The following is a 57,538-nucleotide window of genomic DNA, read 5'->3' as shown; positions in this document are numbered from 1 at the left end:
CGAAATACCAGGCGTGAGCTGCGTGATGCCTAAAGGCGCGCTGTACCTGTTTGTCCGTCTCGATCCCGAAATCTATCCTATCAAGAATGACGAAAAGCTGGCGCTGGATCTGCTGCAGCAACAGAAAGTACTGATCGTCCAGGGTAGCGGCTTTAACATGCCGGGAACCCAGCACTTCCGTATCGTTTTCCTGCCACGGGAAGATGAGCTTTGTGACGCAATCGAACGTATCGCCAGCTTCCTTAAGCAATATCAGCAATAAGCCTTTTCCCCTGCTCTGGCAGCCCCGCTGCCGGAGCCACCCTGCGACTCTCGCCATACCGATCGTTCGCCGTAAACGAAACGTCATAAAACCGCCATAAAATCGCGGATATCTGATTTACAGACCCTATCAAAACCGGACAGCAGCGCTATCAGAAGCAAGAACAACCGGTAATACCAGCTTCGCTGATGAAGCCAGCGAATACGGATAACCCGGTTAACCAGGTATCGCCTTGCAAATAATCCGGCCACAGCAAGCAGCTACGGATAACGAGCACACAATGTTTATCAAAATCAGAAAAAACTGCGGCATCTATATGGAACACAACGGCCTGGAGAAGCGCCACCTTGTTCCGGTCACCTCCAACTTCCTGATTAATCTCAACCATATTGCAGAGGTCTCCTTTTACAGCATAAAAGAGACCAAGGTACGCTACGATCTGGAGCACAGAGAGTTTAATGTCCCTGTGCATACCCGCGTTATCCATCTGCAGATGAGCTACCTCTACGGCTCATACAAAGAGAGCATCAACGGCAATAAAGCCCGCCTGGTAGACCGCTGCTATTACAAGCTCTACTTTATGCCGGACGAGATGGGGCAATACGAAAGCGTACGCAGCCAGATCGAAGGCCTGGTGGTTAATCCGGAGTAAAAACCGATACAGCCCTCCTCCCGCCTATCAGATATCGGACGATCAGATTGCTGATCGCCCGTTATCCAGGGCAGCTCTTATTGCCGTATGGCGAACTAGGGGCAAGACGATACGTCTGTTTAGATTATCTCCCCCGAAATAGAAACTTCTTGTATTAATATCCGGTGACAACAGAACCGAACATCGGGAAAAGCCCGGGCTCTAAGTCATAAATACCTCTAAGTGTCTATCGGCCCTCCTGTAGCGGGCTTTCCGAGCATTCGTTCACCATCCCTGCAAAACTTGCAAAAGCACTGAATCCCCTCTAAACAAATGTAAGAACATGGATCCACCAAACCGGATTGGTAGACGATTGGATAAAGGAATCCGCTCGTCGAACTAAAGGAGCAGCTATGGAAATCCGCGACCTTCTTGCAAACACCAGCAAACTGCCAAACGTTCCAGATGTAGTGCGTGAACTGATTCAGGCCCTGAATAATCCTTCCGCCGATTACGGCACCATCTCTGAAAAAATCGCTAAGGACCAGACGCTTTCGCTCAAAGTACTGCGCATGGTCAACTCGGCTCACTTTGGACTGAGCCGTAAAGTTTCCTCCATTGACGAAGCGGTTGTCATGCTAGGCATGGCACGCCTGAAAACGCTGGTGATCGCGTCCGGCCTGGCCGGTTCAGTACAGGAAGTAGAAGGGCTCGACCTGAAACAATTCTGGTCGGAGTCATTTCGCGTTGCCACACTGGCCAGATGGTTCGCCGAACGTGGCCAGGGAATTGACCCCGACATCGCATTCACTGCCGGCCTGATTCACAATATCGGCAAGCTGCTCCTGCATATCACCCAGCCGATGCAGGCCCTGGCAATCCAAAGACTGATTAATGAATCCGGCTGTAGCCGATCCGACGCCGAGATGGAGCGCATGGGCTTCACTACACCTGAAGTAGGTGAAGCGCTATTAGAGCTATGGAAATTCCCACCGGAACTGGGTGAAGCCGTCCGCCAGCATAAAAAACCAGAAACCTTTGAAGATCCTTCACTGGTTGCAGCAGCGGTCAACCTGGGTTGCATGGTTAACGCCGCCATTCGCGAAGGACACAGCGTAGAAGATCTGCAGGCACGATTCCCAACCGAATCTGCGATTATTGCTCACCTGCCGGCCGGCATTGTGAACGAACTGGGCGAGGCTATGGCGCTGGAAAGCGGTCTCGACGGGGTCCTGTAACCCTCCCCCCATAAAGAAACTGATAGAAAGCCCGCTTGCCGCAGCGGGCTTTGCGGCTTAACCGGTGAGGGATTCGCCCAGCACGAGACTGACCGCTTTCATCAGATCTTCCACATCCCGCATCGCACGATGACGCCGCAGCTGGGTTTTAGCAATCATGCGGTATTGCACCAGCTGCTCGGCAGCCAGCACATGCTCCAGCCCCACCAGGTCAAATGATGGTTTCATTTCCGCCGCCGCAAACAGCCTGCGCATCCAGAACGAATCAAACTCCAGCGCATCGCTGATTACCTTGCGCCCCAGCAGGGAGCGGTTGAGGCGTCGGGCCGATTCACGGGCACAAAGCTGACCGGCAAGATCTTCCGGCGCAATACCATGAAGCTCTTCAGCGAACTCATCCCAGTAATCCCAGCCTTCGACCCGGGCAGGATCAATCAGAAAGTTATCACTCGATCCATCCGCCGAGTCCTTCCAGGCTACTTCTATCGGATATGAATCCGGCCCCAGGCCGCTGGCTTCCAGATCGATATAAACGAAACTCACAACTCTTCTCTCTTATACAGCAGCACTTTCAGTCCCTTTTCCAGTTCTGCTTCCGGAAAATCATCCGGATTATCCAAGCGTTGAATCAGATTAAACCCGGGACACTCCTCTTTCATAATCTGACAGAGAAATTCAGTCCCGACCTTTGGGTCATTGTGGCAAGCCAGTACCTGAGCGCCGGGTTCTGTCAGTTCATTCAGGCGCCGGATCACCCGCCGGTAGTCTTTCTCGGCGACAAAACTGCCGGGTTGAAAGCTCGGCGGATCAATAACCACCAGTTCGTAGGGGCCTGCCTGCCGGACTTTCTTCCAGGATTTAAACAAATCATGTGACAAAAAGGTTGCTGCTGAACGATCAAACCCATTCAGCTGGCTGTTTCTGCGTCCGGTCGCAATCGCTCCGCCGGACATATCCACGTTGACCACATGACTGGCACCACCTGCCAGTGCCGCAGCAGAAAAAGCGCAGGTGTATGCAAACAGATTCAGGACCCGAAGCCCCTGAGCATTCGCCTTCACCCACTGGCGCCCCTTTCTCATATCGAGAAACAGGCCGCTGTTCTGATTACGTTGAGGTTTGACCCAGTATCTCAGGCCCAGTTCAGTCGCTTCCATCTCCTCGGGAACCTCGCCCCAGGCCACCTGGTTAACCGCGTCCTGACCGCGCCCGCGCAGCTGCACCACCAGCCCTTCAATCATGGAAAACTGTTTTAGCGACCCGGTAAGCCGGTCCAGCCACTGCTGATCCACAGCCCGATACAGGCGTATTACCGCCACTGGCGGAAACCAGTCGATGACCAGATCTTCCAGCCCCGGATAACAATGTCCGCGACCATGAAACAGACGGCGGACTTCTCCATCTGACAAAGCGAGTTGCTGTGCTACTGAGTCTAAAACGGGCTGCATATCTTCGGGCATTTTGTCATGAAAAGCGGCGATTATAGGCCGTACTCTGATGATCAACCAGCACTGCGCAAAAAAACCGCAACGGCAGTTGAAACTAAGTGTGCCAACCACCATCTAAAAGTGGACTCAGCGGAAAGGACGATTGAATCCTTTGCGCAGATTCCGGATTCTATGCGCCGGATTCAGTCGCACCTGAAGTCCGAACCGACCATAACTTAAAAGGAAACACTAAAGATCATGATGCGGATCGTCTTATTCCTTGCGACCAACCTTGCGGTACTGCTGGTTGCCAGCGTAACCCTCAGCCTTCTGGGGGTTGATCACTATGTCTCAGGCGCCGGCCTGAACCTCGGCAGCCTACTGGTATTCTGTGCAGTATTTGGTTTTGCCGGCTCTCTGATCTCACTGTTTATGTCCAAGTGGATGGCCAAGAAGTCCACCGGCACCTACATCATCGAGCAGGCAAGTAATGCTGATGAACAGTGGCTGCTGGACACCGTGGCAGACCTGGCACGCGATGCCGGTATTAAAATGCCGGAAGTAGGCATCTTCAATTCCCAACAGTCCAATGCTTTCGCCACCGGCTGGAATAAGAATGACGCCCTGGTAGCCGTCAGCACCGGCCTGTTGCAGCGCTTCCGCCAGGAAGAGATCCGCGCCGTACTGGCCCATGAGATTGGTCACGTTGCCAATGGCGATATGGTCACCCTGGCCCTGGTTCAGGGTGTGGTGAACACCTTCGTTATGTTCTTTGCCCGTATCGCCGCCTACGCGGTGGACAGCTTCCTGAAGAGCGACGATGAAGAGGAAAACGCGGGCGAAGGTATCGGCTATTTCATCACCGTCTTCGTCTTCGAAATCCTGTTCGGCATTCTGGCATCCTTTGTTGTGGCATGGTTCTCCCGCTACCGCGAATATCGCGCCGATGCGGCAGGTGCCAGCCTGTCCAGCAATCACGCTATGATCGGTGCCCTGCAGCGTCTGAAAGCAGAATATGATATGCCGGGCGACCTGCCAGGCCAGATGACTGCGTTCGGCATCAGCAGCCACCTGAAACAGGGCATCTCCGGCCTGATGGCCAGCCACCCTCCGCTGGATGACCGTATCGCAGCCCTGCAGAAACAGGGCTGATTACAGCAAGCCAAAACGAAAAAAGGGGCCTGAGGCCCCTTTTTTATATCCGGATTTTACGGCGCTTACAGACTATTCATCTGCTTGTAGCGCGCCATCAGCTCAACCGGCTGCTTCTTCTTGTTGCCCTTGTTCAGAACAAACACAACCGTCTGACCTTCAGGTCCGGCACCGATCTGTGTGAAGCGGTAAGGCGCTTCGCCCACCTGACGCATGGACTCCATATCAGCCAGTGTACTGAATACGTACAGGCGACCGTCTTCGCCACGCAGCTCGCCGTAGAAACTCTCAGCCGCTTCCTGCTTACCGTAGTACATATCTACACCGGCAATACCGCTCTGCTTCTTCTTATCCTTACCGCGCAGACCGAAGACCAGCGTTTCACCCTCAGGGCCGCCACCGATGAATACTTTACGGTAGGAGGTCTCGCCTACCTGCAGGAAAGACTTGTATGTCGCGAAATCATCAAAAACGTAGTAACGGCCTTCATGCATCACTTCGTACAGGTCATCATTGTTCACCTGCGGTGCAGCAACAGGTGCAGCAGCCTGAGCGGCTTCAGCCTTAGGCTGGTTAGACTGGCAGCCATACAGGCTGAACATAGCACCGGCAACCATTACACCAGCAATCAACTTTTTCATCGCAATCCCCTAAATTCCGTGTGACTGAACGGAGGCTCCCTCTACAGGCGACAGCTGCCCTGTTCACTTCATCAATCTGCGACCGACACTCAGTAACGGTCAGCTCAGTCAGACGAAACTCAACAAGATTATTCGGGCAAAGGCACCAGAGCCTCAATCAGCGAGAAACTCTAGCCACTGCCTATTACATAATTGTTTCAGGAGGCTTCATCGAGGAAGCTGAAAGAGATAAATGTGGTAAAAAGCGTCACGATGATCAGCAGGGGAAGTGACGGGAAGATTAAAACGATACTCATCGCACCGAGCCAGAGCAGGTAAAGTCGCTTCACCCGGGCCTTGTGCCTGGATGTGAATACACGGCGGTAGAAGTGATTCTGATCCGGAGTCTGATCCTGCATCCAGTGCGGAAACATCAGTGATATCAGAAAGCGAAGCAGATGCGCAAACATAGTCCCCCCGACAGGAAAAGAACCCTGTCTGCACAGGGTTCGTTACAAACTGCGGCTATGGCGGCCTACCGCGAAATCAGAGATCCGCCACGCGATAAAGCACCGAATCATGGTAACCGGTAGTTACCGCGATCAGGCCGGACAGCATACTGTTCACTTCCGTATCATTGCTATCAACAATCAGCGGACGACCATCCAGTGCCTTCAGCTTGGTCTTGGTAGCAACCACAATGATATTTGGCTTACCCAACCGTTTCAAAAGTTCTGCACTGAGCTGCTGGTTGCCACGCCCGATGATATGTCCCTGACCGCCGATTACTGTAATAACCAAGCGACAATCGTGACCTTGCGTTAATTCTAGCAGTTGCTGCGCCGTACAGTCGGAGGCTATCAGCTCGCCATTTTCAATCAAGTCGACGCCCAGCAGCGTGTTTTTAAGGCCCAGTTGGTCCATGATCGCCTGTACCGTCGAACCGGAGCCCATAATATAGCGAACGTCATCTTCCATCCTTTCGATAAAATCAGCCGCCACATCATCAATTACCAGGCTTTCATCTTCCTTAGCGCCATTTTTCACGCTCTGCAGGTAACGATGTTCCTGAGGAACCAGCAGTTCGCCGTAGTAACGCGCCCGGACCTTACCCTGTCGAAAGGCGTCTTCATCAATATCCCGGACCTCCTGATCGCCCAGCGTCACCAGCTCGCCGCGAATCAGCATGGCAACAATCTCACCGGCCGCTTTGGGGGTAATGGCATAAACACCCGAATGGATTTTCACGCCCGCCGGAATACCCAGCACCGGAAAACTGTCATCCAGTGCATTGCAGATATTGCGTGCCGTGCCATCCCCCCCGGCAAACAGGATCAGATCCACACCGGCCTGTTGCAGCAGCAGAGCGGCACGTTCGGTATCCTCAGCTGAGGTCGCCCCCGGGCTGATCTCACCGATCACCTGAGGTTCAAAGCCGGCTTCCCGGGCAACGTCCTCACCCATCTCACCCGGATAGGTGCAGATTTCCAGCTCCAAGCCCTGAAGCACCTGCAACGCCATCAGCGTGCGTTTATTGGCCAGCGGTTCGGCGCCCATTGCCAGCGCCTTCTTCGCGGTATCATCACCGTCGCTGCCCTTAAGCCCGACGCTGCCACCCAGACCCGCCATCGGGTTTACTATCAATCCCAGTCGAAACACTTCATCGCCTCACGCTAAATCGTCAAGATTGCCGGTCTCTATCAGGAACTGTTGATAGACAAAGCCACTCAGCACCAGCCGGGTTTCCTCGTCCAGATCCAGATATTCAACACCATGACTGTATACGGTGGCCGGTCCCCCTTCGACCTGATTTATATTACGGATAACCGCCGGAACCAGAACCATCTGATCCATATCAGCGACGGATAGCCGCATACTCAGAAACAGGCGGTCATTGATCCGTCCCAGCGCGTGGGGCGAGTCAATGCAGGCACCTGTCAGGCTTATATCTTTGCAAAAGGCCGTGCAGGGCCATTCGGCAAAGTGATTAACCCCTTCTTCCATCTCATCGACGGACACCAGCAGATTCACCGGCACCCGGGTGTGTTGCCGGATACGCCGGGTCTCCAGCTGTTTCGGATATTCCAGATGCCAGTATGAGAACGGGGTGCTATGCACCTTCAGCACCCGGGAACTGAAGGCAATAATGTAGTTTCCGCTCATCAGGCGGGCCGTAATCGGCGCACCTTCATTGGTAACCACGGCCCGGCCAGCACTGACCGGCGCCGAGATCATAATACTGCCGCCCTCTTTATAGCCCAGCAGCTTGCAACTGTAACGCCGCCGCGGCGCATGGGTTTCGATACGCACCTGAGCACCAATCTGTGGTTTCAGGTCGCCAAGTACCAGATTATTGGGTAACTGTTTCAGAGCCTGGCTCATTTCACGCTCATACTGCTAACTTTCACGCTCATAATGCTAAAGAGGACCGCATACTTTAAGCGATTTCAGCAGGGGCCGCGAGTGTAAAACCCAGTGCCGACAGTTCCTGCTGCAAGGCAGGATCAGTCACCCCCTTCACTCGCAGGGAAGCAAATTCTCGACGTACCGGGTAGTGCTTGCGCAAGGCATCAAAATCGAGCGCCCGGGTGCCCTCCGGCTGCTTCAGCGTGGCACGCAGTGCCCGGTCATCACGATAAGGGTCATAGCGTAGCCGGATCAGCTCCAGCGGCGTGATCTGGTCGTTTACCGTCACCTCCGCCAACGCCGGCCGAGGCAGGAAATGCTCCAGCTGATGCTCAACTTCCAGGCCAAGGTACTGACAACAGGCACGGTAGAGCATCCAGGTGCCACGAATCTTGCCATCCTGGCTGTAACCGGCAATATGCGGCGACACTATCCTGACCTGGCCTGCCAGCCGTGGATCGACCACCGGTTCGTGTTCCCAGACATCCAGCACCAGCGTCAGATCCGGGCGCTGCTCGCTCAAATTCAGCAACGCGATATTATCGATCGCAGGGCCACGACCGGCATTCAACAGGATAGCCCCCGGTTTCAGACTGGCTAGGCGCACCTCATCCATCAGATGAAAGCTCGGATGATCGCCATCACGGGTTAATGGGGTATGCATACAGATGAAATCGGCTTCAGCCAGCAAACGATCCAATCCCACCAGACCTTCATCACCGGCTTGCTGGCGAGGGGGATCATTCACCAGCACGGATAAACCCAGAGCCTTCAGGCGCTTTACCAGACGTCCGCCGACATTACCGGCACCGATCACGCCAAAAGTCCTGTCAGATGGCTTAAAGCCCTGTTCATCCGCCAGCTGGTAGAGCGCCGACAGCACATACTCCACCACCGCATCGGCGTTACACCCTGGCGCGCTGCTGAAGCCGATCTCGCGCTGACGCAGCAAAGCGGTATCGATATGATCGGTACCGATGGTGGCGGTACCGACAAAGCGCACCGGACTGTTGTTCAGCAAAGCGTCGTTGACCGGTGTAACCGACCGCACCAGCAGGATATCCGCATCTGCCAGCTGATCAGATCGCATCTGACGCCCCGGCAGGGTTATCACCTCCCCCAAGCCAGCGAACATCTCCCGGACTGCGGGCATATTTTCATCGGCAACGATCTTTAAGGGCTTATTATTCAAACTTTTACCTCTGTCAGACTTTACAAATCTCTCAGGATCAGGCTCAATGCGCCGGTTAAATTTTCCCGCCTGTAATCCATTGTACGGTAATACCCCATTGATAGCGCGCTGGCATAAAGGTCAGGACTACTTTGTCGTCCGTCTTTATCGTGATCTGGTCGGTGACTGGATCATCTCCCAATGTTGGGGTAATAGCTCCCAGGGCACCAGTGCGTCTACAAAAACAATTCTGTCTACCTATCAAGAAGCACGCCTGCTGCTGAAAGAGATCAATCAGCAACAAAAAACGGCGGGCTACAGCCCTGCCGAACGCGATGAAATACAGCTCGATTTCTTCGACTAAGCAAGCCCTGCTACGCCCGCACACCCGATCTGCATCAAACAGCGACCAATAGACGTCCCGTCTACGACCAAAGTGCAGCCCCCTATCTGTTTAACCCCCTTCGCCATCATGCTATTTCTAGTGCTCATTAAAGAATTCAATAAGAATAACGGACTAATCCGGCATGAATGCATCACTTTCAGGTCATCAGATAAAAAGCCTGCTCTCAACCACAAGCGTGGCGATCTTCGCGATCGGTATCGCTTATTTTGCGGGTCTGAGCAGCGATAACCTGCTCTGGCTGAGCGGAATCAGTCTGACACTGATACTTGTCAGCCAGCTGAGCCATCACGGCTTCATCACCCGCTCGTTGCTGCAGAGTATCAGTCACGCTGCCGCCGGCCGGGAAGATAAAGGCAATACAGCTTTAACCGAGCTGAATACTATCGCCAGAAACACCCAACAAAGCCAGGCCGTAGGCGACCGGCTATCAGGCACGGCCAATGCCAATGCCATCGCCGCAGCGGAGGTCTCCTACTCGGCAGATATGCTGAAAACCAAGATGGATATCCAGGTGGAGGAGATCGCCACCATCGCAGAGAATGCCGAAAACATCACCGTCACGGTGCAGCAATCTGCCAATCAGGCCAATATCGCCGCCGAACTGGCCACGCAGGCCAAGCAGACCGGACGTGATGGACAAAAGGCGCTGCAGGACGCGATCAGCAGTATCAGCCACCTGAAGCAGCGCACTGCAGAGACCCTGACCCTGATCGAACAGCTGAATGCCAAATCGGCCAAGATTCAGGATGTCACTGCCGTCATCGAAGAGATCGCCAACCAGACCAACCTGCTGGCCCTGAACGCCGCCATTGAAGCCGCCCGCGCCGGCGAGCATGGTCGCGGCTTTGCTGTGGTTGCTGATGAGGTCCGACAGCTGGCTGCCCGCACCGCCAGTGCCACGGGAGAAGTAGGCCAGATCGTGGACGAAATCCGCAATGAAACCGAGCAGGTCGTGGATCGTATCCAGATACTGTCCAGTGAGGTGGAGTCCGGTACCGAAGCCATGGAACAGGTTGGCGAGCAACTGGGCGGTATCGCCGAGCAGTCCGCCGCAGTGGAGGAACAGATCGCAGTGATTAGCGAAGGTGCCACCAACAACCAGCAGAACCTGCTGCAGATCGCCGGTGCGATAAAGTGCATTCGCAATGAGATGGAAGCAGGTGACGAGGAAGTGCGCCAGCTGGCGACTCAGGCAGGCGCACTGATGGAGATGGCCGAAGTGTCTAATGCGGTTCTGGCGGAATGGACCGAAACCAACTATCACAAGCAGTTCTATGAGATCGCCCGGCAAACCGCCGATCAGGTTGAGCAGGCCTTCTGTCGGGCCCTGCAGCAGGACAAACTCAGTGAAAACGACCTGTTTGACCGCAATTACCAGCCGTTAGAAGGCAGCAATCCCCAGAAATATCACACCCGCTACGACCGTTTTACCGATCAGGTCCTGCCAACGATTCAGGAAGCCGCCCTGCATCGTCATAGCAAAGTGGTGTATGCCATCGCGACCGATCCGGCAGGCTATATTCCAACCCACAATAATCAGTTCGCCCAGCCACCTTGTGGCGACTACGACACCGACCTGGTCAAAAGCCGCAGCAAGCGCCTGTTTAACGACCGCACCGGTGCCCGTTGCGGAGCCCATACCCAGACCATGCTGCTGCAAACCTACAAGCGCGATACCGGCGAAGTAATGCACGACCTGTCAGTCCCGATCATCATCAACGGTAAACACTGGGGCGGCGTTCGCGTTGGCTACTGGCCTGAAGCGACCTGATATCCACTGACCTGACAACCATTGCCCCAACCCTGAACTCCCGGCACCGATCCAACCGTGCCGGGGCCTGTTATTAGACTAACGACTAACAACCTCTCATTGGCATTCACTGCCAGCGGGGATATATTGCTGCTTCATGACAGGGCAACGAGGCCTTAGAGAGGATTTATGAGCAAGTTTGATTTCGCACCGATGCCAACCGCCGAGGGGTACTTCGGTGAATATGGTGGTCAGATCATCCCACCCGAGCTTAAAGCTATTATGGATGATATCGACCGCGCCTATGAAGAGATTCGCCAGCAGCCTGAATTTCAACAGGAACTGGATTCTCTGTTTCATGACTACGTCGGTCGCCCCAGCCCTGTTTATCACGCCCGTCGTCTGAGCGACAAACTGGGCGGTGCTCAGATTTACCTCAAGCGTGAAGACCTGAACCACACCGGTGCCCACAAGATCAACCACTGCCTGGGCGAAGCCCTGCTGGCCAAGTTTATGGGTAAAACCAAGGTGATCGCCGAGACCGGTGCCGGTCAGCACGGCGTTGCCCTGGCCACCGCCTGCGCCCTGGTCGGAATCCCCTGCGAGATCCATATGGGTCAGGTGGATATCGAGAAAGAACACCCGAACGTCACCAAGATGAAGATCCTCGGCTGCAAGCTGGTGCCCGTTACCCGTGGCACAGCCACCCTGAAGGATGCCGTCGACAGTGCTTTCGAGGAATACCTGAAAGACCCGCAGAACTACATCTACGCCATCGGCTCCGTGGTCGGCCCGCACCCGTTCCCGAAAATGGTACGCGACTTCCAGAGCATCATCGGCAACGAAGCCCGCGAACAGTTCCTGAGCAAGTTCGGCAAACTGCCTGACTACGTTACTGCCTGTGTCGGCGGCGGTTCCAACGCCATCGGCACCTTCACCGCCTTCCTCAACGATGAGAACGTCAACATCGTCGGCGTCGAGCCCGCCGGTAAGGGCCTGGATACTAAGGATCACTCCGCAACCCTGACCAAGGGCAAGCCGGGCGAGATCCACGGTATGAAGTGCTACGTCCTGGAAGATGAGAACGGCGAACCGATGCCGGTCCACTCCATCGCCTCCGGCCTGGATTACCCGGGTGTCGGCCCACAGCACAGCTACCTGAAAGACCAGGGCCGCGTCGACTACCAGTCGGTCTCCGACCAGGAGTGCCTCGACGCCTTTATGACCCTCTCCCGTGTCGAAGGGATTATCCCGGCGCTGGAAAGCTCACACGCCGTCGCCTGGGCGATGCGTACCGCACCAACGCTGGACAAGGATACAACCATCCTGGTCAACCTCTCCGGCCGCGGCGACAAAGACGCCGACTACGTGGCAGAGAAGTTGGGGCTGTAATTCACATCCAGCCCATGGCGGAAAGCAGGCTTCCCCGCTTTCCGCCCCCCTCCTTTGAACATCCTCAACTTCCCCAATGTGAGCAATCCTCTCGCTTCCAGACCAAAAACCGCTCTTCGGTGCCCGCTGCTCATTTAAAACCACATCCTCCCGAAACCAAGTGCATAGCTTACGCTCAGGTAGCTACTAATGTTCATACTGAATGCCGGGTCAAAATCCGGTAAAGTTGAGCGGATATTCTGGATACCAATGGATTGATTCTTGCTATCGCTATGCGCCTTATAAAACCCCTGATCTCCACCCACTTAGCTCTCGTGCTAGCGGCAGCCAGCAGCGGCACCTTCGCCGCTCCGGTTAACATTGCCGATACAGGCCAGAATCGCTGCTATAGCAATAGCCGCGCTATCCCATGTCCCAGGACGGGCGAGGCATTCTATGGTCAGGATGCGCAATACTCCGGACAGCAACCCAGTTACAGGGACAACAGGGACGGCACCGTTACCGACCTGGTCACCGGGCTGATGTGGAGCCAAGCCGTATCTCCGGACAAGGTTGGACTGGATCAGGCGCAGCAAATAGCAGATACGATGTCGCTTGGCGGATACCATGACTGGCGGGTACCCAATATCAAGGAACTCTATTCTCTGATCGATTTCCGCGGCTATACCGGCTCCTCCCAGCGCAGGATGTCGGGCCAGCAAGACAGAGTTCCCTTTAATGCCATCCCGTTTATTAACACCGACTATTTTAGTTTTCTCTATGGTGGCAATGGGGAGCGCTATATCGATGCGCAGTGGCTCTCCAGCACTCGTTATGCAAGTACGACGATGCATGGCGATGAAACCCTTTTCGGAGTCAACTTTGCTGACGGTCGCATCAAGGGTTATGGCTATCGTAAACATGGCACTTCAATTGAACATAAGGCTTTCTACGTCCGTTATGTGCGTGGCAAGGCCTACGGTGACAACCACTTTGTAGATAACGGCAACGGCACCATCACCGATAAAGCCAGCGGCCTGACCTGGGCACAACGGGACAGTGGCCTGGCAATGAATTGGAAATCTGCACTGCAATATGCCGAGAGGCTGGAATTCGCGGGCTACGATGACTGGCGACTTCCCAATGCCAAAGAATTGCAGTCTATCGTTGACTACAACCGCTCTCCGGACAGCAGCAACAGTGCTGCAATAGATCCGCTATTTAAAGTCACACCGATTCGCAATGAAGGTGGCCAACAGGATTTCCCGGCATACTGGACATCGACAACCCATCTGGATGGGCCCGACCCGGGCCGTCAGGCGGTTTATATCTCCTTTGGCCGGGCGATTGGTCAGATTAATGGCAAGATAGTAGATGCTCACGGTGCCGGGGCCCAGCGCAGTGACCCGAAAACCGGCCGTGCCGCCATAGGCAAGGGTCCGCAGGGTGATGCTGTCAGGGTAAAAAACTTTGTCCGGGTTGTTCGTGGCGGTTTAAAAACCGAAGCGCTCCCTCGGCAAACAACAAATCGAAACGGTTATCCCTACAGCATCAGCCTTGGAAACAAGGCCAGCTTCGTCAAAGGGCAGCATCCCATGGATAAACGCCCTCCGCGTAGCAACTTGCCTGCTGAATTCGGGAAACACTTCGTCAGCCGTCTCGACTGGGACGGTGACGGCCGTGTTTCACGGCAGGAGTTTGACGGACCGGCCCACCGCTTTGATTATCATGACGAAAACAGAGATGGTTACCTGACGCATGAGGAAGCTCCACTGCCACCACATATGAGAAGACTGCGTCAGGAATCAGGCCAGCTAAGATAATGGCTGTATTTCAAGCTTGTAACCTACACCATAGATGGAGTGTATTATCTCCTGATCCGGCAGCAGGCTGAGCATCTTTTTACGCAGGTTCTTGACGTGGGTATCGACGGTGCGGTCACTGACAACCCGGCTGTCGGTATACAGACTCTCCATCAGATGCCCGCGTGAAAACACCCTGCCCGGCTGGGCCACGAAGGCCTTCAACAGGCGAAACTCTACCGGCGTTAACTCTAGTGGCTGGTTTGCGATCGTTGCCATAAAGGTACTTTCATCCAGCCTGATCGGATTGCAATCTGAGGCAGAGGCTTCCACCACAGACGCTACCCGCCGCAGCACCGTTTTTACCCGGGCCACGACTTCGCGAGGACTGTATGGCTTGCAAACATAGTCATCAGCCCCCAGCTCCAGCCCCAGCAACCGATCAATCTCTTCTACCCGTGCTGTCGTCATAATAATCGGCACCTGGGAGAAATTACGTACCTCCCGACAAATTTCCGTACCATCTTTTCCTGGCAACATCAGGTCCAAAACGACCAGCGCGGGATTATTTGCCCGTATCCACTCAACAACACCTAGCCCTTCATGCAACAGATGTACGCTGTAATCTGAATTAATGAGGTAGTCTTGCAGCAGCTCCGCCAGACCGATCTCATCTTCAACGACTAATATCTGCGCTTTATCACTCATAGCGTCTTTTTACCTTTCACCAAATTTATCTAGCTGAGTCAGTGCCAGGCAGTCTGATATCAACCTGCAGTCCACCCAGCGTCGATTCCCTTGCACTAATCTGCCCCTGATGGGCATCTACAATATTCCGGCAAATCGCCAGCCCCAGGCCTGCCCCGCCAAAGGCCCGGTTGCGGGAACCTTCCGCCCGATAGAAGCGATCGAATAAGTGCGGCAGGTTTTCTTCCGCTACCGCCGGTGCGGAATCCTCAATCCTGATACAGACCCAACTGTCATCCCGCCAGGCACTGATGCGTACTTCTCCGCCTGCATCGGTATAGCGCCGACTGTTTTTCAGCAGGTTATCAAAAACCTGACGCAACCGGCGGGCATCCCCTGAAACACCAGGCAGTGAGGGGATCCTGTGTTGCAATGTCAGTCCCGCCTGACTGAGACGATAATCAGCTGCTTCAGCTGATTGCTGAATTACCTCCGCCAGATCGAGCGATTCTTTGCGATAGTTCAGAGCACCTGCATCAGTCAGCGCCAGGTCATAGAGATCATCGACCAACCTGCTTAACTGAGTATTGGAGTTATGTAGCTTGGACAGCTGATTCTGATCAACCGGCCGGATACCATCCTGCATCGCCTCGATCTCGCCCTGGAGCAAAGCCAGTGGCGTACGCAGCTCATGAGATACGTCTGCCATTCCCTGTCGCCGCAGTAGCTCATTCTGTTGCAGGGTTTTTGCCAGTACATTGAAGTCTTCTGCCAACTGCCCCAGTTCATCACGTCGCTGTATATCCAGTCGGGTCTTGAAATCCCCCTGGGTGAGTGAATGAGCGCCAGTTGCCAGTGCTTTCACCGGCCTTAACAGATAGCGTCCCAGCGGAATACCGATCAGCAGTGATAGTAATAAAGCACCGATGGCGATGGGATACACCGCACTCAACTGCTCATCACGAAAGCTCCGATCCAGACTGGAGGTCGGCACAGTAATCGGCGTCAGGCTAAGCCAGCCGACAATCTCATCGTCAAGCTCAATGGCACGCAGGGCCGCATTACCACGGACATCCGGCGGACCGATAAGGTAGTTTTTGCCAGCATCAAGTAAACGGAGCCGCGCACTGAGTCCGGTTTGGTCATCAGGTGGCGGCGGCAGACGCCGGAGCGGCCTTTCGCGCGCGCTTCCGGAGGGAAGCTGCGCTCCAAGCCGGGCCGGAGCCGGCGGATAAAGCGGCCGTAGTGAGTCCACAGGGGAACCAGACTCGCCAGCTATATGCGCGTTATCTGACGGCAGGAAACGTGACCATAGACGATGATTACGGCGGACAAACTCCCAGGAGCCTTCCCGCCGATAGGCATTGGAGAGATCCGCAACCGTATTGTCCAGACGGGCCATTTCAGTCTCGGTGAGATAGTCGTTAAAGCCTTTCTGGAAATTCAGCCGCATAGCCACGGCCATAGCCCCCACCAACAGAATATTGGTAGCCAGAAACACCAGAACCATTTTTGTGATAATACCCATTCGCATGGCAGGCAGTATGAAGAAGTCCGTGCAACGATGCCATTCTGCGGCGGGATATTCACAATTTATCCTAAATCTGGAGACGGAAGACGGGGGATGAGAGATGGAGATGGAGATGGAGATGGAATACCAGCAGCAAAGCCTTAAACAATCAGCCTCACTGAGAAAAATAGTCCCGGACTGACGGACCTAAACGGCCAGTCCGGGAGATCGATCAGCGGTAAAACTATTCGCCGAGCGATATCGGTCGCAACTTGAAGGAGCCGTGCTGACCACTGATCAGTCCGGGGCCCTCGGGGATCTCCCTGTCGCTGTGATACTGATAGGACTTCGCGGCACTGCAGCCGCCAAGCGACAGCAGTAACAGAGACAGCATCAGCATTATCCTTAATCTCATGGCATTCCCCTAGAATTTAACCCGTGCACCGGCGATCAGTGCATCGACATCCTGTACATTGCCGGTGGTGCGTTCCAGCTCGTAGTTGCGGTAGCCGATATAACCTTCAGTGGCCCAGTCATCGAAGTTCTGCACCGCCTGCAGGCCGATACTCTTGCCTTCATCACCTGCGGTCAGGATATCTTCAGTATGGTGGTAGTCGATGGAAAACGCCGTGCTGCCAGCAGAGCTAAGGCGGGTGATATAGCCCAGCTTACCGTAGTAGAAGCTCGGATCATCGCCGCCACCGCTCAGCTCTTGCTGCCCGGCGGCAAAGGTCAGGTTCAGGCCGCTGCCAAACAGTACCGATACCGAGCCATTGACGGTGTTATCAACACTGGAGGAAGCCGGATCTGAGTAAGCGATGGCCCCGACTACCTTAGTAGCGCCATAATCGGCACCGTATTTCAGTGCCAGATCCCAGGCGTCGTCCTCTACCGCACTGGCGGATAACTGCAACCCGGCCAGCTCCGGTGTGTCATAGCGAATTCGGTCGGCACGCCCCAGCCCGTCCATATTGACGAACACGGCACCGACGGAATCCCCCGTCAGGTTGCCTGCACTATCCCGGAACAGAATCCCCCCGGCGATATCAGCCGTACTTGAATAGCCTGCCAGCGCGGTGCCAGAGAGATCATATTCGGAGGTATCTTCACTGGCGGTCCAGCCCTGGCCGACCCAGATTCGCCCCCAGGCGGTGTGATCGAAGTAGAACTCCAGCCGGCGCTCTTTAAAGTCCGGCGAATTGACGTCCGATTTCGCGTTCTGATTTACAGTGGCGGTGGAGTTGGATTCAAATTCTGCCTCAAAGGCGGTTCCGACCGTAAAGTTCGGGCTGACATCGCCTTCGCCGAGAAAACGGATACGGGTCGAGGAGGAATCATTATCGACGTGGTAGAAATCGGACTCCTGACCATCGTCGGCCACCATCAGCGCCCGGTTAATATGGCCGGAGACCGAGACCCGGATTTTATCATTGCCCGAGGAAACCTTGTGATCGGCTGTCGCCATCGCCTGCTCAGCTTTGGATTCGGCTTCTGCGGCCTGCTGTTCGGTGCGAATGGACTGACTTTCGAGCTGATTCACCCGGTTGGTCAGGCGCTGAATCTCTGCCCGGAGCATATCGATCTCTGAGGCTCCGGCCTCGACGGATGGTGTGGCAATGATGGATGCCGCAATGGCGGCGGATATAAGTGTGGCTTGCATCTTCATACAGTGCTCTCCCCTTCAAAGAGTTCTGTAATTCGGCGACACAATGGGAGACGAACTGTATCAGGCTGAGTCGTCTTTCTGCCTGCAACCTCCCTTCGCGCCGGCGATTTGTACATTGTGCGTACAACACCGGCTATCCATCAAGTAATAGCAGTGATGAGACGAATGTCTAACAAACCGGTCAAATTATATACACTCGACGATAAATACGTCTGCTATCTGTAACAATCTGAATCAGGGTTTGTAAGGGAACTTTAAGAGGAAAGCTGCAGTATTCAGCGAAGTGAGATAATCAGGCGGCCCCGGACAGCCTGAACAACAGACTGCCCGGCCAGCCAACCCTTTTTAGCCTCCGGCACCGGAGTGCTTCAGAGCTTCCAGCTGATCGCGGTAGTTGGCTGCTTTTTCAAACTCCAGGTTTTTCGCCGCTTCATACATCTTGTCTTCCAGCAGGGTCATGGCTTTAGCCAGTTCCGAAGCGGACATTGTCGCCACATCCACGCTGTATTCTGCAGCCTCTTCAGCCACTTTCTTACCACCCCGGCTGGATTTCTTACCCGGCACAGTGGCCGCCCCCTCCATAATATCGGCGACGGATTTATGGATTCCCCGCGGGGTAATACCATGCTCTTCGTTGTAGCTGATCTGCTTTTCGCGACGACGCTCGGTTTCATCCATCGCCCGCTGCATCGAGCCGGTTATGCGATCGGCATAAAGGATAGCGCGACCGTTAACGTTACGCGCTGCCCGGCCGATGGTCTGAATCATCGAGGTATCGGAGCGCAGGAACCCCTCCTTGTCGGCATCGAGTATCGTTACCAGGGAGACCTCCGGCATATCGATCCCCTCTCGCAACAGGTTGATTCCCACCAGCACATCGAACTCGCCGATACGCAGGTCGCGGATAATCTCAACCCGTTCGACGGTATCGATATCCGAGTGCAGGTAACGCACCCTCACCCCATGCTCATCCAGATATTCAGTCAGATCCTCGGCCATCCGCTTGGTCAGTACGGTCACCACCACCCGCTCTTTTTTCACCACCACCTTGCGGATCTCCGACAACAGATCATCCACCTGAGTCGTGGCAGGACGGACTTCAACAACAGGGTCAACCAGGCCGGTCGGACGCACCACCTGCTCTACCACCTGCTGCTGGTTGGCTGCTTCATACTTGCTCGGCGTGGCGGAAACGAAGATCGCCTGGGGGGAGTTCATCTCCCACTCCTCAAACTTCATCGGCCGGTTATCCAGTGCCGATGGCAAGCGGAAACCGTACTCCACCAGGGTCTCCTTGCGGGAGCGGTCGCCCCGGTACATGGCTCCGATCTGCGGCACCGTAACGTGGGATTCGTCGATCACCAGCAGAGAGTTGGCTGGCAGGTAGTCATACAGTGTCGGCGGCGCGGCGCCAGGCTCACGGCCAGATAGATAGCGGGAGTAGTTCTCGATTCCGGAGCAGTAACCCAGCTCCATAATCATCTCCATATCGTACATGGTGCGTTGTTCGAGGCGCTGCGCCTCCACCAGCTTATTGTTATCCCGCAACTGCTTCAGCCGCTCATGCAGCTCGTCCTTAATCTTATCCACCGCGGCCACCAACACCTCTCGCGGGGTGACATAGTGGGTCTTCGGATAGATAGTGGCGCGCGGCACCCGGGCCAGCACTTCACCGGTGAGCGGATCGAAGTAGCTGATCTGATCCACTTCTTCGTCGAACAACTCGATGCGAATCGCTTCCTTCTCCGATTCAGCCGGGAAAACATCGATCACATCACCACGCACGCGGTAGGTGCCGCGATGCAGCTCCACATCGTTGCGGGTATATTGCAGCTCCGCCAGGCGACGCAGGATCTGTCGCTGATCGATCATATCGCCGCGGTCGATATGCAGCATCATACTGAGATAGGACTGGGGATCACCCAGACCATAGATCGCCGATACGGTAGCCACAATGATGGCGTCCTCACGCTCCAGCAACGCCTTGGTCGCCGAGAGCCGCATCTGCTCTATATGATCATTGATTGACGCATCTTTCTCGATAAAGGTATCAGAAGAAGGCACATAGGCTTCCGGCTGATAGTAGTCATAGTAAGAAACGAAATACTCTACGGCATTATCCGGAAAGAACTCTTTAAACTCACCGTAAAGCTGCGCGGCCAGTGTCTTGTTATGCGCCATGATAATAGTGGGACGCTGCACTTCTGCGATCACATTGGCAATGGTGAAGGTCTTACCTGAGCCGGTCACCCCCAGCAGGGTCTGGGCTGTCAGGCCGGACTCGATGCCATCCACCAGTTCACGAATCGCCGTCGGCTGATCACCGGAAGGCGCAAAGTTTGACTGTATCTTAAAGCGTTCTTTCATCGCCGGACCCGTTCTTCAATTCAGCCGCCTAGTATACGCCCTTGATCGCCGCTGTTCAGCATGGGCTATAGTTATCCACACCAGAACAACCAGCGGTTACCGACGAATAAAATTCTGAAAAAACTAATTAGTCCATAAGAAATTTTGTTTGCAATCAGGGCTATTTTTCCCCTATCCGGGATGCAGTCCTTAATCGCTTTGCTGTATCATGAACCGGTTTTAATAAAATCAGTCGTTTAACCCTTGCCTGCACCAGTAACAACAATACACCCGTATGGTTGCAGCAGGGGGATCGGACAGCGGCAGTTTCAGACCCTGTGGCGTTTCCGGCGACTACATCTTTAAATGTTGGGTACTCTTTGAGAGGAACTAGGCTTGAACGTTCAACTTTCAGACCGCGTGAATAACATCAAACCTTCACCGACGCTGGCGGTAACCAACCGCGCAGCTGAACTGCGCGCGGCAGGTAAGAACATTATTGGCCTGGGCGCCGGCGAACCCGACTTTGATACGCCCGAGCATATCAAAGCGGCGGCAGTTCAGGCTCTGCAGGAAGGTTTTACCAAATACACCGCTGTAGACGGCACCCCAGCATTAAAGAAAGCGATTATTGAAAAGTTCAGTCGTGATAACGGACTGAACTACGAAGCTAACCAGATTCTGGTTTCCTGCGGCGGTAAGCAGAGCTTCTTCAACCTGTCCCTGGCCCTGCTAAACGAAGGCGACGAAGTGATCGTGCCTGCGCCTTACTGGGTTTCTTACCCGGATATGGTGATCATGGCTGACGCGACGCCGGTTATCGTGACGACTACCCAGGCGCAGCGTTTCAAAATGACGCCTGAGCAGTTGGAAGCGGCAATCACGGAAAAGACCCGGTTGGTAGTACTAAACAGCCCGTCTAACCCGACCGGCGTTGCGTACACTGAAGCCGAGCTGAAAGCCCTGGCCGAAGTGCTGCTGAAGCATCCGCAGGTTCTGGTCGCGACCGATGATATGTACGAGCACATCCGTTTTAACGATGCGCCTTTCGTCAATATCCTCAACGCCTGCCCTGAGCTGTATGACCGTACGATCGTACTGAACGGTGTTTCCAAGGCCTACTCCATGACAGGATGGCGTATCGGCTATGCCGCTGGCCCGGCTAAGCTGATTGGTGCGATGAAGAAGATCCAGTCCCAGAGCACCTCCAACCCGACCTCGATCTCTCAGGTCGCGGCTCAGGCCGCACTGGAAGGTGATCAGGAGTGTGTCGCCGAGATGATCGTAGCGTTCAAACAGCGTCACGACTTCGTGGTAAGCAGCCTGAATGAGATCGAGGGTGTAGAGTGCATTCCGGCGGATGGCACTTTCTATGCGTTCCCAAGCTTCCAGCAGATCATCGATAACGATGACCGCTTCGAAGACGATATCGCTCTGGCTGAATTCCTGCTGGGCGAAGCTGGCGTTGCGCTGGTGCCAGGCTCCGCTTTCGGTGCGCCTGGTAATATGCGTCTCTCGTTCGCAACCAGCATGGAAGTGCTGGAAGATGCGCTGGGCCGTATTAAGAAAGCCCTGGCAGGCTGAGAACAGCACTGTAACCGACAAAAAAACGGGCATCATCTGATGCCCGTTTTTTTATGCTGAATTAGGGAGCCTGGCGACTCATACCCTGAAGGAGGAGACGCTGTGATCCAGATCTCCCATCAGCCCTGACAGATTACCGCTACGCTCTGACAACAGATCGGTCACTTCGCTGCTTTCCTGCGCCACACTGCGAATACTGTGCAGGTTGCGGCTCATCTCATCCGCCACCGCTGTCTGCTGCTCCGCCGCTGTCGCGATCTGCAAGCTCATATCATTGATATCGGCGATATGGCTGACGATATTCCCCAGCAAGCCACCAGCCTGACGCGCCTTATCCACACTGTCCTCCGATTGCTGAAGGCTGGTCTCCATCACCGAGATTGCCCGGCGGGATTCCTCCTGCAACAGCTGAATCATGCTGTGAATCTCAACCGTAGATTGCTGGGTACGATGCGCCAGGCTGCGTACCTCGTCCGCCACCACAGAGAAGCCACGCCCCTGATCTCCGGCCCGCGCAGCCTCTATCGCCGCATTCAGCGCCAGCAGGTTAGTCTGCTCCGAGATCGTATTGATTACATCGACGACGGTGCCGATATTAGTACACTGCTCCTCCAGCCGGTGCATACTGCTGGAAGTATTGCTAATCGACTCCGCCAGCGCCTGGGTCGCCCCGATCGACTGTTCGACGGTTTCATGACCCTGCTGCGCCTCATCATTGGCCTGGGCCACGGCTGTACTGGCCTGAGCGGCATGGCCTGCCACTTCCTGAATGGTCGCACTCATCTCATCCATTGCCGCTGCCAGCTGATCGACCTGCAGGTACTGATCCTGAATACCGACCCGCACCTGAGAGGTACTGGATACCAATTCATCAACGGTGACTCCCAGCTGACCCGAAGCATTGCCCAGCTGTCCCAGCAACATCGCCTGCTTATCCAGCATGGTATTGAAAGAGCGCATCAGCGTTCCCAGCTCGTCCTGACGCCCATCGTCCGGCTGCTGCCGTAAATCCCCTTCAGACGCCTTTTGCATTCGCTGCTGCAGCAAGTAAACCGGCTGCAGGATATTTCCCATGATCCGCCAGCTGAAGAGCACGACCATCACCACCGCCACAAGCAACACGATGGTAGAGCCAATCAGCTGCTGCATAAACTCCTCGTCGATATCATCGATATAAACACCGGTACCGATCATCCAGCCCCAGGGTTTAAAGCCGGATACATAGGAGAGCTTATCTTTCGGCGTATCGATAGAGGGTGCCTTAAAGCTGTAAGCCACGTACCCCTTACCCGAAGCAACGACCTGCTCTCGCATCGCCTGCCAGTGAAAACGCCCGCTACCGTCTCTGACCTGGGTCATATCACGGCCCTCCTTGTCCGGCTTCAGCGGGTGCATGATCAGGCGCAAGGACATATCGTTGACCCAGAAGTAGCCTTTTTCTCCGTATCTCAGCTGCCGAATCAGCTCTTTTGCTTGCTCTTTCGCCACCTCGGAGTCGCCATGTTGCTTGTAACTGGCCTCAATCAGGCTCTGGGCGCTTTCTACAAGATGCCGGATCTCTGCTTTGCGTGCGTTCAGCGCCTGCTGCCGGGCTTCGTATAGAGATTTAAATTCAATCGCGACCATTCCGCACACAGCAACAGAGACCAGCAGCCATAGCTTGGCAGAGAGGGAGAGGTTTTTCAGCGCCATACTTCTTCTTCCATGAGGCAATAGAAACGGTTCGCATAAACACTCTTTGTACAAACCGGATAAGACAAGGACATTAGTCTTATGAGACTAACCCTATGTTTTATATGTCATAAATAGTACTTAAGTACTGATTTACCCTTACCAGGATCTGCGTCAGCAAGTGGCGAACAGACAAAAAAAACGGGCTCAAGGGAGCCCGGGAATAACAATAATTCAATGACAAGAGCCGTATGCTTGAAGTGAAAACTCACTTCATCCCAATACCCTTAACCATACTGCAGGCTAAGCGCCTCACTACCAGGAGGTAGCCGGACGGCGGATCGATGAGGTGAGGTTTCCGCCGTCCCGATGCGTGGGAGCGGGATCAATAATAACTTAATGATAATTATTATCAATACGATTTAGATAAAAATCTGAAATTTTTTAGTTGTAGGCTTTGGGCTTTCGATAGTGCACCGCAGATAAAAAAACAGGGCCTCTGGGGCCCTGAAAGATGCGGTTTTCTTCAATGACAAGAGCCGTATGCTTGAAGTGAGACTGATCGGCACACTCCTGCCCAGTCGATTACCCTTTCACTCTCCGGCCAGGAAGTGAAAGGCGGGCCACCGTCCGGGTGGCCCCAGGCAAAAGAATCGGTGAGGTGAAATCCGTTTGCCATTTCGCGTGTGAGCAGGAGCAATAATATACTAATGATAATTATTATCAATAGCATTCAGGAGATTTTTTAGTACAAACCCTGAACCGGCAAACAGCCCGGATTGGTTGGAGGTATTTTCAGGGAAGATCGGAAGCTGGCGAGAACAACTTTAACCTGAAGCTTATTACTGCAGCGGGTACCCGGCTCAAATTGAGATGAGGCGCACAACGCGCGATTGATTACGCATTGTGCGCCTCTCTCAAAACCTGACCACTTCCGAAGAGATAGTCAAATCAGGCCATTAGGCAAAAAACCAATTTTTTAAGTTCATTCAGGAATCAGACGCTTTTAAGTTCATTCAGAACTAAAAAGTATCAAATAGAAATAAGCGGTAAGCGGTAAGCGGTAAGCGGTAAGCGGTAAGCGGTAAGCGGTAAGCGGTAAGCGGTAAGCGGTAAGCGGTAAGCGGTAAGCGGTAAGCGGTCTGTGGGGAGGGGCCAGCCTGAGCGGACTGGCCCCATGGCAATGTCAGTGAGGTGAGGTCGTCATTGCCTGTCACTTATGAGCGGGATCAACTATATAATACTGAGAATTATTATCAATACTATTTTTATAAATATTCCTGAATTTTTGTCTCAAACCTGACAATGGCCGTTACAGAAGTTTGACCTGACCCAGAATTCCGGTGATTATGGGCGCCGGTGTTATAGAGTAACAATAAGAGCAGTTATGAACGAAAAACTCAGTGCCATCCCAACGAATATCATTACCGGTTTTCTCGGCGTCGGTAAAACCACCGCCATTAATACGCTGCTGGCCAGCAAGCCCCCGGGAGAGACCTGGGCCGTGCTGGTTAACGAGTTTGGTCAGGTTGGCATTGATCAGGAGATGATGCCCGACCAGGATGGCCTCCATATCAAAGAACTGGCTGGCGGCTGCATGTGCTGCGCACTCGGTCCTTCACTGACCATCACGCTGGCTATGCTGATCAAGCGCGCCAAACCGGATCGCCTGATTATCGAGCCGACCGGTATCGGCCATCCGGAAGGCATTATCGATACCCTGCAGGGTATCTCTTTTAAGGAGGTGCTCGATCTGCGCGCCACTATCTGCCTGCTCGATCCCCGCCTGCTCGACCAGCAGGACGTGGTGGGCAATGAAACCTTCCAGGATCAGATCAATCTTGCCGACGTGGTATTGATCAATAAATGCGACCTGGCCGATGTCGATCAGATCAACTTTGCCGAAGGCCGGCTCACTAAGATGTTCCCCCCCAAACAACATGTGGGGCGCACTACTAAGGGGGTCATCGCCCCTGCCCTGCTGGATCTGGTACGTGACGGCCAGCTCAGCTCACAGTTCCCGCAGGCGCACGATGCAGATAAGCATCACAATCACGGCCATAATCACCCGCACAGTCATGACCATCAACACGACCATGACCACTCGCACAGCCATGACACACACCCCGTCCAGCCAGAACCCGGTAAGCCAATCCGTAAGACGGGCAACGGCAGCGGCCTCTACAGCTGTGGCTGGATCTTCCATCGCGATGACTGCTTCGACTACTGGGAACTGGAGAAGATCCTGAACGGGCTGGAAGGCATCAACCGCATCAAGGGCGTGTTCCGTATCGGCTCCGCCTGGGTGTTTTTCAACCGGGTACAGGACGAACATGACTTTGCCAAGATGGCCTACCGTCGCGACTCCCGTATTGAGATTATCAGTCCACGCGAACTGGACTGGCAGCAGATCGAAAACGATATGATGGCGTGTCAGACCGACGCCTGAACCCACCCCTCCTTTGCGCCTCAGCGAGATAACCGGCCTGAGGCGCAGCGCCTTTCCCCTCAACAGTTTCCCCTTCGCAACAGGAATGCGACAATCTGTCACATTTTAAACGCCACTGCCCGGGCCTAAACTAAGCCTTATGAGGGTAAGAGCATCTATCTGACGGATTTTATCTGGTGAATACCCATACTGAATCACAGTCTCCTACCCGGATGATACTGATTGCTGCCACACTGGTTATGCTGGGCGTAGCAGTATGGCTACTGCCGCAGCTGCTGAATCCCGCCGGTTCCGGCCAGCATGTGATGAATGTCGATGCTGGCTGTGATCTGCACAATAGCCGCTGCGAAGCCCGCGCCGAAGACCGTCGGCTGCTGCTGGCGATCACCCCCGGCCCGATCAAGTCGATGCAGCCGCTGGAGGTCAGCGTCGAGCTGAAAGGCTGGTCAGCCGATATGATCGCTCTGAGCCTGTCCGGTAAAGATATGTATATGGGCCTGAATCAGATTGAACTGAAACCCGATTCGGATGATCCCAACATCTGGCGGGGTCAGACCCAGCTGGCGGTCTGTGTCACCGGCGAGATGATCTGGCAAGCCAAAGTCAGCGCCCTGAAAGGCCAGGGTGTCCATGAAGCAGTATTTGAATTCGCGGCGCAATAGCCCGCACTGAACACGGATATCAGAGATCATGAGCGGACCTAAGCTTTCAACCCTGCGCAACCTGCTGGTTCTTACCGCCTTTATGCTGATTGGCATCGCGGTGGCGTTCTACTTCAGGCCCCTGCCCATCGACAGCCGCCTGGCCCAGGGTGACAAACTGGGTGGCGATTTCACCCTGCAATCTGCAGAAGGTGCCCTGTCACTGAAAGATTACCGTGGTAAAGCCGTGGTGATGTATATCGGCTACGCCTCCTGCCCGGATGTCTGCCCAACCGCGCTGGCCGTGCTTTCCCAGGCCCTGCGCGAGATGGAAGAAGATGAGGTTGCCAGCATCCGCGGTCTTTTCATGAGTGTTGACCCGGAGCGGGATACCCCGGAAAAACTGGCAAAGTACGCCGCTTTCTTCCACCCCAATATTGACGGTGCCACCGCCGATCGCAGCACCATCGATAAGGTCGTGCGGCAGTATGGTGCCTTCTATCGCATTGTCGAAATGAAGGATTCGGCCATGGGCTACGCCGTCGACCACTCTTCGCGCCTCTACGTAATCAATAAAGAGGGGGAACTGAGCAGCATCCTGCACCACAACAGCTCGGCGGAAGAGCTGGTAGCAGAACTGAGAAAGATTATCTGAAGCACTCGCCTCCGAGTGCCTGAATGAACAGGGAATAACGATGAAAAAGCTGATGATCGCCTCAACCCTGGCGCTGCTAAGCAGCGTTGCCAGCGCCGAAGTACTGGTTGAAAACGCCTATGCCCGCGCCGTGCCCCCCGGCCAGCTCAACAGCGCCACCTTCCTGCAACTGCACAATAAGGGCAGCGAGATGGTAAAGCTGGTCAATGCGGCAAGCCCGGCCGCGAAGAATGTTGAACTCCACACCCACGAGCACGACAACGGCGTAATGCGTATGCGTCAGGTGGAATCAATCCCTGTTGCAGCCAATGACAGCACCACCCTGCAGCCTGGCGGCTACCATATTATGCTGATCGGCCTGAACCAGGATATGGCACCAGGCAGTGAAATCGACCTGAAACTGAGCTTCTCCGATGGCTCCAGCGCCACGCTGAAAGTCCCGGTGAAGATGGTCATGGCCAAGCAGAAGATGAATCATCATAACCACTAAGATCGCCAGATCCGGCCGTACCTTGAATGTTCAGAATATTCTGAGTACTGTCCGAAAGCTGAATTAGTGATAAAAATAAACCCGGCCGAAGCCGGGTTTATTTTTGACTGAAAGTCTTTTCACAGGTCCGCCATCGCGCATCGTTGCCAGCGCTTACTTTCCCTCCAGCGAAAAGTGCTCAGGCCCGGGCAATGGCTGGTTGAAGCCTGCACTCAGGGTCTGCACCAGCATCTGCGGCCGTTCCGGCAAGCCGTTGTGCAGATAGTCCTGTACCTGTTGCCACACGCGTTGCTTGAATTCAGGGCTGGCACCGATCTCACTGCTTAGGTTGTCGGCGCTGAAGTTAAACTTCAGCCCCGCGGACTGGGAGAATATCCACTCCAGCGCCTGGGGTTTTACCTCAACCTTTTCAAACTCGGCCTGCTCGTCAGCGGTTCGGCCATCAGGCTTATACCAGTAGCCAAAGTCCACCAGCTCGCGGCGGGCTGCACCGGCGACACACCAGTGGGCAATCTCGTGCAGGGCACTGGCAAAAAAACCGTGGGCAAAGACCACCCGGTGATGCGGATGCTGCTCATCGGCCGGCAGATAAATCGGTTCATCGTCTCCGCGCACCAGCACGGTATTAAAACGCGGCTTGAAAAGCTCATCAAACAGCGTCATCAGTTTATTTACACAGGGTTCGCTCATTTACTCGTAGGGCTGCCAACTGTTCTGTTTCAGCCACCAGGTCAGGCCGCTCTGGCGGTCGAGCCGGGTAGCCACATAGCCTTTTACGTCTTTGTCTGCACGCAGCAGTACCACTTCGTAATCGGAGGGCGGTAATTGTTCCATATCTTCCAGATCAATCCACTGCCCCTGATCAGCAAACCAGCTCTGGCCGGTAAAGCGATCGTAGCGGATCAGCACCCACTTACCAGCATCGGTATAGGTACTGGAGATGCGAAAGCTGCCATTTTCCATCTGCTGGGTCAGGTCATTCACCATAGCGGTTACCTGATCCAGCGTATCTTCCAGCAGGGCGTCCTGCTCTGCGGCACCCTCAGTGCCATCATCGGCCGCAGGCTGGGCGGCCTGCTGAGCCCGGAGCTGCTGTAACTGACGTAACACCCGCTGTCCCTGCTCCTGCAACAGGGCGGTCTGGGAGCTGAGCTGCAGCAGGCGATCCTGGACCGCAGTCATCCGGCCGGCCAGGGCGGTTACATCCTTCTGTATCTGCTCGGCACGGGCGCTTTCTTCTGCCAGCGCCTGACTCTGCTCGGCGCTGATAGCAGCGGCCTGGGGCTGAACAGCCGTCGCGGCACAGCCCGACAGCGACAGTGCACCGGCTAAGATTAGCAATCTGGATCTCACCCTCTCCTCCCTTCGATGGTTTCAAGGCCGGACCGTAGCGGCAGCGGCAACAGAAAAGGCGCTATTGTAAATCAAATCAGCGGACAGTGGGGCCGTGAAAAAAAGCCAGCAGGTCAGCTGGCTTATTCACAGGGTTTCAATAGTGGATAGCACTCAGGCCGAATAGTCTGCCAGCCCGGTATTGCCAGCTGCGCCTTTCAGGCGCGGGGTGTTGAGCTTGGCGATCTTAGCCACCTTGTGGTCGCGCAGATAATCGGCCACCACATCCCAGATATCGGCGCCATCGGACTGACTGCCCACCGTGGCCCAGCCACTGACCTTGTAGGTTCTGGCAGCGTCGACCGGCTGGCCATTATCCAGTGTCATATCACTGATACGCTGGCCGATCGGCTGGAATGGATCACAAACGTAATCGAAACCACCGACCCGCACCATGTCTCCCCCGGACTGCAGGTAAGGCTCGGGATTGAAGATATTGTCGGCCACATCCTCCAGGATCAGTTTCAGCTCAGCGCCGCTCATCTCCCGAACGTAGGTTTCCGGATAGGTGAGACAAGTCTGGTCCAGCACATGCTCCATGCGGATCTTCTGCCCCTCCAGCACCGAGGTACCCCAGCGGAAGCCCGGCGACAGTGAGATCTCGGCGTCGTTGCGCTCACGCAGCGCATCGCAGATTACCTGATCGAAAGTGCCGTTAAAGTTACCACGGCGGAACAGCATTTCATCAGCATAGGCCAACTCTTCATTCAGCCAGTCCAGATGCGGCGCACGGATCTGATCTATCAGCTTTACCATCGCCGGATCGGCCGGCAGCTGCTCGGCAAAGACCGGCAACAGGCGGTACCGGAACCCCTTGAAACGGCCATTAGCCACATCCATATCCAGCACGCCAAGGAATTTGCCATTGGAGCCGGCATTACAGACCAGGGTCTGGCCCCCGGCATTTTTCACCACGCTGGGCTTCGGCATACCATCGTGAGTGTGGCCCCCCAGAATCACGTCGATACCACTGACCCGCGCCGCCATGGCCAGGTCCACATCCATGCCGTTATGGGACAGCACCACCACGGCATCGACCTTTTCACTGCCACGGATATGATCCACCAGCAGCTGCAGTTCATCATCGTAGATATCGAAGGTCCAGTCAGGGATAAAGCGCGCCGGGTTGGCAATCTTGGTACGTGGAAACGCCTGACCGATCACAGCCACGCGGGCACCGCCCATCTCGCGAATACTGTACGGCTTAAAAACCCGCCCGCTGTCTTCGTCGAAGATATACTCATCTGCCCCTTCAAACAGCGCATCTTCGGTGATGAAGATATTGTGTGCGAGGAACTCTCCGTGAAAGGCATCGATGTTATTCAGCACTTCCTGCTGCCGGTAGGTAAACTCCCAGTGCCCGGTCATCATATCGACGCCGAGCAGGTTGCTGGCTTCCACCATATCCATACCGCGGGTTTTATAGGAGGTCCCCGAACCCTGCCAGGTGTCACCTCCGTCCAGTAACAGGGTCTTCTCCCGCCCGAACTCATCACGCAGGCGGTCCACCAGTGTCTTCAGGTGAGCGAAGCCGCCGACCTTGCCGTAGCGCTCCGCCGCAGTGTTGAAGTCCAGATAGGTGAAGGCGTGCGCTTCGGCACTGCCCGGGGCAATTCCGAAGTGACGCAGCAGTTTCTCACCCACCAGATGAGGCGGCTGTCCGGCAGCAGCACCTACCCCCAGGTTAACGTTGGGCTCGCGGAAATACACCGGCTGCAGCTGGGCATGACAGTCGGTGATATGCAGCAGGCGTACATTGCCGAAGGCGGGTAGTTGATACAGATCTTCCGACTGCCTGCGGGCAGCCAGGCCGGTTGCCGGCAGCATTCCGGCCATACCGGCAATGCCAAGCAGGCGGGCAAACTCGCGACGAGAGATGGACATAGTCAATGAGCCTTATTTGATCCCTTCAGGGGTCATTTGCTATACACGGAACAGTGTCCTGCTCCGTATCAGAATTCATTGCCGAAAAAGAAAAATGCCCGCACGTTTTGCGGGCGGGCATCTCTGGCTAAGCCGGCGCTTTACTCGGGCACTGACAGGTGCCAGTTCGCCTGGGCATAATGGTACTGCTCAATCCCCATGCGGGCATGGTATTTTGCCTGCGCCGCCAGGTTCAGTGCCTTACGGAATTCGCCCTTTGCAGCCGCGGCTTCCGCTTTCTTAATGATGTCGCGGGTCAGCTTCCACTCGAAGTTCAGCTTCGCCACTTCAGCGTTTTTTGCCTTAGCGGAGGCGATCAGCGCAGCCGCATTGGCCGCATTAGCCTCGACAGCGGCTTCAATCTCTTCCGGGTGGTCGGTGCTGTACTCTTTGCCCTGCCAGACAAATGTATGGCCCTTACCATACATGGCACGATTCAGCTCAAACGCATCCTGATAACTGTCAGGTGCAGCCACAACCGTGGCTGAGAGCGACAGCGCCAGTGCAGCGAATATAGTTTTCCTGATCATCTGCGGCCCCTTACTTACGTGATCCCGGACCGTTAGATACCAGTCCGTTGTTCATGTAGCTCTGGAAATACTCCAGGTTACGGAATGTCTCGGACTGCGGCTGATCCGGACGGGAACGGGAGTCGCGGTGACAGCCCTTATAGCGACGATGCAGCGTACCCATCTCACCCCACTTGGAGCGGAATACCGGCCAGTGAGTGGTCTGCCCCAGCATCGGTCCCGGAATATCGGCACGCACGCGGATATTTGAGCCCTGCAGGTGGCAGTTAGCACAGGACAGGTTCAGCTGGCCGCGCTTGGTGTAGTAGAATTTTTTGCCATCAAGATAGGCTGCCAGGGCACGAGGATCATCCTTCGGAACCTGGATATTGATCGGCATATCGCGGGAGGTCCACGCCATGTAGGCAGAGATACGGGAGATATCTCCCTTACTCCAGCGCAACGGCTTTTCACCGTTGTTCTCACGGCACTCGTTGATCTCCATCTCCAGCGTCTTCACCGTACCCTGTTCTTTGTTCCAGTAAGGATAATTGTGGCGAATACCGATACCACCGTTTTCAAAACAGTCGGCATAGCCCTTACCGTTGGCAAAGGGGGTATTGAACAGGCGTTCGCCCTCTTCAATATCAAACTCGTATGGCGGAAACTCTTCCAGTGCTTCCCACTGCTCGCGCGAAGGGGCGTCCACGGCATAGATACCGTTGACGTAGTCCTCGATCTCCGCCTTTGGAAAGCGCTCTTTAAAGTACGCCTGCAACGCCTTGCGATCGGCTTCAGGGTTGACCGTTTCGAGGTCGAAACCGCTGTCAGCTGCCTGCACTATGCCGGCAGTCAGCAATGCTGCCCCCAGCATCAGTCCGGTTTTTATTTTCATCGTCCTTTCCCAAGACCTGACCGTCGCCCCGACAGGCAGCTCAGATGTGCACTATTGCCACACGCTGCCCCGAAGCCCCGGACTGTTTACTTGATTTTCGCTGTTTCAGTCGCGCTGTTGCCGGTGTTTTCTTTCCAGCTGAGCTGTAGCTCCTCACCTTTGGCTCCACCTGCGAAGCTGAAGGAGAAGTACGGATTCTTGGAGATCGCGGTACCCAGGTTTGCCTGGAATACCACTTTGCCCGCATGACTGACCTGAATCTCCTGCAGGTATTTAGCCGGAATCTTGTCGCCGGTTTTCTTGTCTTTACGCAGACCCGTTTCCATCGCATGCTTCGCCAGCATCTTTACACTGGTCAGATCGCCAGCGGTCTTTGCCTTAACGCGCAGAATACCTTTTGCCATCTCTCTATCCTCCTGACTCAGTTAGCCGCCGCAGCCGCCAATGGTAACTTTGACTTCTTTTGCGGCGCTGTACAGCTTGCCGCCCGCCTTCACAACAGTGGTCACTTTAGAGGTCTGCCCCATGCGGATACGGGTAGAGACTTTGGCCTGGGTGCCGGCAGGCAGCACAAACTCAGCCGCCAGAGGCGTCGGGTTGTTTTCCACAAAGATGCTGATGGTTTCAACGTTTTCCAGCCCGGTGCTGACCGTCACCGGCACAACTGCACCGTTTTCGGCAATATCCGGCGCTTTCAGAATCACTTCCGTGGTGTGCTCATGCTCAGCACTGCCGTACAGTTCCTGCATCGCTACAGTCTGCTCTTCAGCTGTAAAAGCCTTCTCCGCCCAGGCGGCCAGTGCCAGACGTGGCATCAGAACTCCGCACCCGGCCAGTGCACCACCTGCAGCAATCGCTTTCAGCAGGCTTCGACGATTTATACTCATCCGTTATCTCCTTTATTTTTCCGGAACAACTAAGCGCCGGCCGGGTTAGAACTGATAGACATACTCAACCACCGCATCAATCTCCTCTTCTGAGAGGATCCAGTGCTTACCCAGTGGCGGCATGATAGTCAGGGGGTTATTACGGGTTGCATCCCAGATCTGGGCACGCAAGGTCCGTTTGTCAGGAAAGCGTTGTTTCATCGCGACGATAGGCGGCCCCTGATTACCAGCCTGATTGGCATCCGGATCACTGATCTGGTGACAGGAGATGCAGTTACCACGCTTCTTGCTCAGATAGATCGACTTGCCTTCGGCGATCTGGGCTGAGTGGTTGTCCGCCTGAGCGGGCATCGCAAATGTGGTAAAAATAAACGCGGCGGATGCTGCCGCAGTAACCAGCTTACGCATTGTCGTTTCTCCAGATCCCTGGGGGGCGTAATTTTCGGCTTATATTACAAAAAATATAAAAACAGGTGTAGTTATAACTTACAGCTCTTTAATTGAATTTTCTGCAACATACTATGAAGCAAACTCCCGACTGCCGATTGGCTCATAGCGCCTTTAGTTTGCGGTAAAGCGTACGTTCGCTGATTCCCAGCAGAGACGCCAGCTCGCGCTTTTCACCGCCAAAGCTCTGATTGATCCGTCGCAGGTACTGCTGCTCCATATCGGCCAACGGTATAACTTCATCAAAGGGAAACGTTTCTGTCGTGCTGGCTGGCACGCTGTCTGCAGCGTCCAGACACTCTGCCGGCAATTGATCGAGATCGATTACGGCGTGGTCCGCCAGCAGAACACCCCGCTCCAGGATATTGCGCAACTCACGGATATTGCCGGGAAAGCTGTAGCGGCTCAGGGCATGCAGGGCGCGATGGCTGAGCTGAACCCGATCGCCACCGGGAATACGTTTTAACAGCACATCTGCCAGCAGAGGCAGATCACCTTTGCGTTCGGCCAGTCCCGGCAGGATGATCGGGAAGGCACTGATTCGATAAAAAAGATCCTGACGAAAACGGCCCTGCTCCACCATCTGCTTCAGATTACGGTGAGTGGCGCAAACCAGGCGGAAATCGGCGTGCTGAAGCTCGACCCCTCCAACGGTGCGGTAGGTTCCGGTTTCGATCAGGCGCAGCAGTTTTACCTGCAGCGGCAGCGGAATCTCACCAATCTCATCAAGGAACAGCGTGCCGCCACGAGCAGCCGCCACCAGCCCCGGTTTGCGGTTTATAGCCCCGGTAAAGGCACCCCGCTCATGGCCGAACAGTTCGCTTTCAAACAGGTTTTCACTCAGGCCTGAGCACTCAACCGTGACAAAAGGACGGCCAGCCCGGACACTGCCATCATGGATCGCCCGCGCCACCAGCTCTTTGCCAGTGCCGGACTCCCCCAGTAGCAGTACTGAGATTTCACTGGGTGCTGCTCGCTGAATCAGTCCCAGCATCTGATTGAAGACAGGCGACTGCCCGACCATAGCGCCATCGCCGGCCTGCGCCGTCGCCGCCTTCACCAGATGCATGATCTCCAGATAGAAGCCCACCTCGCCACTTTCATCCCGGATCGGAATCATCTCTACATCCACATGCTCCTTGCCATGGCAGGTATCATGCAGATGCAACACCCGCTGTCGGTTGCCACTGTTCTGACACCGCTTCAATGGGCAGGATTCACCAGCCTGGTCACAGGGAACGTTGTAGCCGTGAGAAACCTCATAGCAGTGACGATCAGTCAGGGGGCGGCTACCGCCGTAGTGTTTCAGGTAGGCACGGTTGGTGGAAAGAATCTTATAATCAGGGGCAATAAAGGCCGCGGGCTCCTGAAAGGCTTCGAGCATCGCGGCCAGATCTGTCAGAGGCTGCGCAGACTGGTTCATTGTGACAACTCCGTATGCCAGAAATGTCAGTGGATTATCCAGCCAGCGCAGTATTTTGTCACTTATCGAATCACTCAGTGACTCATATCTTCATCGCCCTGACATCACTCCTCACCGTGGCTCCATCGGGGTGCCCGCTTCTGCAGGAAGGCATCGATACCTTCACAGGCATCTGATAACTGCATATTGTGGCTCATCAATGCGGAACACTGGTCATATGCCTCAGGCAGCGGCTGATTGAGCTGACGATAAAAGGCAGCCTTCCCCAGCGTCAGTGTCTGACGAGATTTTGAGGCGACCTTCTCAGCCAGGCGGCCGGTATAGCTTTCCAGCTCATCGGATGCCACTACCCAGTTCACCAGTCCGATCTCCGCAGCCCGCTGCGCATCAACCAGATCTCCCAGCAGCAACATTTCCATCGCATGTTTAGGCACAACGGTGCGACTCAGCGCGACCATCGGCGTGGAGCAAAACAGACCGATATTCACCCCCGGCGTCGCAAAGCGGCTCTCGTCGCTGGCCACCGCAAGGTCACAGCTGGCGACCAGCTGACATCCTGCAGCCGTAGCAACGCCATGTACCTGAGCGATCACTGGCTGTGGCAGGTTTACGATCTGCTGCATCATCTGCGAACAACGGGTAAATGTCTGACGGCAGAAAGCCGCATCCTGCGACTGATGCATCTGGCGCAGGTCATGACCGGCGCTAAAGCCCTTGCCGGCACCACGAACGACCACCACGCGCACAGAGCGGTCTGTAGCAATAGCGTCCAGTTCGGCCGACAGGGCCTGTATCAATTCCAGGGACAGTGCATTATAAGCAGCGGGACGGTTCAGGGTGAGGGTGGCAACACCCTCAAGGTCATGGCGCAGCAGCAGGTCTGACATAGCAGTCTCCGTTATTTTTGTTTTAACGCAGACTAAAGGGAAAACAAAAATAAGGGAATACACCTATTCGATATATTCCCTGATCCCAGATCACCGCAGCGATCTTAACGCCAGCGGGACTGAGGCGGCTGATAGGCCGTCATCCGGGTCAGCAGCATATCCGGATCAGATTCTACGATCAGCATATCCGCATAAGCCGGAGCGATCATGCCACTCGCGCGCGCTCCGGAGATAAAGGCCAGCAAGCCATCAAAGTAGCCATCCACATTCAACAACGCGCAGGGCTTGCGGTGCATATCCAGCTGGGCACAACTCCAGGCCTCAAACAGCTCTTCAAGCGTACCAACACCACCCGGCAGCGCGATAAAGCCATCCGCCAGTCGCATCATCTCCTGCTTGCGCTCAGTCATCGACCCCACCCAGACCAGTTCAGACAGCCCTTCATGGGCCTGCTCCTTCAGGCCGGTATCCCGTGGCATCACGCCGGTGACATGGCAACCGGCATCCAGCGCAGCATTTGCCAGGGTGCCCATCACCCCGTTATCCGAACCGCCATACACCAGCCCAAGACCGGCCCTGGCAAAGCAGTCAGCGAGTGCCCGGGCAGCGTCATGGAACAGGGCACCGCGGGTACCCGCCCGCGCCCCGCAATAAACGGCTATGCTCTGCATCAGTTCAGGCAACCGGCAATCTGCCGCTCCAGCTGTTCCACAGAAGCATCATCTGGCCAGGTCAGGGAAAGATAGCCATCGCCACGGAAGGTACGGTCCACTTCAATCAGTGCATGGGTAACACCCGCCCCCGGTACAAAAGATACCTCCACCTCTTTTATCGCAAAACGGGCCAGGCCGGATGGACGGAACTCCAGCTCCTGATAGCACCCCGTGGTAGACCGGAAGCCATCACCATTAAGATAGCCTTTCTCCACATCGGCAGAGGCCATGCTGTAACCACACTGGTCCATCGCCTGAAGAAAGCGCGCCATCGCCGGCGTCGGCAGTACGGCAATAAAGTCCTTGTCTCCGGCATCCAGTGCCAGATCGATTTCCAGCCCGGTTTTCAGCCAGACCCGACTCTTGTTATAGCCGCATTGCAGCTGAGTCAGCGGTGTTTCCGGATGAATAACCCCATTAAACGGAATCACTTTCTCTTCGCCCGGCTGCAGCGTGAAGGATTCGCTGATCTTCCAGCTCTGCAGCACAATATTCTCATGATGTTCGCCATCATCAGTCTCGACCTCCGCCTGAGTCATCAGCGCCAGTGTCATACCGGAGATATCCTGCTCCACATCCCCACCCTGAATAAGGATCTGTGCCTGGAAGCTTTCCCCGGGCATCAGCTGCTCTGATTCCAACTGTGTATCTACCTTGGCTGCACCAATACCCACTGAGGCCAGAATTTTCTTAAACACCCGTCAGTCTCCTTTAAAAGTCAGATTCCTGCAGACAACCGGAAGACCCTTATCGTCCCCTTCAGCGTCGCTTCTCATCCGATATCTATACCATGCCATCGTCTGTGAGAGAACCTGGAGAAGCGCTAAACAAGCCGCTCAGGCCTGACTGAAACCGTTATCCCTGCTTCCGCAACCACTCATCAGGGCGCTTCAAATCAGCCCGTACAGTATCGATGAACCGTTACGAACGTCAGCACAACACCCGGGGCCAAAGGGCATCAAATTAGGAGTTTTTCTTAGCAGCAAGCCGCTGGCGCTGTGCTAACTTTTATTCATGCAAGCAGCATGACCAGACACACCGGCTCAGGGTGCGACCTTTCAGGTGCCTTTTCGAGCAAACGACATATGGAATAGTGGAGAGAGAAGATGAGCCGCACCTGCCAGCACTGCACCGACTTGATCACCCGGGGAGTACAACACCCCCAGCTAAGGAAAATAAGCGAGCTAAATCTGAGTACGCTCTATAAGTGCAAACAGTGTCATGCCTATCTGCATCATCATGGTTTCGCATGGGAGGTCATCAGCGGAGGAAGTGCGAATAGCGTCAGGGATTATCAGGAAGAAGTTTCCGTCGTCACAAACTGTGAATCGGGCCGACCAAACGGTTTGTTTAAAGCTATGCTTCAGCTGCCCCGAATTTTGTTTAATCAAAAAGATTAAAATCCACGAAGCACCTAAAACAGCTGAGCAAAGATAATACCACTGTAACCCTGGTTAGTAGTAGAAACTCAGAACTACAACAGCCCCACCTCATACATCAAAGCAATTAACTGGGTTTTATTACGTGCCTTAAACAGGTTCTTTGCCCGGGTAATATGATAGGTGACTCCCTCCTCAGTCAGCGCCAGCAGATCCGCGATTCTCTTTACGGCCATCCCCTCTGCGGTCATACGCATAATCTGCAGACAGGTAGCAGAGATAACCTCATGATTAATATAGGGATTCATAGACCCCAAGCAGCTACCTCCAAGCAAACAGTGGAAGCGTTTTAATTCCGGTTCCAGCCAGTGCTTAAGCTTTTCATAGCAAGCTGGAAACTCATTTGCCGGCAGCCGGTGATAAAGACTGAAGCAGTTAAACCAATGCTTGTCATGGCAGCCTTTGAGTGGCAGGTGTACCTGCGACTGAATTCCCAGAGCGGTCCAGAAATCCACTACTTTAGAGCTCGCCCCGATATTCGGGTAATTGACAAAGTATGACTGATCTATATCAGCCTGACGTAGTAGATCCCACGCCGGGTCATCCGCTGCAACCTGCTGATAATATTGTTGTATACAGTTGCCAGGGAAAGAACTTAAATAGTCCTTTCCCTGAACCTTTTGATTCATTTTAAACAGTGCTGAATCAATGCCGATACCACGTATAACCGCTGAATAAATAAAACCCTCGAATCCCGCCTGAGCAAGCATGGTCGATAGCTTTTCAATCAGCTGATTAAGCTCGTATTGATCAGAATTGATGTTAGCAGAGTATTCCGGAGGGCAATCCTGCCCGCCATGAATATCATTGAGATCACTCGCCAAGAGCGCACTCCCTAGCGGCCGTGTTTCCACAGACCAACACAAACGCGATGTCTGCAGCTGTAAAACAACACCTACGAACTGCGACAGCAAAAATCAAGACATGCCACGATGAGCCATACAGTTGAAAGGTATAACCTTATACCCCCATTGATACACTCACCTTGTACCCACAAAGACACATAATAGTGTTTGTTCACAGTTCAAGAAGTACCAAAAACTATAGTTTCAAACAAATCTGGCAATATTGATCATCAAAATCACAATTTGACTCAATATTTCGCGAACAAACGCCAGTAGCCACACCAAAGGAAAGGTTAATTAACGCGAGTAGCTGAAGCATGCCGGACAGGCAGTATCTGAAAGCTGCGTTTCAAACACCGTTGCTTTTCGAATAGCGGTATCGGCCAAACCAGAATTTTGGCGGACATCGGACTTTTTTGAAGAATAATCCGCCGACCGGACAGGAAGGGCCTGACGCCCCTCGACTCGTTACGGTCGGCGATCAAACAGAGATCAATGATACTGACGGACCTGATGCTGCATTCTGACTATCAGCCTTCCAGGATCGACTGCTCCAGCTCGCCCGGCTCGACGATAACACCTTCGCCATCACCCGCAGGAAACACAGCGACCAGGAATCCATCCTCAGCCATTCCCGGCAGCCAGCGCTCCAGCCAGGCCTTCAGGTCGATCTTAAATGGCTCGCACTCGGCCCATTCATCTGTTGCCCATTCAGTGGCATAGTCCGGGTGAGGCCATACAGGGATACATTCCTCACCGTCATCAGTGGACAGCATGACACAACCATCCTGGTCTGATAGACCCCACAGTTCTTCCCAGCCTGTTATCTTTTGCAGGAAGTGCTCATAGCGCTCATCCGCAGGCAGGCTGCTGACTGATACACGTTGTTTTTCATCTAATCGGTAACTCATTTTCAGGCCTCATCACCCTCTGGACTCAGGGTGCGCATTATGTGTCGTTCTAACAATAAAGACTACATTAAAATACGTTTGTTGCACCCTGTGTTCGGCTGGATTCGGCGCCGGCATCAGGCAACCCTACTCCGCCTGGTATCGAACCCGCAAAAAAGCCGCTTGAACGCCCTGCAGCAGCCAGAGTTGCCCTCTGCAGCGACAGCCTGCGCTAGCCACTATGGACGGATATGAAGCAAGCCCCCGGGCACATCGGAAAAGCGGTATACAGGATCACACCCCAAAGCCAGGCGCTGCCAACAGCGGCCATAATATAATATCTGCACAGTTTTCAAACAGAAGGCCTGCGCAGGCTTGATGCTTTACGGAGACTCCGGTAGCCTGCCAAACCTGCATTTTAAGGATATTTTCAAGATCATGAGCAACCTGTCCCAAACTGAATTTGCTGAAATAAAACAGCGCTGCCTGGAAAACGGGCAAGCAGCAGGATTTCTGCAGCAGGATGAGCTCAGTGCGGTCGCCGCGCGCCTGGCGGAACAGATCAGCCTGCCCTATCTGAGCGAAGCCGCTGAACGGCGGGTGATTCATCAGGTGGCACTTCAGATCGACCAGGCCATCGCCAGCCAGTTACCCCTGGAATTACTGGAACTGATTCACCAGCCGGATCAGGGGCTGGATGACGACGAAGCCGCCCTGCTTCATATGCGACTGGAAAGGGCCTGCCGGGCACAACTGCAGTTCTGTTATCTGAGCGAAGTACTGGAGCAATACGCGGTGCGGTTTACACTAACAGTATTCGTCAATGCGATGCGCGAGGGATCATTTTTTCAGCATGCCGTGCAACAGACCAATACGTCATTTATCACACCGGATTTTCCATTTCCTGCGCTCGACTGAGCGCCGCGGCCAGCGGCCATCACCCTTCGCCTGCAGATTGTTGCTGCTATTGCTGATTGTCGGCCTCAGCACCGGCTGTGCCCGCCCCCGGATAAACCATAACATCCCCTCTCCCTCCGCCCTGGCGGCAGAACAACAAAAACAGCAGACCGATGCCATTCTGCGTTACCTGGCAATGAAACAGCGTATAGCGGATATCAGCTGGCAACTGATGACCTCTAGCGTGGCCCGCTGCCCGAACAGACAGCGCTACAGTCTCGGTCTGAGGCTGCATAATCCGGCAAAGTATGATGCCCGACGCAAGGCCGCCATATCCGCCCTGTATGGCGATACAGACAGCCTGCAGCTGCTCTACAGCGCAGAGGGAAGTCCGGCAGCCTTACAACTGAAAGCCGGTGATCAGTTACTGACGCTGGATAACAAGCCATTACCGAAAGATCCTGAGCTGGCAACCGCGTTGCTGCGCCGCACGCTGGATAAGAAACCGGTACAGCTGAGGCTAAAGCGGGATCAGCAATCAATCAGCGTAAGCCTGACACCGGTAAAAACCTGCGATTACCCGGTCTACCTTTCCAGCAGTGACAGCATTAATGCCTGGGCCGATGGCGACGATATTACGCTTAATGCCGGGTTGCTGCGCTTTACCCGGGATGATGCCGCACTGGCGATGATCATCGCCCATGAACTGGCACACAACACCCTGCGACATATAGACAAACGCCTCTATAACGGCACCCTTGGGTTGCTGCTGGATATCGCCCTGAGCAGCACGACAGGCATCACCAGTCCCGCGATCCTGGGCGGACTGAGCGCCAATATGTACAGCCAGGAGTTTGAAATCGAGGCCGACATAGCAGCCCTGGAGATGATCCACCAGGCGGGGTTCGATATCCGCCAGGTCGCCGGTTTCTGGCGCCGGGTCGGGGCAGAGCATCCCGCGACTATCCATAGCGGCCGCCAGCGCTCCCATCCAACCAGTGCCGAGCGCTACCTGATTCTGAAACAACAAACCGAAGAGCTGCTGGACAAGAGAGCAAGCGACGACAAAAACCGCAACGCTGGCACTGATAATCCGTCCTAAACTCAGGATATGAAACAGCAACAGCAACAACAGGCGCTGGATAGCTACCTGCAGCAACAGGAGTGGCAAAGCTACCGGCAACTGATGCAGCGATACAACGATCCCCGGCTTGCACTGCATCTGCTGGAAGAACTCAGCTGCGACCTGGTAAACCAGGCCGCTGAAATACCACAAGGCGAGTGGCAGCAGTACTACCAGCAACGTCTCCAGACCCTGCAGGAACAGTCGGTCGGGCTGCTGAGGTTTCTGCTGAGGCTGAGCCAACCGGCAGTTGCAGATGAGGTACAGGCCATCGGACATCGCCTGAAAGCGATTCGCAAAGCGGCCGTCTATGGCGTGGCAACCAAACCCGATGATGTAAACAAACTCTGGCTGGACGCGATAGGCCGCAGTTACCGAGCTACGCTCTGGCTGATCGCATTACTGTTTCTGCTGTACTGGGGACTGATCGGCTGATCAGTATTGGTGAGAGTGCGCCGGCCCGGACGCAGAGAAAAAACAGGCGGTTACAGCATAACCGCCCCAAGGCCACATTGCTTTGCAGGATTAGAGGACATTGTCTGAGTCAGACACTGCCTTTCATGGCCTGCAGCCATGAAATTGGGTGTCAGCTGAAGCAGGTACAGGACCTGCCTGCAACTGCTTCAGCTGACACATAAATGCAGCGCCGGGCAGTAAAGCCACACCGGCGCGATCGCGCTTCCCGGTAACCCGGGAAGCGGTTACTGCCTTAGTCTTCGTCGCGGTACGCGTCGATGCCCGGACAGGAGCAGATAAAGTTACGGTCGCCGTAAACGTTATCGACACGGTTAACAGCCGGCCAGAATTTCGCAGTCCGCGCAGACTCGGACGGGAATACCGCCTCTTCACGGCTGTACGGACGGTTCCAGTCACCCATGATATCAGCCTGGGTGTGCGGAGCTTTGCACAGCGGGTTGTTGTCCGCCGGCAGGCTGCCGTTCTGAACGCGCTCGATCTCAGCACGGATCTTAACCATCGCATCGATAAAGCGATCCAGCTCAGCCTTGGACTCAGACTCAGTCGGCTCGATCATCAGCGTACCTGCGACTGGGAAGGACATCGTCGGCGCATGGAAACCGTAGTCCATCAGACGCTTGGCGATATCTTCTTCAGTAACACCCGATTCTTCTTTAATCGGGCGGATATCGACGATGCACTCGTGCGCTACCTTGTTGTTACGACCGCGATACAGGATCGGGTAGTGCTCAGACAGTTTCTCTGTCAGGTAGTTAGCGCCCAGAATTGCATTCTGAGTGGAGTGCTTCAGGCCATCCTTACCCAGCATGCGGTTGTACATCCAGGTGATCGGCAGGATAGAAGCGGAGCCGTAAGGCGTTGCTGCTACTGCACCGTTCTCCGGGTTCAGGCCTTCTACCGGGCTGACCTTGTGGCTTGCCAGGAAAGGCGCCAGATGGTTCTTAACACCGATAGGACCCATGCCAGGACCGCCGCCGCCGTGTGGGATAGCGAAAGTCTTATGCAGGTTCAGGTGAGAGACGTCCGAACCGATCACACCTGGCTTGGAGATTCCAACCTGTGCGTTCATGTTGGCGCCATCCATGTAAACCTGGCCACCAAACTTATGGATGATCTGGCAGATCTCGACGATATCTTCTTCGTACACACCGTGTGTGGACGGGTAAGTGATCATCAGGCAGGAGAGATCATCCTTGTATTGCTCAGCCTTTGCAGCCAGATCTGCGACATCTACGTTGCCATTATCGTCACAGGCGGTCACAACGATCTTCATATCCATCATCGCAGCGGAAGCCGGGTTGGTTCCGTGGGCGGAAGATGGGATCAGGCAGACATTACGGTGACCTTCACCGATTGATTCCTGATACTTACGGATCGCCAGCAGGCCCGCATATTCGCCGGATGCACCGGAGTTCGGCTGCAGAGAAACCTTGTCGTAGCCGGTGATCTCAACCAGCTGGTCTTCCAGCGAGTTCAGCATCTCCTGATAGCCAACAACCTGATCGGCCGGTGCAAACGGGTGCATGCTGCCAAACTCAGGCCAGGTTACCGGAATCATCTCGGCGGTGGCATTCAGTTTCATGGTGCAGGAGCCCAGCGGGATCATGCCATGAACCAGGGAGTAGTCTTTGTTTTCCAGACGCTTCATGTAACGCAGCATCTCAGTCTCAGACTGGTAGCTGTTGAAGGTCGGGTGAGTCAGTACTTCATCGCTACGACGCTGTTCAGCGGCGATCCCGGTGGCAGCACCTGCAACAATGGCAGCGTCCAGCGCAGCCACTTCCAGGCCGTGGCCTTCACCCAGGAAGATATCAAACAGTTCAGCAACGTCAGCCGCGGTGGTCACTTCGTCGAAGGACACACCCAGGGTGTTGTCGCCGTTGTTACGCAGGTTGCAGCCGGCATCCAGCGCACGCTGGTATACCGCAGCACCGTCTTCGACAGAGACAGTAATAGTGTCGAAGTAGCTGCCGGTTACCTGCAGGCCTTTCTCAGCCAGGCCGTTTGCCAGAATCGCAGTCAGGCGGTGTACGCGTTCAGCGATGTTCTTCAGGCCGACAGGACCGTGGTAGACGGCGTAGAACGCAGCCATGTTGGCCAGCAGGGCCTGAGCGGTACAGATGTTAGAGGTCGCTTTCTCACGACGGATGTGCTGCTCGCGGGTCTGCATCGCCATACGCAGCGCCTGGTTGCCGTTGGCATCCACGGAAACACCGATAATACGACCCGGTACGGAACGCTTCAGCTTCTCGCTGGAAGCGAAGAAGGCCGCGTGAGGACCACCAAAGCCCATCGGCACACCGAAGCGCTGTGCGGAACCCAGTACCACGTCGGCACCCAGTTCGCCTGGTGATTTCAGCAGCATCAGTGCCAGCAGGTCAGTTGCCACAGCAACCATCGCCTTCTGCTCTTTCGCCTTGGCGATCAGTGCGCCCAGGTCAGTGATCTCGCCGTTGCTCGCAGGGTACTGCAGCTGAGCACCGAATACGTCGTATTCGCCCAGTTTGTCCGCGTCATCAACGATGATGTCGTAACCGAAGTACTCGGCACGGGTCTTGATCACGTCCAGCGTCTGCGGGTGCACATCGCTGGCAACAAAGTAGTTGTTGGTTTTCTTACGGTTGGAACGCTTGCACAGCGTCATCGCTTCCGCGGCCGCAGTGGCTTCGTCCAGCAGGGAGGCGTTTGCCAGTTCCATGCCGGTCAGATCCATCACGATCTGCTGGAAGTTAAGCAGGGATTCCAGACGGCCCTGGGCGATCTCTGGCTGATACGGCGTGTACGCCGTGTACCAGCCCGGGTTTTCCATCACATTACGCAGAATGACATTCGGTACTTTGGTGTTGTAGTAACCCATACCGATGTAAGACTTGTTGACGGTGTTCTTATCAGCCATGGCGCGCAGTTCAGCCAGCGCGTCTGATTCGCTGATACCCAGATCCATATCCAGAGCATCATCAAGACGGATAGAGTCAGGAACTGTCTGCGCGATCAGTTCGTCCAGAGTGTTAACGCCAAGCGTTTCCAGCATCGCCTGCTGTTCAGCCGCATCAGGGCCAACATGACGACGGGTGAATTCATTGCGCTGTTCCAGCTCAGTCAGGGCGCGAGTCTCAACTGCCATTTTCGTTCCAACCTGTCTGTTACGGGTAGCTGACGTATCAACTACCGGATTATTCGTAAGAGCCTGTAATAGGTGCCTTGATATAGGGTGCCTGCCACTGTCTTATCGACAGTGGCAGGCGCAACGGGACTACCCTGCACAGCAACCCCGTGCCTGCATCAAAGAGTTGATCAGGGGACAAAACCGGTGCGGATAAAGTCAGCCGGCAAGCCGATTAACCGCTCCGCTCCGGCGATCAACCCTCTTCGGCAACTTTGGCTTCGTAAGCTGCTGCATCCAGCAGTTCGGCCAGCTCATCAGCGTTAGACAGCTTGATCTTAGCGATCCAGCCACCTTCAAACGCTTCTTCGTTAACAGTTTCAGGCGCATCTTCCAGTGTTTCGTTGACAGCAACTACTTCACCGCTGACCGGTGCGTAGATGTCAGATGCGGCCTTAACGGATTCAACCAGAGAGAACTCTTCGCCTTTAGTCACTTCAGCGCCAACTTCTGGCAGCTCGACGAACACAACGTCGCCCAGCAGCTCCTGTGCGTGGTCGGAGATACCCACAGTCACAGTGCCGTCGCCGTTATCCAGAACCCACTCGTGAGACGCTGCGTATTTCAGGTTAGAAGGTACATTGCTCATGATCTTTCCTTTTTATCTTGCTGACCTGCATTCAGGTCATACTAAATTTTGTTTGATGGCGGCGGCATTGAAACGCCACCGCGGAAATAATACAAGTCAGAAATCAGCTTAGCCGTACAGCGGGAAGCGTTTGCACAGTTCCTGAACTTTAGCGCGTACTTCGGATTCAACCGCGCCGTTGTCTTCAGGATTTGCCGCCAGGCCGTCCAGCACGTCACCGATCAGGTTACCGATCAGACGGAACTCGTCAGCACCGAAACCACGGGTTGTACCGGCAGGCGTACCCAGACGGATACCGGAGGTTACCATTGGCTTCTCTGGATCGAACGGGATGCCGTTCTTGTTACAGGTGATGCCTGCACGTTCCAGCGCTTCTTCAGTCACGTTGCCTTTCAGACCTTTAGGGCGCAGATCAACCAGCATCAGGTGAGTGTCAGTACCGCCGGTAACGATGTCACAGCCACGCTCTACCAGCGTTTCAGCCAGTACTTTGGCGTTCTCTACCACGCGCTCAATGTAGCCTTTGAACTCTGGACGCAGTGCTTCACCGAAGGCTACCGCCTTACCCGCGATCACGTGCATCAGTGGACCACCCTGCAGACCCGGGAATACGGCAGAGTTGATTTTCTTGCCCAGATCCAGATCGTTGGACAGCACCATACCGCCACGCGGACCACGCAGTGTTTTGTGCGTAGTGGTGGTACAAACGTGGGCGTGTGGCAGCGGGCTTGGATGAACTCCCGTCGCGACCAGACCGGCGATGTGCGCCATGTCAACCATCAGGTATGCGCCAACTTTGTCAGCGATTTCGCGGAAACGTGCGAAGTCGATCTGACGTGGGATTGCCGAACCACCCGCGATGATCAGCTTCGGCTGGCACTCTACGGCCAGAGCTTCTACCGCATCGTAGTCGATCAGCTGAGTTTCTTTGGACACGCCATACTGAACAGCGTTAAACCACTTACCGGACTGAGCAGGACGTGCACCGTGAGTCAGGTGACCACCCGCATCCAGGGACATACCCAGGATAGTGTCGCCAGGCTGCAGCAGCGCCATGAACACCGCACCGTTTGCCTGTGCACCGGAGTGTGGCTGTACGTTTACGTACTCAGCACCGAACAGCTCTTTAGCACGCTCAACCGCCAGGGTTTCGGCCACATCAACGTATTCACAGCCACCGTAGTAACGACGGCCGGAGTAACCTTCAGCGTATTTGTTGGTCAGCACAGTGCCCTGCGCTTCCATTACGGCTTTGGAAACAATGTTCTCAGAAGCGATCAGTTCGATCTGCTCTTCCTGACGATGGGCTTCATCGTTGACGGCGCTCATCAGCGCAGCATCAGCAGTGGCCAGGTCCTGGGTGAAGAACTGTTCATTTTCACTGTTCTGGTACAGATTGCTCATGGTCTCTGTCTCTACTGTTTATTGTTGTCTGTTAATTCGAATAACCGGCTGACCGAAGCAATCAGCAGGCCACCACATTCACGGCCAGGCCGCCAGTGGATGTTTCCTTATACTTATCCTGCATATCGACGCCGGTCTGGCGCATAGTTTCGATAACAGAATCCAGTGACACGCTATGCTCGCCGTCACCTCGCAACGCCAGGCGGGAAGCGTTGATCGCTTTCACCGCACCCATAGTGTTACGTTCAATACAAGGCACCTGAACCAGACCGCCGATCGGATCGCAGGTCAGTCCCAGGTTATGTTCCATGCCGATCTCGGCTGCGTTTTCGATCTGCTCGTTGGTACCCCCCAGCACCGCACAGAGCGCACCCGCGGCCATGGAACAGGCCACACCAATCTCCCCCTGGCAACCGACTTCGGCAGCAGAGATAGACGCGTTATGTTTGTACAGCATGCCGATGGCGGCGGCGGTGGCGAGGAAGGTGACAATCCCCTCCTCATTGGAACCCGGCACAAAGCGATCATAATAAGCCAGTACCGCCGGGATCACGCCTGCCGCACCATTGGTCGGCGCCGTTACCACCCGGCCACCGGCGGCGTTTTCTTCATTCACCGCCATGGCGAACAGGTTGATCCAGTCCATCACGGTGAGCTGGTCTTTCAGCGCCTGCTCCGGCCGGTTGACCAGTTCATCACGCAACTTGCGGGCGCGGCGTTTTACGTTCAGACCGCCCGGCAGCACACCTTCCTGTTCGCAGCCTCGGCGGATACAGTTGTCCATCACATGCCAGATAGAAAGCACCTTGTCGCGGGTTGCCTGCTCACCGAAGCGAACGTAGTCATTCTGCAACACCACTTCAGCAACAGACAGCTGTGCTTTCTCCGCCACTTCGAGCAGCTCGACGCCGTTACTGAATTCGAATGGGATCTCCTGTTCCACTGAATCAGCATGGCCTTTGCCGTCTTCACCGGTTTCTGCATCGCTCAGTACGAAACCACCGCCCACGGAGTAAAAGATATTGTCGTGAAGGATGATTCCGGCGGCGTCAAAGACCTGGAAGCGCATTCCGTTAGGATGCTTTGGCAACGACTGGCCGAAGTTAAAAGGCAGGTGCTCTTCCATATTAAATGGCACCTGCTTTTCCCGCGCCAGATCGAGCTGCCCGGTGTTCTTAATGTTTTCTATGTACTCTTCTACACGATCCGGGTCGACCGTATCGGGGGCTTCGCCCAGCAGACCCAGCAGGACAGCAATATCAGTCGCGTGACCTTTACCGGTCATCGCCAGAGAGCCGTACAGGTTGACCTTAACGCTCGCCACCTGTGACAGCAGAGACTTCGCCTTCAGCTCAGCCAGAAAACGGTTGGCCGCGACCATAGGGCCAACGGTGTGGGAACTGGATGGACCGATACCAACTTTGAACAGGTCAAAGATGCTTAATAGCATGTTCTGACGCCTCCGCTTTTTATTGTTATCCAAACTGCAACATCCCCCGCATCAGGAAACTTAGTTGTCGCAGTTATCGTGAATTTCGGTAGAAAACGAGTATTCAATTAACCGATGGATGCAGACTAGCAACTGTCTTTCCCTCACGCAACAAAAATTTCCTATTGGAAACTTTTGTTTCTATAGTCTCTCTCAACGACCAAATCGTTTCCTTTCCAAGATAACGCCGCTTGTGTACCATTTTTGGAAACAGACACCCCCAATTGATCAACTCGGGGGAGACGGAGGGCCTTAATGTCTGAAGAACCGCATTTCTTAAAAGAAGAAAAAGACAAACTGGAAATCGGACGCAGTGCCAATAGCGACGCGACGCTGGAACCCCTGCAGCTGGGTAAGCGCGTGCGTGAAATCCGCCTGAGTCAAAACCTGACACTGGAAGAAGCCAGCAAGCTGACCGGCCTGGCCCGCTCTACTCTGTCTAAGATAGAGAATGAACAGATCTCTCCTACCTTTAGTGCCGTATCGAAGCTGGTACAGGGGCTGGGGATTGATATACCGCAACTGTTCAGCCAGCCCAAAAGCAAGAGTTCCGCGGGTGGACGCCGTGATATCACGCGCTCTGGTGAAGGCACGCCACATCCGACGCCCACCTATGAGCACGAGCTGCTGGCAACCCAGCTGACCAGTAAGAAGATGATTCCGTTCAAAACCACCGTGCACACTCACTCCTTTAATGAGTTTACCGATTGGGTGCGTCACGACGGCGAGGAATTCCTCTATGTACTGAGCGGGTCATTACTTTTCTATACAGAGTTTTATGAACCGATCGAGCTGTTCCCGGGTGACTCCGCCTATTATGACTGCGAGATGGGGCATGCCCTGGTGTCCACCAGTGAGGAAGATGCCGTGGTGATCTGGGTCACCGCCTGATCCCCGATTACATTCCGTGCTTGCAGAGCCACGATCCTCACTTATACTTTCCAAGGGAGCTTTCAAGCCGTACCGACTCTGTCAGCGTACAGATCCTGAAAACTCCTTTTTCTTCCTGAAACTGCCGCCGACCAGCCTGCGCTACGGCGGCATTTTTTATCCGGCCACAGAGATCAGAGTCCCGTAAACCGCGGCCTTCAGCCCTTGCCGTATAGTTCGGAGCGACATCCGGATATCTTTTCATCTTCGACCGGACGGTCAACACCGATAGAAAATTTCCTGTTTAAATGAATTGTTTCCTATTGGAAACTTTAGTTTTTTAATGCATTATCAGCTTCACGATGATGTGACGGGAAGATCAGGTTCACCCTCTCAGCGGTGTCCACTCTCCTCCTGGCTCACAGCCTGTTTAAGAATCACAAATAAAAGAACGAGGTTTGGTATGGCTCAGGCACAAGGCGAACTGAATAGAACTCCACTGTACGATCTGCACGTAGAACTGGGTGCCAAGATGGTTCCTTTCGCTGGCTACGATATGCCGGTTCAGTATCCGCTGGGTGTTAAGAAAGAACACCTGCATACCCGCGACGCTTCCGGCCTGTTCGATGTCTCTCACATGGGTCAGGTTAAGCTGACCGGTGCCAACGCTGCCGCCGCACTGGAAAAACTGGTACCGGTTGACATCATCGACCTGCCGGTTGGAAAACAGCGCTACGCCCTGTTCACAAACGAAGACGGCGGCATCATGGATGACCTGATGGTCACCAACTACGGCGACTGGATCTATGTAGTCGTAAACGCCGCATGTAAAGAGCAGGATATCGCTCATATGCGCGCTAACCTGGGTGAAGGTGTCGAGCTGGAAGAGCTGGACGACCGCGCCCTGATCGCCATCCAGGGTCCTAAAACAGCTGAAGCCCTGTCCCGTATCCAGCCAGCCGTTGCTGATCTGGTATTCATGGATTCCCGTATCATCGAAATCGACGGCGTAGAGTGCTTCGTATCCCGCTCCGGTTACACCGGCGAAGACGGTTACGAAATCTCTATCCCGGCATCTGAAACTGAGCGCCTGACCCGCCTGTTCCTGGAACAGCCAGAGATTGAAGCGATCGGCCTGGGAGCCCGCGACTCCCTGCGTCTGGAATCCGGCCTGTGCCTGTACGGTCACGATATCGATACCACGACCACTCCACTGGAAGGCAGCCTGATCTGGGCGATCTCCAAGTGCCGTCGTGCCGACGGTGAGCGTGCCGGTGGCTTCCCAGGTGCTGAAAAGATTCTTGGCCAGATCGCCAACAAAGACTGGACCCGCAAGCGTGTCGGCCTGCTGGGTGAAGGTCGTGCACCGGTGCGTGAAGGCACTGAACTGTTTGATGCCGAAGGCAACAAGATCGGCGTTGTGACCAGCGGTACTTTCGGCCCGACTATCGGTGCGCCGGTAGCCATGGGTTACGTTGAAACCGCTTTCAGCCCGCTGGAAACCGTGGTCTATGCTGAAGTACGTGGCAAGAAACTGCCAATGACCGTTTCCCGCGCGCCATTTATCGAGCAGCGTTACTACCGCGGCTAAGCAACCGCCAGCCCGCTCCGGATATCGCTAAAAGTGCAGGAAAACTTGCACCGCGCGCCGATATCCGGATCATACACCTGCCGGAAAGCGAACTGCACATAGCTTTCCCTTCCACAGATACCAAGATCCATTCAAGAGGTGACCCGATGGACCTGATTCCGCTGAAAGAACTCAAGGGCGAATCCAAGATGTCTCGCTTACGCCATAAGCCAGACCCTGAGCGTAAACGCCTGAGAAAACCGGAATGGATCCGTATCGACCCTCGCAGCAACGCCAACGTTAAGAAGGTTAAAGAACAGCTTCGCGGCAAAAAGCTGCATACCGTCTGTGAAGAAGCCTCCTGCCCGAACCTGGCGGAATGTTTCAGTAAACGTACAGCCACCTTTATGATCATGGGGGCGATCTGTACCCGTCGCTGCCCTTTCTGTGATGTCGCTCACGGTAAGCCGATGTCTCTGGACCCGGAAGAGCCTAAGCACGTTGCCGAAACCATCGGTCAGCTGAACCTGAAATACGTGGTCATCACCTCTGTCGACCGCGACGACCTGCGTGACGGCGGTGCCGCCCACTTTGCTGAATGTGTCCGAGAAGCCCGCGCCCTCAACCAGGACCTGAAAGTTGAGATCCTGGTACCGGATTTCCGCGGCAAGATGGATAAGGCACTGCAAGCCCTGGCCAGCGATGCGCCAGACGTACTGAACCACAACATGGAAACCGTACCACGCCTGTATGACAGCGTGCGTCCGGGTGCCGACTACCAGTGGTCACTGGATCTGCTGAAGAAGTACAAAGAGCAGCATCCGGAAGTGACGACTAAATCCGGCCTGATGGTCGGCCTTGGCGAGACCAAGGAAGAGATTATCGAGGTGATGAAAGATTTGCGCGCACACGGTGCCGGTATGCTGACTATCGGTCAGTACCTGCAGCCGAGCAAGCATCACCTTGCCGTAGAGCGCTATGTGACTCCGGCTGAATTCAAAGAGTACGAAGAGATCGGTTACGAGCTGGGCTTCGAAAACGTCGCCAGTGGCCCGATGGTCCGCTCTTCCTACCATGCTGACCTGCAGGCTTCCGGTCACGATGTGACAGACAGCCTGGCGAAAGATCTGACAAAAGAACTCTGAGCAACGCCTCGCCCGGTATAGCCACTGGGCACCCTGTAGGTAGATGCCCGATAAAGGCGACAGATGATCTGTCGCCTTTTTATTTGTCTGCTTGATGGCCCCTGACGCCTCTTCATCCGAAATACCGGATTTTTATCCCATAACCAGAATTATTGCTTGTGATACGTTCCTAAAGTCGCTAGAGTGGCCTGCATCTTTAACAACATCAAGAGCAGGGCTGACGTCCTCGCCAACCTGCCAACCTGGGCAAGGTGGTTGCTGCTGACACTAACAGTAGCGATGTGGTCATGACCGACAACTATCAGGCAGACCCCACACGTCAGCTTTCATAAAAATTATGGGAGCACCGCATGTTTGAAGCACACACACTTGAATATCAGTCACAGGACCTGGAAGCGGCTAATTCCGCCACTATCGACCTGTCTGCGCTGAAAGAGATCACCGCAAAGCAGTACCATCGCCGCCACGACAGCAGCCTGCGGCCGCTTACCATCTGGTTTGCCGAAGGCAAACGCAAAGACCGCCGCGGCCGGATCGAGCCAACCCTTTTCACCTATATCGAGTACCGCGATGCGCTGGGTAACCAGCGTTTTCACTGCCTGGAAGAGGCGGTAAAACCGGAGACCTGCGAATCCCGCCTGGAGCGACTGCTAAGCCGGGCAGCCCGGCAGTCGCTACGCGGCATCTGAACGGGTCGGGGCAGCGATCAAAGTTAGCCCCAACCGTAACCACAGAGGCTGATCTGGTCCGAAATACCAAAATGAAGATCGGCCTGCTGCAGTTTTTCCAGACGCTCAGGCGGCGGCAGCTGCTCCAGCGACTGCAGGGTTCGCAGCTGATTGCTTACCTGCTGCGCCAGCCGCTCCGGATCATCCATAGTGATCCACAACTCATAGGTTTCGATCGCGAACAACGGGTCTGGCAGGCCCTGCAGATAACGCAACCAGCTCTGCAGCAGGCGCAGGCCATCGTCACCTATAAAGCTGGCCATCAACAACTGCAACTGCTCCAGCCGCTGTACAGCCAGCGACTTGTCAGTCATCAGTACCGGATAACTGCGTCCGTCATCCAAAGGCAATAGCTGCAGATCATCCACCGAAAAGGCCAGCAGCCAGAGCGGTGGAATCGCGTTATTGGCCGCAGCCACAACCCGCCCGCTGCCACTGCCCGACACCTGGGGCATCGATTCAAGCCCCATAAACAGAAGACGTGTACCTATCAAGCCGTTACTCCAACTTAGCCCCCCTCAAACACGTACTGAGATTACTCCACGCGCTCGACCTGAAATCCGCTGCCACGCAATGACCTTAGTAACCCGTCTTCACCGACCAAATGGGCTACACCAACCAGCACCAGCTCTGTCTCCGGGGTCTGCAACAGGCTGTGAATACGCGGCAACCAATACTGATTCCGTTCTACTATCAACGTCTGATAGATATTTGGCAAGACCGTTCTCATCTCGGCCAGCACCTTCTGTTCCAGCTCTGCTTCATCACCCCGGCGCCAGGCCGCAATGATGTTATGCATCGATTCAGACACCTGGGTCACATCACTCAATGCCTGCAGTACGAAGGCATCTTCCCAGCCCTTCCCCATCGCCTGCAGGTAATCCACATGACGGTGTGGCGTTTCCAGCCCCTGCACCGGCTTGCCTGCCCGGATAGCACGGGCGTAGAAGGTAAAGTCAGGCCCCTCATCTGAGAACCCCTTGCGTTTCAGCTCATCGGAAATCATCGTCAACATCACCCCGGCGGGCTTGATATAACGGAAGTGATGGGGGCTGTAACCCGCCTGACGGGAGTAGTTCACCAGCTTTTTATAGACGGGAGCGGAAAGCAGCAGATCGAGTCGGTTACCCTGACTCAGGGCCAGTTGTCTGGAAAGGTAATCCCGGGTGGGAAAGTTTCGGAAAAAGCCAATATCTGTTTCCAGCACCAGCTTATCGGTTTGGTTGTAGACACGGTCGTATATGTCCGGAATCTGGCTGTCTGCATCGGCCAGAACATGAACGGTGCCGCCTAGATAGATGGCTTGCTCACCATTACTGATTTTCCATATCGCTCCTTCCGCCCCCACGGGCGAGGTGAGCAAAGTCATCATCAAAAACACAAAGAGTGTTCTGATCATGAAACATTGCTCCTGATTGATATTCTACTTCAGTATAGAAAACAGCCATAACCTGTACATAAAATCCGCTAAAAAAACGCTAATTCCGAAAAAACTGTAACGCAGGTGTTACAGAAAGTTTTGAATTTCCAGCAAACTCAGCTATGTTGTGAAACAACCCGGAACGTGAATGAGAACAATGATGGACAGCCTATCCCCCTGTGAACTGAATATATTGCTGGTAGAACCCTCCGCAATGCAGCGCAAGGTGATCAGCCAGCAACTTGCGAAGGAAGATGTGACCGCCGTCGATCAGGCATCGAACAAGCAACAGGCGCTGGATTGCATCCGCAGCGTACGGCCTGATCTGGTGATCTCTTCCCTGCACTATGAAGATGGCAACGCGCAGGAACTACTGCATACGCTGCGCAACGACCCTGAGCTGGAAGACCTGCCTTTTATGCTGGTGTCCAGCGAGACCCGGCGCAGCGAACTGGAGATCTTTAAGCAGTCCGGCGTTGTCGCCATACTGCCTAAACCTTTCGACCGATCCCATCTCGGCAAGGCCCTCAATTCGACACTGGATATGCTGACCCAGCATGAGATCGATCTGGACCTCTATGACGTACAGTCACTGCGGGTACTGGTGGTGGACGACAGTCGCATGGCACGCAACGTAATCCAGCGAGTCCTGCGAAACCTGGGGATAGAGAACCTGACCGAAGCCGCCGATGGCTCGATCGCGATCGAGTTACTGAAAGAGAATAACTACGACCTGGTGGTAACTGACTACAACATGCCGGAAGTGAATGGTGTAGAGCTGACCGAGTTTATTCGCAACTCCAACCTGCACTCACATATCCCGGTGATGATGGTGACCTCCGAATCCAACGATGCCCATCTGGCGAATGTGGCGCAGTCAGGGGTCAACGCCATGACGGATAAACCCTTCGAGCCGGAAACCGTTAAACGCCTGCTGGCCAATCTGCTGGACGGCTGAGCGGTCAACGACACCAATATTCTGATCAGAAACGCCTGCTGACGGTTAACTGCAGGCGCTGTTCATCTGCCTGACGCCCTTCGCTCTGGCTGTAACCCAGCTGCCAGTCCAGCCCTGCGGCCATTGTATTCAGCGTCAGCTCTCCCAACAGATATGCGTCCCCCTGCCGAAAGCCCTGATAGCCGATGCCCGCCCCCACTGCCAGAGTTGCAGAAAGATCGTAATCGACACTCAGCCGGGCAAAGCGACTCTGTTTCTCGCCCTCTGCAAAGCGGTCACTGAGGGCCAGGTCCAGCGCCAGCGGACCGAATCCTAATAACAGGGTTGCCTCTGTGTAGTCTCGCAGCTGTGTCGGCGAAAACTGATACCGGCGCAGATCGACCTCCAGATACCAGGGCTGCCGTTCAAAGTAACGACCCGCATAAAGCAACAGCTCGCCCCCCCGCCTGCTGTCCTGACGGATCTGAGCCAGGCCTGCGCCGGCGTAGTATCCCGACACTGACTCCGTACTCAGGTTCAGCTGCAGCGAAGGCTTATCTTCCGAGCGGCTGAGAGCGCGATAACGGTAATCGCTGGTCAGTGCCAATTCAGCCTCCAGTGGCAAGGCAACACTGCTGGCCGGTGCCAGCAATACGAACAATCCAATAGCAGCACTAACGGCACCCGCGGCCCTGCCAGACAGTTGTACGCCATAGCCTTCGCCGCAGAAACGACTTATCACCCGCTCTCCTCCCACTCCTCGTCCGATCGTTGTCAGTGTAGGAGAGCGGAGATATAGACACAAAAAAGGCCTGCTCAAAGAGCAGGCCTAACGGGAATCCCCTACGGAGTACACGGGATGAGGTATCAGATTACTGACCTGATACCTCGTCCCAAAGGGGTCAAGGAAACCTCAGAGAATCATCGGCGCCGCAGCTGGCCGCAGCGCCTTTACGCGCGCGAGTTAGAAGAAGCCCAGCGGATTAACGTCGTAGCTCACCAGCATATTCTTGGTCTGCTGGTAATGATCCAGCATCATCTTATGGGTTTCACGGCCAACACCGGACTTCTTATAGCCACCGAAAGCAGCATGCGCAGGATACAGGTGGTAGCAGTTAGTCCAGACACGACCCGCTTCGATACCACGCCCCATACGGTAGGCACGGTTCATATCGCGGGTCCAGACACCGGCACCCAGTCCGAACTCAGTGTCATTGGCGATCGCCAGCGCTTCCGCTTCGTCTTTAAAGGTTGTCACGGCAACCACAGGACCGAAGATCTCCTCCTGGAACACGCGCATGCTGTTATCACCCTTCATCAGGGTAGGCTGCACGTAGTAACCGTTACCAAATTCAGGTTCCAGTTTCTCAGCACCGCCACCGAGCAGGAACTCAGCACCTTCCTGGCGACCGATATCCATGTAGGACATGATCTTTTCGAACTGCTGCTGGGATGCCTGGGCTCCGACCTGAGTATCGGTATCCAGTGGGTTACCGCGTTTGATGGTCTGAGCACGCTCGACGACACGCTGGATGAAGTCG

Annotated in this window: 56 protein-coding genes and 1 riboswitch (2 of these 57 only partly in view); of the genes, 21 read left to right on the top strand and 35 right to left on the bottom strand. The window is 54.8% G+C overall.

Annotation, left to right across the window (positions count from 1 at the left end; translation table 11 throughout):
• The 3 genes from Q354_RS0111100 to Q354_RS0111090 all read left to right on the top strand — a co-directional run.
• Positions 1-262: the 3' end of a pyridoxal phosphate-dependent aminotransferase gene (locus tag Q354_RS0111100; RefSeq protein ID WP_027857664.1), read on the top strand. The gene continues 953 nt to the left of window position 1, outside the view; the window shows 262 of its 1,215 coding nt (coding positions 954-1,215); the start codon falls outside the window, past its left edge; it ends in the stop codon at positions 260-262.
• Positions 263-542: 280 nt separating this feature from the next.
• On the top strand, positions 543-914 hold the full coding sequence (locus Q354_RS0111095; protein ID WP_027857663.1) for a hypothetical protein: 372 nt from the start codon (positions 543-545) through the stop codon (positions 912-914).
• Between the two features lie 392 nt (positions 915-1,306).
• Complete coding sequence (locus Q354_RS0111090) at positions 1,307-2,131, top strand: HDOD domain-containing protein (RefSeq protein ID WP_027857662.1); 825 nt, start codon at positions 1,307-1,309, stop codon at positions 2,129-2,131.
• Between the two features lie 57 nt (positions 2,132-2,188).
• Here the strand turns inward: Q354_RS0111090 and Q354_RS0111085 are convergent, their stop codons facing one another.
• Both Q354_RS0111085 and Q354_RS0111080 read right to left on the bottom strand, forming a co-directional pair.
• On the bottom strand, positions 2,189-2,674 hold the full coding sequence (locus Q354_RS0111085; protein WP_027857661.1) for a 3'-5' exonuclease: 486 nt from the start codon (positions 2,672-2,674) through the stop codon (positions 2,189-2,191).
• A complete protein-coding gene (locus Q354_RS0111080; RefSeq protein ID WP_322786145.1) occupies positions 2,671-3,540 on the bottom strand; it encodes a class I SAM-dependent methyltransferase in 870 nt (289 codons plus the stop codon). Before Q354_RS0111080 ends, Q354_RS0111085 begins: the two co-directional genes overlap by 4 nt.
• Positions 3,541-3,816: 276 nt before the next feature.
• Between Q354_RS0111080 and htpX the strand changes: the two genes are divergently transcribed.
• Positions 3,817-4,710: a protease HtpX gene (htpX, locus tag Q354_RS0111075; RefSeq protein ID WP_027857659.1), complete on the top strand. Its 894-nt coding sequence runs from the start codon at positions 3,817-3,819 to the stop codon at positions 4,708-4,710.
• Positions 4,711-4,775: 65 nt separating this feature from the next.
• On the opposite strand, the gene Q354_RS0111070 is transcribed toward htpX, so the two are convergent.
• From Q354_RS0111070 to pdxB, 5 genes are all read right to left on the bottom strand, one after another.
• Complete coding sequence (locus tag Q354_RS0111070) at positions 4,776-5,351, bottom strand: hypothetical protein (RefSeq protein WP_027857658.1); 576 nt, start codon at positions 5,349-5,351, stop codon at positions 4,776-4,778.
• 197 nt (positions 5,352-5,548) lie between these two features.
• Entirely contained in the window at positions 5,549-5,800 is a 252-nt protein-coding gene (locus Q354_RS0111065) for a hypothetical protein (protein ID WP_027857657.1), read from the bottom strand.
• A 76-nt stretch (positions 5,801-5,876) separates the two neighbouring features.
• Positions 5,877-6,989, bottom strand: a complete 1,113-nt coding sequence (locus Q354_RS0111060; RefSeq protein WP_027857656.1) for an ATP-NAD kinase family protein — start codon at positions 6,987-6,989, stop codon at positions 5,877-5,879.
• Positions 6,990-6,998: 9 nt separating this feature from the next.
• Positions 6,999-7,712, bottom strand: a complete 714-nt coding sequence (locus Q354_RS0111055; RefSeq protein WP_027857655.1) for a flagellar brake protein — start codon at positions 7,710-7,712, stop codon at positions 6,999-7,001.
• A gap of 55 nt (positions 7,713-7,767) precedes the next feature.
• Positions 7,768-8,928, bottom strand: a complete 1,161-nt coding sequence (gene pdxB / locus Q354_RS0111050) for a 4-phosphoerythronate dehydrogenase PdxB (protein ID WP_027857654.1) — start codon at positions 8,926-8,928, stop codon at positions 7,768-7,770.
• 46 nt (positions 8,929-8,974) lie between these two features.
• Between pdxB and Q354_RS0111045 the strand changes: the two genes are divergently transcribed.
• The 4 genes from Q354_RS0111045 to Q354_RS25450 all read left to right on the top strand — a co-directional run bounded on the left by Q354_RS0111045 (position 8,975) and on the right by Q354_RS25450 (position 14,257).
• The gene (locus Q354_RS0111045; protein ID WP_245601031.1) at positions 8,975-9,271 is read left to right on the top strand and encodes a hypothetical protein; all 297 of its coding nucleotides are present in this window, start codon (positions 8,975-8,977) and stop codon (positions 9,269-9,271) included.
• A gap of 163 nt (positions 9,272-9,434) precedes the next feature.
• Entirely contained in the window at positions 9,435-11,084 is a 1,650-nt protein-coding gene (locus tag Q354_RS0111040; protein WP_051560063.1) for a methyl-accepting chemotaxis protein, read from the top strand.
• A gap of 168 nt (positions 11,085-11,252) precedes the next feature.
• Positions 11,253-12,455 (top strand): tryptophan synthase subunit beta, encoded by a 1,203-nt coding sequence (trpB, locus tag Q354_RS0111035; protein ID WP_027857651.1) that lies wholly within the window; start codon positions 11,253-11,255, stop codon positions 12,453-12,455.
• Positions 12,456-12,727: 272 nt separating this feature from the next.
• The gene (locus Q354_RS25450) at positions 12,728-14,257 is read left to right on the top strand and encodes an Lcl domain-containing protein (RefSeq protein WP_084332557.1); all 1,530 of its coding nucleotides are present in this window, start codon (positions 12,728-12,730) and stop codon (positions 14,255-14,257) included.
• Here Q354_RS25450 and Q354_RS0111025 read toward each other — a convergent pair.
• The 5 genes from Q354_RS0111025 to uvrB form a co-directional block, all read right to left on the bottom strand.
• Positions 14,249-14,944, bottom strand: coding sequence for a response regulator (locus Q354_RS0111025; RefSeq protein WP_027857650.1), 696 nt, complete (start codon positions 14,942-14,944; stop codon positions 14,249-14,251). The genes Q354_RS25450 and Q354_RS0111025 overlap by 9 nt on opposite strands.
• Positions 14,945-14,969: 25 nt before the next feature.
• Positions 14,970-16,451: an ATP-binding protein gene (locus Q354_RS0111020; protein ID WP_051560062.1), complete on the bottom strand. Its 1,482-nt coding sequence runs from the start codon at positions 16,449-16,451 to the stop codon at positions 14,970-14,972.
• Between the two features lie 226 nt (positions 16,452-16,677).
• Positions 16,678-16,848: a hypothetical protein gene (locus Q354_RS28230; protein WP_156948297.1), complete on the bottom strand. Its 171-nt coding sequence runs from the start codon at positions 16,846-16,848 to the stop codon at positions 16,678-16,680.
• A gap of 9 nt (positions 16,849-16,857) precedes the next feature.
• Positions 16,858-18,099 (bottom strand): porin family protein, encoded by a 1,242-nt coding sequence (locus Q354_RS25445; protein WP_051560061.1) that lies wholly within the window; start codon positions 18,097-18,099, stop codon positions 16,858-16,860.
• A gap of 345 nt (positions 18,100-18,444) precedes the next feature.
• On the bottom strand, positions 18,445-20,466 hold the full coding sequence (gene uvrB / locus Q354_RS0111000) for an excinuclease ABC subunit UvrB (RefSeq protein ID WP_027857648.1): 2,022 nt from the start codon (positions 20,464-20,466) through the stop codon (positions 18,445-18,447).
• A 375-nt stretch (positions 20,467-20,841) separates the two neighbouring features.
• On the opposite strand from uvrB, the gene Q354_RS0110995 reads away from it, so the two are divergent.
• Positions 20,842-22,029 carry a pyridoxal phosphate-dependent aminotransferase gene (locus Q354_RS0110995; protein WP_027857647.1) on the top strand — a complete coding sequence of 396 codons (1,188 nt, stop codon included), beginning with the start codon at positions 20,842-20,844 and terminating at the stop codon, positions 22,027-22,029.
• A 78-nt stretch (positions 22,030-22,107) separates the two neighbouring features.
• Here Q354_RS0110995 and Q354_RS25440 read toward each other — a convergent pair whose 3' ends face one another.
• On the bottom strand, positions 22,108-23,721 hold the full coding sequence (locus Q354_RS25440; protein ID WP_051560060.1) for a methyl-accepting chemotaxis protein: 1,614 nt from the start codon (positions 23,719-23,721) through the stop codon (positions 22,108-22,110).
• 1,366 nt (positions 23,722-25,087) lie between these two features.
• Here Q354_RS25440 and Q354_RS0110985 point away from each other — a divergent pair.
• The 4 genes from Q354_RS0110985 to Q354_RS0110970 all read left to right on the top strand — a co-directional run bounded on the left by Q354_RS0110985 (position 25,088) and on the right by Q354_RS0110970 (position 27,935).
• Positions 25,088-26,149 (top strand): CobW family GTP-binding protein, encoded by a 1,062-nt coding sequence (locus Q354_RS0110985; RefSeq protein ID WP_027857646.1) that lies wholly within the window; start codon positions 25,088-25,090, stop codon positions 26,147-26,149.
• A 176-nt stretch (positions 26,150-26,325) separates the two neighbouring features.
• Positions 26,326-26,811 (top strand): hypothetical protein, encoded by a 486-nt coding sequence (locus Q354_RS0110980; RefSeq protein WP_156948296.1) that lies wholly within the window; start codon positions 26,326-26,328, stop codon positions 26,809-26,811.
• Between the two features lie 28 nt (positions 26,812-26,839).
• Positions 26,840-27,445 (top strand): SCO family protein, encoded by a 606-nt coding sequence (locus tag Q354_RS0110975; RefSeq protein WP_036229445.1) that lies wholly within the window; start codon positions 26,840-26,842, stop codon positions 27,443-27,445.
• A gap of 40 nt (positions 27,446-27,485) precedes the next feature.
• Positions 27,486-27,935: a copper chaperone PCu(A)C gene (locus Q354_RS0110970; protein WP_027857643.1), complete on the top strand. Its 450-nt coding sequence runs from the start codon at positions 27,486-27,488 to the stop codon at positions 27,933-27,935.
• Between the two features lie 153 nt (positions 27,936-28,088).
• On the opposite strand, the gene Q354_RS0110965 is transcribed toward Q354_RS0110970, so the two are convergent.
• The 14 genes from Q354_RS0110965 to Q354_RS0110895 form a co-directional block, all read right to left on the bottom strand.
• The gene (locus Q354_RS0110965) at positions 28,089-28,625 is read right to left on the bottom strand and encodes an elongation factor P hydroxylase (RefSeq protein ID WP_027857642.1); all 537 of its coding nucleotides are present in this window, start codon (positions 28,623-28,625) and stop codon (positions 28,089-28,091) included.
• The gene (locus tag Q354_RS0110960; protein WP_027857641.1) at positions 28,626-29,276 is read right to left on the bottom strand and encodes a hypothetical protein; all 651 of its coding nucleotides are present in this window, start codon (positions 29,274-29,276) and stop codon (positions 28,626-28,628) included.
• Positions 29,277-29,441: 165 nt separating this feature from the next.
• Complete coding sequence (gene soxB, locus Q354_RS0110955) at positions 29,442-31,211, bottom strand: thiosulfohydrolase SoxB (protein WP_027857640.1); 1,770 nt, start codon at positions 31,209-31,211, stop codon at positions 29,442-29,444.
• Between the two features lie 140 nt (positions 31,212-31,351).
• Positions 31,352-31,780, bottom strand: coding sequence for a hypothetical protein (locus tag Q354_RS0110950; RefSeq protein WP_245601029.1), 429 nt, complete (start codon positions 31,778-31,780; stop codon positions 31,352-31,354).
• A gap of 10 nt (positions 31,781-31,790) precedes the next feature.
• Positions 31,791-32,654 carry a sulfur oxidation c-type cytochrome SoxA gene (soxA, locus tag Q354_RS0110945; RefSeq protein ID WP_027857638.1) on the bottom strand — a complete coding sequence of 288 codons (864 nt, stop codon included), beginning with the start codon at positions 32,652-32,654 and terminating at the stop codon, positions 31,791-31,793.
• An 86-nt stretch (positions 32,655-32,740) separates the two neighbouring features.
• A complete protein-coding gene (soxZ, locus tag Q354_RS0110940; RefSeq protein ID WP_027857637.1) occupies positions 32,741-33,058 on the bottom strand; it encodes a thiosulfate oxidation carrier complex protein SoxZ in 318 nt (105 codons plus the stop codon).
• Positions 33,059-33,079: 21 nt separating this feature from the next.
• Positions 33,080-33,541 (bottom strand): thiosulfate oxidation carrier protein SoxY, encoded by a 462-nt coding sequence (gene soxY, locus Q354_RS0110935; RefSeq protein ID WP_027857636.1) that lies wholly within the window; start codon positions 33,539-33,541, stop codon positions 33,080-33,082.
• A 45-nt stretch (positions 33,542-33,586) separates the two neighbouring features.
• Entirely contained in the window at positions 33,587-33,949 is a 363-nt protein-coding gene (soxX, locus tag Q354_RS0110930) for a sulfur oxidation c-type cytochrome SoxX (RefSeq protein ID WP_027857635.1), read from the bottom strand.
• 142 nt (positions 33,950-34,091) lie between these two features.
• Complete coding sequence (locus Q354_RS0110925; RefSeq protein ID WP_027857634.1) at positions 34,092-35,411, bottom strand: sigma-54 interaction domain-containing protein; 1,320 nt, start codon at positions 35,409-35,411, stop codon at positions 34,092-34,094.
• A gap of 104 nt (positions 35,412-35,515) precedes the next feature.
• On the bottom strand, positions 35,516-36,298 hold the full coding sequence (locus tag Q354_RS0110920; protein ID WP_027857633.1) for an enoyl-CoA hydratase: 783 nt from the start codon (positions 36,296-36,298) through the stop codon (positions 35,516-35,518).
• Positions 36,299-36,402: 104 nt separating this feature from the next.
• Entirely contained in the window at positions 36,403-36,969 is a 567-nt protein-coding gene (locus Q354_RS0110915; RefSeq protein ID WP_027857632.1) for an LOG family protein, read from the bottom strand.
• Positions 36,969-37,709 (bottom strand): sporulation protein, encoded by a 741-nt coding sequence (locus Q354_RS0110910; protein ID WP_027857631.1) that lies wholly within the window; start codon positions 37,707-37,709, stop codon positions 36,969-36,971. Before Q354_RS0110910 ends, Q354_RS0110915 begins: the two co-directional genes overlap by 1 nt.
• Positions 37,710-38,485: 776 nt before the next feature.
• Complete coding sequence (locus Q354_RS0110900; RefSeq protein WP_027857629.1) at positions 38,486-39,274, bottom strand: LuxR C-terminal-related transcriptional regulator; 789 nt, start codon at positions 39,272-39,274, stop codon at positions 38,486-38,488.
• 551 nt (positions 39,275-39,825) lie between these two features.
• Complete coding sequence (locus Q354_RS0110895) at positions 39,826-40,206, bottom strand: DUF2750 domain-containing protein (protein ID WP_027857628.1); 381 nt, start codon at positions 40,204-40,206, stop codon at positions 39,826-39,828.
• A gap of 417 nt (positions 40,207-40,623) precedes the next feature.
• On the opposite strand from Q354_RS0110895, the gene Q354_RS0110890 reads away from it, so the two are divergent.
• The 3 genes from Q354_RS0110890 to Q354_RS0110880 are packed head-to-tail and all read left to right on the top strand — an operon-like array spanning position 40,624 to position 42,640.
• Positions 40,624-41,103, top strand: a complete 480-nt coding sequence (locus Q354_RS0110890; RefSeq protein ID WP_211252243.1) for a hypothetical protein — start codon at positions 40,624-40,626, stop codon at positions 41,101-41,103.
• A gap of 40 nt (positions 41,104-41,143) precedes the next feature.
• The gene (locus Q354_RS0110885; protein WP_169828877.1) at positions 41,144-42,184 is read left to right on the top strand and encodes a M48 family metallopeptidase; all 1,041 of its coding nucleotides are present in this window, start codon (positions 41,144-41,146) and stop codon (positions 42,182-42,184) included.
• A gap of 9 nt (positions 42,185-42,193) precedes the next feature.
• On the top strand, positions 42,194-42,640 hold the full coding sequence (locus tag Q354_RS0110880; RefSeq protein WP_027857625.1) for a hypothetical protein: 447 nt from the start codon (positions 42,194-42,196) through the stop codon (positions 42,638-42,640).
• Between the two features lie 274 nt (positions 42,641-42,914).
• Here Q354_RS0110880 and gcvP read toward each other — a convergent pair whose 3' ends face one another.
• The 4 genes from gcvP to Q354_RS0110860 form a co-directional block, all read right to left on the bottom strand.
• Entirely contained in the window at positions 42,915-45,806 is a 2,892-nt protein-coding gene (gene gcvP / locus Q354_RS0110875; RefSeq protein WP_027857624.1) for an aminomethyl-transferring glycine dehydrogenase, read from the bottom strand.
• 235 nt (positions 45,807-46,041) lie between these two features.
• Positions 46,042-46,434, bottom strand: coding sequence for a glycine cleavage system protein GcvH (gene gcvH, locus Q354_RS0110870; protein WP_027857623.1), 393 nt, complete (start codon positions 46,432-46,434; stop codon positions 46,042-46,044).
• Between the two features lie 108 nt (positions 46,435-46,542).
• A complete protein-coding gene (glyA, locus tag Q354_RS0110865) occupies positions 46,543-47,838 on the bottom strand; it encodes a serine hydroxymethyltransferase (RefSeq protein ID WP_027857622.1) in 1,296 nt (431 codons plus the stop codon).
• Between the two features lie 61 nt (positions 47,839-47,899).
• A complete protein-coding gene (locus Q354_RS0110860; RefSeq protein ID WP_027857621.1) occupies positions 47,900-49,288 on the bottom strand; it encodes an L-serine ammonia-lyase in 1,389 nt (462 codons plus the stop codon).
• A gap of 294 nt (positions 49,289-49,582) precedes the next feature.
• Here Q354_RS0110860 and Q354_RS0110855 point away from each other — a divergent pair, with 294 nt between their 5' ends.
• The 4 genes from Q354_RS0110855 (at position 49,583) to Q354_RS0110830 (ending at position 53,601) form a co-directional block, all read left to right on the top strand.
• Positions 49,583-50,218, top strand: coding sequence for a helix-turn-helix domain-containing protein (locus Q354_RS0110855; RefSeq protein WP_027857620.1), 636 nt, complete (start codon positions 49,583-49,585; stop codon positions 50,216-50,218).
• Between the two features lie 442 nt (positions 50,219-50,660).
• On the top strand, positions 50,661-51,788 hold the full coding sequence (gene gcvT / locus Q354_RS0110845) for a glycine cleavage system aminomethyltransferase GcvT (RefSeq protein ID WP_027857618.1): 1,128 nt from the start codon (positions 50,661-50,663) through the stop codon (positions 51,786-51,788).
• 146 nt (positions 51,789-51,934) lie between these two features.
• Complete coding sequence (gene lipA / locus Q354_RS0110835) at positions 51,935-52,912, top strand: lipoyl synthase (protein ID WP_027857617.1); 978 nt, start codon at positions 51,935-51,937, stop codon at positions 52,910-52,912.
• A gap of 197 nt (positions 52,913-53,109) precedes the next feature.
• Positions 53,110-53,224: riboswitch (SAM-I-IV-variant riboswitch) on the top strand.
• 38 nt (positions 53,225-53,262) lie between these two features.
• Positions 53,263-53,601 carry a hypothetical protein gene (locus Q354_RS0110830; RefSeq protein ID WP_027857616.1) on the top strand — a complete coding sequence of 113 codons (339 nt, stop codon included), beginning with the start codon at positions 53,263-53,265 and terminating at the stop codon, positions 53,599-53,601.
• 23 nt (positions 53,602-53,624) lie between these two features.
• Here Q354_RS0110830 and Q354_RS0110825 read toward each other — a convergent pair whose 3' ends face one another.
• Complete coding sequence (locus Q354_RS0110825) at positions 53,625-54,134, bottom strand: Rho GTPase-activating protein (RefSeq protein ID WP_156948295.1); 510 nt, start codon at positions 54,132-54,134, stop codon at positions 53,625-53,627.
• Between the two features lie 41 nt (positions 54,135-54,175).
• Positions 54,176-55,039 carry a TraB/GumN family protein gene (locus Q354_RS0110820; protein WP_027857614.1) on the bottom strand — a complete coding sequence of 288 codons (864 nt, stop codon included), beginning with the start codon at positions 55,037-55,039 and terminating at the stop codon, positions 54,176-54,178.
• Between the two features lie 169 nt (positions 55,040-55,208).
• On the opposite strand from Q354_RS0110820, the gene Q354_RS0110815 reads away from it, so the two are divergent.
• Entirely contained in the window at positions 55,209-56,018 is an 810-nt protein-coding gene (locus tag Q354_RS0110815; RefSeq protein WP_245601028.1) for a response regulator, read from the top strand.
• Positions 56,019-56,043: 25 nt separating this feature from the next.
• Here the strand turns inward: Q354_RS0110815 and Q354_RS0110810 are convergent, their stop codons facing one another.
• Together Q354_RS0110810 and exaC are read right to left on the bottom strand one after the other, a co-directional pair.
• A complete protein-coding gene (locus Q354_RS0110810; protein WP_027857612.1) occupies positions 56,044-56,739 on the bottom strand; it encodes a TorF family putative porin in 696 nt (231 codons plus the stop codon).
• Positions 56,740-56,961: 222 nt separating this feature from the next.
• Positions 56,962-57,538: the end of an acetaldehyde dehydrogenase ExaC gene (gene exaC / locus Q354_RS0110805; protein WP_027857611.1), read on the bottom strand. The gene runs 944 nt beyond the window's last position; only the last 577 of its 1,521 coding nucleotides appear in the window; its start codon lies off the right edge, out of view; the stop codon is at positions 56,962-56,964.

The sequence above is a fragment of the Marinobacterium jannaschii DSM 6295 genome (assembly GCF_000620085.1).
Lineage (GTDB): Bacteria > Pseudomonadota > Gammaproteobacteria > Pseudomonadales > Balneatricaceae > Pontibacterium > Pontibacterium jannaschii.
The sequence above is the reverse complement of the archived record's forward strand: the minus strand, read 5'-3'. Positions and strand labels throughout refer to the sequence as shown.

What these genes read in the sequence shown, in the direction of transcription:
- Q354_RS0110860 (WP_027857621.1), bottom strand. Translation starts at nt 49,288, where the DNA reads ATGCTATTAAGCATCTTTGACCTGTTCAAAGTTGGTATCGGTCCATCC.
- Q354_RS0110880 (WP_027857625.1), top strand. Translation starts at nt 42,194, where the DNA reads ATGAAACAGCAACAGCAACAACAGGCGCTGGATAGCTACCTGCAGCAA.
- Q354_RS25445 (WP_051560061.1), bottom strand. Translation starts at nt 18,099, where the DNA reads ATGAAGATGCAAGCCACACTTATATCCGCCGCCATTGCGGCATCCATC.
- Q354_RS28230 (WP_156948297.1), bottom strand. Translation starts at nt 16,848, where the DNA reads ATGAGATTAAGGATAATGCTGATGCTGTCTCTGTTACTGCTGTCGCTT.
- Q354_RS0110820 (WP_027857614.1), bottom strand. Translation starts at nt 55,039, where the DNA reads ATGATCAGAACACTCTTTGTGTTTTTGATGATGACTTTGCTCACCTCG.
- Q354_RS0110985 (WP_027857646.1), top strand. Translation starts at nt 25,088, where the DNA reads ATGAACGAAAAACTCAGTGCCATCCCAACGAATATCATTACCGGTTTT.
- Q354_RS0110890 (WP_211252243.1), top strand. Translation starts at nt 40,624, where the DNA reads ATGAGCAACCTGTCCCAAACTGAATTTGCTGAAATAAAACAGCGCTGC.
- lipA (WP_027857617.1), top strand. Translation starts at nt 51,935, where the DNA reads ATGGACCTGATTCCGCTGAAAGAACTCAAGGGCGAATCCAAGATGTCT.
- Q354_RS0111095 (WP_027857663.1), top strand. Translation starts at nt 543, where the DNA reads ATGTTTATCAAAATCAGAAAAAACTGCGGCATCTATATGGAACACAAC.
- soxY (WP_027857636.1), bottom strand. Translation starts at nt 33,541, where the DNA reads ATGAGTATAAATCGTCGAAGCCTGCTGAAAGCGATTGCTGCAGGTGGT.
- Q354_RS0110975 (WP_036229445.1), top strand. Translation starts at nt 26,840, where the DNA reads ATGAGCGGACCTAAGCTTTCAACCCTGCGCAACCTGCTGGTTCTTACC.
- Q354_RS0111090 (WP_027857662.1), top strand. Translation starts at nt 1,307, where the DNA reads ATGGAAATCCGCGACCTTCTTGCAAACACCAGCAAACTGCCAAACGTT.
- gcvT (WP_027857618.1), top strand. Translation starts at nt 50,661, where the DNA reads ATGGCTCAGGCACAAGGCGAACTGAATAGAACTCCACTGTACGATCTG.
- Q354_RS0111055 (WP_027857655.1), bottom strand. Translation starts at nt 7,712, where the DNA reads ATGAGCCAGGCTCTGAAACAGTTACCCAATAATCTGGTACTTGGCGAC.
- trpB (WP_027857651.1), top strand. Translation starts at nt 11,253, where the DNA reads ATGAGCAAGTTTGATTTCGCACCGATGCCAACCGCCGAGGGGTACTTC.
- Q354_RS25440 (WP_051560060.1), bottom strand. Translation starts at nt 23,721, where the DNA reads ATGGCGCTGAAAAACCTCTCCCTCTCTGCCAAGCTATGGCTGCTGGTC.
- Q354_RS0111065 (WP_027857657.1), bottom strand. Translation starts at nt 5,800, where the DNA reads ATGTTTGCGCATCTGCTTCGCTTTCTGATATCACTGATGTTTCCGCAC.
- soxB (WP_027857640.1), bottom strand. Translation starts at nt 31,211, where the DNA reads ATGTCCATCTCTCGTCGCGAGTTTGCCCGCCTGCTTGGCATTGCCGGT.
- Q354_RS0111040 (WP_051560063.1), top strand. Translation starts at nt 9,435, where the DNA reads ATGAATGCATCACTTTCAGGTCATCAGATAAAAAGCCTGCTCTCAACC.
- Q354_RS0110830 (WP_027857616.1), top strand. Translation starts at nt 53,263, where the DNA reads ATGTTTGAAGCACACACACTTGAATATCAGTCACAGGACCTGGAAGCG.
- Q354_RS0111020 (WP_051560062.1), bottom strand. Translation starts at nt 16,451, where the DNA reads ATGGGTATTATCACAAAAATGGTTCTGGTGTTTCTGGCTACCAATATT.
- soxZ (WP_027857637.1), bottom strand. Translation starts at nt 33,058, where the DNA reads ATGGCAAAAGGTATTCTGCGCGTTAAGGCAAAGACCGCTGGCGATCTG.
- soxX (WP_027857635.1), bottom strand. Translation starts at nt 33,949, where the DNA reads ATGCGTAAGCTGGTTACTGCGGCAGCATCCGCCGCGTTTATTTTTACC.
- Q354_RS0111070 (WP_027857658.1), bottom strand. Translation starts at nt 5,351, where the DNA reads ATGAAAAAGTTGATTGCTGGTGTAATGGTTGCCGGTGCTATGTTCAGC.
- htpX (WP_027857659.1), top strand. Translation starts at nt 3,817, where the DNA reads ATGATGCGGATCGTCTTATTCCTTGCGACCAACCTTGCGGTACTGCTG.
- uvrB (WP_027857648.1), bottom strand. Translation starts at nt 20,466, where the DNA reads ATGAAAGAACGCTTTAAGATACAGTCAAACTTTGCGCCTTCCGGTGAT.
- Q354_RS0110895 (WP_027857628.1), bottom strand. Translation starts at nt 40,206, where the DNA reads ATGAGTTACCGATTAGATGAAAAACAACGTGTATCAGTCAGCAGCCTG.
- Q354_RS0110950 (WP_245601029.1), bottom strand. Translation starts at nt 31,780, where the DNA reads ATGATCAGGAAAACTATATTCGCTGCACTGGCGCTGTCGCTCTCAGCC.
- Q354_RS0110965 (WP_027857642.1), bottom strand. Translation starts at nt 28,625, where the DNA reads ATGAGCGAACCCTGTGTAAATAAACTGATGACGCTGTTTGATGAGCTT.
- Q354_RS0110815 (WP_245601028.1), top strand. Translation starts at nt 55,209, where the DNA reads ATGAGAACAATGATGGACAGCCTATCCCCCTGTGAACTGAATATATTG.
- gcvP (WP_027857624.1), bottom strand. Translation starts at nt 45,806, where the DNA reads ATGGCAGTTGAGACTCGCGCCCTGACTGAGCTGGAACAGCGCAATGAA.
- gcvH (WP_027857623.1), bottom strand. Translation starts at nt 46,434, where the DNA reads ATGAGCAATGTACCTTCTAACCTGAAATACGCAGCGTCTCACGAGTGG.
- Q354_RS0110970 (WP_027857643.1), top strand. Translation starts at nt 27,486, where the DNA reads ATGAAAAAGCTGATGATCGCCTCAACCCTGGCGCTGCTAAGCAGCGTT.
- Q354_RS0111045 (WP_245601031.1), top strand. Translation starts at nt 8,975, where the DNA reads ATGCGCCGGTTAAATTTTCCCGCCTGTAATCCATTGTACGGTAATACC.
- Q354_RS0110920 (WP_027857633.1), bottom strand. Translation starts at nt 36,298, where the DNA reads ATGTCAGACCTGCTGCTGCGCCATGACCTTGAGGGTGTTGCCACCCTC.
- Q354_RS0111025 (WP_027857650.1), bottom strand. Translation starts at nt 14,944, where the DNA reads ATGAGTGATAAAGCGCAGATATTAGTCGTTGAAGATGAGATCGGTCTG.
- Q354_RS25450 (WP_084332557.1), top strand. Translation starts at nt 12,728, where the DNA reads ATGCGCCTTATAAAACCCCTGATCTCCACCCACTTAGCTCTCGTGCTA.
- Q354_RS0110855 (WP_027857620.1), top strand. Translation starts at nt 49,583, where the DNA reads ATGTCTGAAGAACCGCATTTCTTAAAAGAAGAAAAAGACAAACTGGAA.
- Q354_RS0110925 (WP_027857634.1), bottom strand. Translation starts at nt 35,411, where the DNA reads ATGAACCAGTCTGCGCAGCCTCTGACAGATCTGGCCGCGATGCTCGAA.
- Q354_RS0110915 (WP_027857632.1), bottom strand. Translation starts at nt 36,969, where the DNA reads ATGCAGAGCATAGCCGTTTATTGCGGGGCGCGGGCGGGTACCCGCGGT.
- soxA (WP_027857638.1), bottom strand. Translation starts at nt 32,654, where the DNA reads ATGAAAATAAAAACCGGACTGATGCTGGGGGCAGCATTGCTGACTGCC.
- glyA (WP_027857622.1), bottom strand. Translation starts at nt 47,838, where the DNA reads ATGAGCAATCTGTACCAGAACAGTGAAAATGAACAGTTCTTCACCCAG.